Annotated in this window: 45 protein-coding genes and 1 pseudogene; 37 read left to right on the top strand and 9 right to left on the bottom strand. The window is 35.0% G+C overall.

Annotated features, from left to right (window positions below; all coding sequences use genetic code 11):
• From BM227_RS06625 to BM227_RS06605, 5 genes and pseudogenes are all read left to right on the top strand, one after another.
• Nucleotides 1-767, top strand: a pseudogene (locus tag BM227_RS06625) (IS256 family transposase); the annotation flags it as partial.
• 138 nt (nucleotides 768-905) lie between these two features.
• A complete protein-coding gene (argB, locus tag BM227_RS06620; RefSeq protein WP_092912342.1) occupies nucleotides 906-1,757 on the top strand; it encodes an acetylglutamate kinase in 852 nt (283 codons plus the stop codon).
• 22 nt (nucleotides 1,758-1,779) lie between these two features.
• On the top strand, nucleotides 1,780-2,097 hold the full coding sequence (gene cutA / locus BM227_RS06615) for a divalent-cation tolerance protein CutA (protein WP_092912341.1): 318 nt from the start codon (nucleotides 1,780-1,782) through the stop codon (nucleotides 2,095-2,097).
• Between the two features lie 44 nt (nucleotides 2,098-2,141).
• Complete coding sequence (thrC, locus tag BM227_RS06610; protein WP_092912339.1) at nucleotides 2,142-3,608, top strand: threonine synthase; 1,467 nt, start codon at nucleotides 2,142-2,144, stop codon at nucleotides 3,606-3,608.
• On the top strand, nucleotides 3,608-4,831 hold the full coding sequence (locus BM227_RS06605) for a BaiN/RdsA family NAD(P)/FAD-dependent oxidoreductase (RefSeq protein ID WP_092912337.1): 1,224 nt from the start codon (nucleotides 3,608-3,610) through the stop codon (nucleotides 4,829-4,831). The genes thrC and BM227_RS06605 overlap by 1 nt, the downstream gene beginning before the upstream one ends.
• Nucleotides 4,832-4,846: 15 nt before the next feature.
• On the opposite strand, the gene BM227_RS06600 is transcribed toward BM227_RS06605, so the two are convergent.
• The 3 genes from BM227_RS06600 to abc-f all read right to left on the bottom strand — a co-directional run bounded on the left by BM227_RS06600 (nucleotide 4,847) and on the right by abc-f (nucleotide 7,765).
• Nucleotides 4,847-5,290: a hypothetical protein gene (locus BM227_RS06600; protein ID WP_092912335.1), complete on the bottom strand. Its 444-nt coding sequence runs from the start codon at nucleotides 5,288-5,290 to the stop codon at nucleotides 4,847-4,849.
• A 192-nt stretch (nucleotides 5,291-5,482) separates the two neighbouring features.
• A complete protein-coding gene (locus tag BM227_RS06595) occupies nucleotides 5,483-5,818 on the bottom strand; it encodes a thioredoxin family protein (RefSeq protein ID WP_245757033.1) in 336 nt (111 codons plus the stop codon).
• A 3-nt stretch (nucleotides 5,819-5,821) separates the two neighbouring features.
• Nucleotides 5,822-7,765 (bottom strand): ribosomal protection-like ABC-F family protein, encoded by a 1,944-nt coding sequence (gene abc-f, locus BM227_RS06590; protein WP_092912333.1) that lies wholly within the window; start codon nucleotides 7,763-7,765, stop codon nucleotides 5,822-5,824.
• 103 nt (nucleotides 7,766-7,868) lie between these two features.
• Between abc-f and BM227_RS06585 the strand changes: the two genes are divergently transcribed.
• The 14 genes from BM227_RS06585 to BM227_RS06520 all read left to right on the top strand — a co-directional run bounded on the left by BM227_RS06585 (nucleotide 7,869) and on the right by BM227_RS06520 (nucleotide 20,303).
• Nucleotides 7,869-9,119, top strand: a complete 1,251-nt coding sequence (locus BM227_RS06585) for a M48 family metallopeptidase (protein WP_092912331.1) — start codon at nucleotides 7,869-7,871, stop codon at nucleotides 9,117-9,119.
• On the top strand, nucleotides 9,116-9,931 hold the full coding sequence (gene prmC / locus BM227_RS06580; protein WP_092912329.1) for a peptide chain release factor N(5)-glutamine methyltransferase: 816 nt from the start codon (nucleotides 9,116-9,118) through the stop codon (nucleotides 9,929-9,931). Before BM227_RS06585 ends, prmC begins: the two co-directional genes overlap by 4 nt.
• A gap of 16 nt (nucleotides 9,932-9,947) precedes the next feature.
• A complete protein-coding gene (locus BM227_RS06575) occupies nucleotides 9,948-10,577 on the top strand; it encodes an HAD family hydrolase (protein ID WP_092912327.1) in 630 nt (209 codons plus the stop codon).
• A gap of 71 nt (nucleotides 10,578-10,648) precedes the next feature.
• Nucleotides 10,649-11,551, top strand: a complete 903-nt coding sequence (gene ppk2 / locus BM227_RS06570; protein ID WP_092912325.1) for a polyphosphate kinase 2 — start codon at nucleotides 10,649-10,651, stop codon at nucleotides 11,549-11,551.
• Between the two features lie 89 nt (nucleotides 11,552-11,640).
• Nucleotides 11,641-12,198: a sulfur oxidation c-type cytochrome SoxX gene (soxX, locus tag BM227_RS06565; RefSeq protein ID WP_245757032.1), complete on the top strand. Its 558-nt coding sequence runs from the start codon at nucleotides 11,641-11,643 to the stop codon at nucleotides 12,196-12,198.
• Nucleotides 12,199-12,216: 18 nt separating this feature from the next.
• Nucleotides 12,217-12,687: a thiosulfate oxidation carrier protein SoxY gene (gene soxY, locus BM227_RS06560; RefSeq protein ID WP_092912323.1), complete on the top strand. Its 471-nt coding sequence runs from the start codon at nucleotides 12,217-12,219 to the stop codon at nucleotides 12,685-12,687.
• An 18-nt stretch (nucleotides 12,688-12,705) separates the two neighbouring features.
• On the top strand, nucleotides 12,706-13,044 hold the full coding sequence (gene soxZ / locus BM227_RS06555) for a thiosulfate oxidation carrier complex protein SoxZ (protein ID WP_092912321.1): 339 nt from the start codon (nucleotides 12,706-12,708) through the stop codon (nucleotides 13,042-13,044).
• Between the two features lie 3 nt (nucleotides 13,045-13,047).
• Nucleotides 13,048-13,818, top strand: a complete 771-nt coding sequence (soxA, locus tag BM227_RS06550) for a sulfur oxidation c-type cytochrome SoxA (RefSeq protein WP_092912320.1) — start codon at nucleotides 13,048-13,050, stop codon at nucleotides 13,816-13,818.
• A 13-nt stretch (nucleotides 13,819-13,831) separates the two neighbouring features.
• The gene (gene soxB, locus BM227_RS06545; protein ID WP_092912318.1) at nucleotides 13,832-15,595 is read left to right on the top strand and encodes a thiosulfohydrolase SoxB; all 1,764 of its coding nucleotides are present in this window, start codon (nucleotides 13,832-13,834) and stop codon (nucleotides 15,593-15,595) included.
• A 126-nt stretch (nucleotides 15,596-15,721) separates the two neighbouring features.
• Nucleotides 15,722-17,230: an OprD family outer membrane porin gene (locus BM227_RS06540; protein WP_245757031.1), complete on the top strand. Its 1,509-nt coding sequence runs from the start codon at nucleotides 15,722-15,724 to the stop codon at nucleotides 17,228-17,230.
• Nucleotides 17,231-17,244: 14 nt separating this feature from the next.
• Nucleotides 17,245-18,153 carry an MBL fold metallo-hydrolase gene (locus tag BM227_RS06535; protein WP_092912317.1) on the top strand — a complete coding sequence of 303 codons (909 nt, stop codon included), beginning with the start codon at nucleotides 17,245-17,247 and terminating at the stop codon, nucleotides 18,151-18,153.
• A complete protein-coding gene (locus BM227_RS06530) occupies nucleotides 18,150-18,926 on the top strand; it encodes a thioredoxin fold domain-containing protein (RefSeq protein ID WP_092912315.1) in 777 nt (258 codons plus the stop codon). Before BM227_RS06535 ends, BM227_RS06530 begins: the two co-directional genes overlap by 4 nt.
• Nucleotides 18,923-19,354, top strand: a complete 432-nt coding sequence (locus BM227_RS06525) for a DsrE family protein (protein ID WP_092912313.1) — start codon at nucleotides 18,923-18,925, stop codon at nucleotides 19,352-19,354. The genes BM227_RS06530 and BM227_RS06525 overlap by 4 nt, the downstream gene beginning before the upstream one ends.
• Nucleotides 19,355-19,373: 19 nt before the next feature.
• Entirely contained in the window at nucleotides 19,374-20,303 is a 930-nt protein-coding gene (locus BM227_RS06520; RefSeq protein WP_092912312.1) for a DUF302 domain-containing protein, read from the top strand.
• Here the strand turns inward: BM227_RS06520 and BM227_RS06515 are convergent.
• From BM227_RS06515 to BM227_RS06500, 4 genes are read right to left on the bottom strand one after another with little or no spacing between them, the layout of a single operon-like run.
• Nucleotides 20,300-21,457 (bottom strand): sensor histidine kinase, encoded by a 1,158-nt coding sequence (locus BM227_RS06515; protein ID WP_092912310.1) that lies wholly within the window; start codon nucleotides 21,455-21,457, stop codon nucleotides 20,300-20,302. The genes BM227_RS06520 and BM227_RS06515 overlap by 4 nt on opposite strands.
• Nucleotides 21,447-22,103 carry a response regulator transcription factor gene (locus tag BM227_RS06510; RefSeq protein WP_092912308.1) on the bottom strand — a complete coding sequence of 219 codons (657 nt, stop codon included), beginning with the start codon at nucleotides 22,101-22,103 and terminating at the stop codon, nucleotides 21,447-21,449. Before BM227_RS06510 ends, BM227_RS06515 begins: the two co-directional genes overlap by 11 nt.
• Nucleotides 22,100-23,212: a cache domain-containing protein gene (locus BM227_RS06505; RefSeq protein ID WP_177202009.1), complete on the bottom strand. Its 1,113-nt coding sequence runs from the start codon at nucleotides 23,210-23,212 to the stop codon at nucleotides 22,100-22,102. Before BM227_RS06505 ends, BM227_RS06510 begins: the two co-directional genes overlap by 4 nt.
• Nucleotides 23,213-23,241: 29 nt before the next feature.
• Nucleotides 23,242-23,835, bottom strand: a complete 594-nt coding sequence (locus BM227_RS06500; RefSeq protein WP_092912304.1) for a class I SAM-dependent methyltransferase — start codon at nucleotides 23,833-23,835, stop codon at nucleotides 23,242-23,244.
• Between the two features lie 41 nt (nucleotides 23,836-23,876).
• Between BM227_RS06500 and BM227_RS06495 the strand changes: the two genes are divergently transcribed.
• The 7 genes from BM227_RS06495 to recD2 all read left to right on the top strand — a co-directional run bounded on the left by BM227_RS06495 (nucleotide 23,877) and on the right by recD2 (nucleotide 31,177).
• Complete coding sequence (locus tag BM227_RS06495) at nucleotides 23,877-24,461, top strand: IMPACT family protein (protein ID WP_092912303.1); 585 nt, start codon at nucleotides 23,877-23,879, stop codon at nucleotides 24,459-24,461.
• A 22-nt stretch (nucleotides 24,462-24,483) separates the two neighbouring features.
• Nucleotides 24,484-25,857, top strand: coding sequence for a phosphomannomutase/phosphoglucomutase (locus tag BM227_RS06490; RefSeq protein ID WP_092912301.1), 1,374 nt, complete (start codon nucleotides 24,484-24,486; stop codon nucleotides 25,855-25,857).
• Nucleotides 25,838-26,539, top strand: a complete 702-nt coding sequence (locus tag BM227_RS06485; protein ID WP_092912299.1) for a M48 family metallopeptidase — start codon at nucleotides 25,838-25,840, stop codon at nucleotides 26,537-26,539. Before BM227_RS06490 ends, BM227_RS06485 begins: the two co-directional genes overlap by 20 nt.
• Nucleotides 26,540-26,587: 48 nt before the next feature.
• Nucleotides 26,588-26,839, top strand: coding sequence for a hypothetical protein (locus BM227_RS06480; protein WP_092912297.1), 252 nt, complete (start codon nucleotides 26,588-26,590; stop codon nucleotides 26,837-26,839).
• A 61-nt stretch (nucleotides 26,840-26,900) separates the two neighbouring features.
• Complete coding sequence (locus BM227_RS06475; RefSeq protein WP_092912295.1) at nucleotides 26,901-28,724, top strand: RNA-binding domain-containing protein; 1,824 nt, start codon at nucleotides 26,901-26,903, stop codon at nucleotides 28,722-28,724.
• Nucleotides 28,721-28,843: a hypothetical protein gene (locus tag BM227_RS13175; protein WP_281244308.1), complete on the top strand. Its 123-nt coding sequence runs from the start codon at nucleotides 28,721-28,723 to the stop codon at nucleotides 28,841-28,843. The genes BM227_RS06475 and BM227_RS13175 overlap by 4 nt, the downstream gene beginning before the upstream one ends.
• 81 nt (nucleotides 28,844-28,924) lie before the next feature.
• Nucleotides 28,925-31,177 carry an SF1B family DNA helicase RecD2 gene (gene recD2, locus BM227_RS06470; RefSeq protein WP_092912293.1) on the top strand — a complete coding sequence of 751 codons (2,253 nt, stop codon included), beginning with the start codon at nucleotides 28,925-28,927 and terminating at the stop codon, nucleotides 31,175-31,177.
• Here recD2 and BM227_RS06465 read toward each other — a convergent pair.
• Nucleotides 31,174-32,379 carry an ATP-binding protein gene (locus tag BM227_RS06465; RefSeq protein WP_092912290.1) on the bottom strand — a complete coding sequence of 402 codons (1,206 nt, stop codon included), beginning with the start codon at nucleotides 32,377-32,379 and terminating at the stop codon, nucleotides 31,174-31,176. The genes recD2 and BM227_RS06465 overlap by 4 nt on opposite strands.
• Before the next feature lie 191 nt (nucleotides 32,380-32,570).
• Between BM227_RS06465 and BM227_RS06460 the strand changes: the two genes are divergently transcribed.
• On the top strand, nucleotides 32,571-33,779 hold the full coding sequence (locus BM227_RS06460; protein WP_092912288.1) for a tetrahydrodipicolinate N-succinyltransferase N-terminal domain-containing protein: 1,209 nt from the start codon (nucleotides 32,571-32,573) through the stop codon (nucleotides 33,777-33,779).
• A gap of 2 nt (nucleotides 33,780-33,781) precedes the next feature.
• On the opposite strand, the gene BM227_RS06455 is transcribed toward BM227_RS06460, so the two are convergent.
• The gene (locus BM227_RS06455; protein WP_092912286.1) at nucleotides 33,782-34,078 is read right to left on the bottom strand and encodes a hypothetical protein; all 297 of its coding nucleotides are present in this window, start codon (nucleotides 34,076-34,078) and stop codon (nucleotides 33,782-33,784) included.
• A gap of 30 nt (nucleotides 34,079-34,108) precedes the next feature.
• Between BM227_RS06455 and arsC the strand changes: the two genes are divergently transcribed.
• The 10 genes from arsC (at nucleotide 34,109) to BM227_RS06405 (ending at nucleotide 44,014) form a co-directional block, all read left to right on the top strand.
• Nucleotides 34,109-34,468: an arsenate reductase (glutaredoxin) gene (gene arsC, locus BM227_RS06450; protein ID WP_092912285.1), complete on the top strand. Its 360-nt coding sequence runs from the start codon at nucleotides 34,109-34,111 to the stop codon at nucleotides 34,466-34,468.
• Between the two features lie 6 nt (nucleotides 34,469-34,474).
• Nucleotides 34,475-36,082 (top strand): ABC-F family ATP-binding cassette domain-containing protein, encoded by a 1,608-nt coding sequence (locus tag BM227_RS06445; protein ID WP_092912283.1) that lies wholly within the window; start codon nucleotides 34,475-34,477, stop codon nucleotides 36,080-36,082.
• On the top strand, nucleotides 36,082-36,444 hold the full coding sequence (locus tag BM227_RS06440) for a translation initiation factor (protein ID WP_092912281.1): 363 nt from the start codon (nucleotides 36,082-36,084) through the stop codon (nucleotides 36,442-36,444). Before BM227_RS06445 ends, BM227_RS06440 begins: the two co-directional genes overlap by 1 nt.
• A 407-nt stretch (nucleotides 36,445-36,851) precedes the next feature.
• On the top strand, nucleotides 36,852-37,802 hold the full coding sequence (gene cysK / locus BM227_RS06435; protein WP_092912279.1) for a cysteine synthase A: 951 nt from the start codon (nucleotides 36,852-36,854) through the stop codon (nucleotides 37,800-37,802).
• The gene (locus BM227_RS06430; RefSeq protein WP_092912277.1) at nucleotides 37,802-38,032 is read left to right on the top strand and encodes a DUF2061 domain-containing protein; all 231 of its coding nucleotides are present in this window, start codon (nucleotides 37,802-37,804) and stop codon (nucleotides 38,030-38,032) included. Before cysK ends, BM227_RS06430 begins: the two co-directional genes overlap by 1 nt.
• A gap of 16 nt (nucleotides 38,033-38,048) precedes the next feature.
• A complete protein-coding gene (locus BM227_RS06425; RefSeq protein ID WP_092912275.1) occupies nucleotides 38,049-38,768 on the top strand; it encodes a phosphoadenylyl-sulfate reductase in 720 nt (239 codons plus the stop codon).
• The gene (gene cysD, locus BM227_RS06420; RefSeq protein ID WP_092912273.1) at nucleotides 38,761-39,672 is read left to right on the top strand and encodes a sulfate adenylyltransferase subunit CysD; all 912 of its coding nucleotides are present in this window, start codon (nucleotides 38,761-38,763) and stop codon (nucleotides 39,670-39,672) included. The genes BM227_RS06425 and cysD overlap by 8 nt, the downstream gene beginning before the upstream one ends.
• A complete protein-coding gene (cysN, locus tag BM227_RS06415) occupies nucleotides 39,672-41,117 on the top strand; it encodes a sulfate adenylyltransferase subunit CysN (protein ID WP_092912272.1) in 1,446 nt (481 codons plus the stop codon). Before cysD ends, cysN begins: the two co-directional genes overlap by 1 nt.
• Nucleotides 41,110-42,702 carry a nitrite/sulfite reductase gene (locus BM227_RS06410; RefSeq protein WP_092912270.1) on the top strand — a complete coding sequence of 531 codons (1,593 nt, stop codon included), beginning with the start codon at nucleotides 41,110-41,112 and terminating at the stop codon, nucleotides 42,700-42,702. Before cysN ends, BM227_RS06410 begins: the two co-directional genes overlap by 8 nt.
• Nucleotides 42,671-44,014 (top strand): aminotransferase class V-fold PLP-dependent enzyme, encoded by a 1,344-nt coding sequence (locus BM227_RS06405; RefSeq protein WP_092912268.1) that lies wholly within the window; start codon nucleotides 42,671-42,673, stop codon nucleotides 44,012-44,014. Before BM227_RS06410 ends, BM227_RS06405 begins: the two co-directional genes overlap by 32 nt.
• The last annotated feature ends 323 nt before the right edge of the window (nucleotides 44,015-44,337 follow it).

The raw sequence follows: 44,337 nt of genomic DNA, 5'->3' as shown, positions 1-44,337 counted from the left end.
TCCCCTTCTTAAAGAGTGGCAACAGCGTCCACTTGAAGCTATCTATCCATTTGTATGGCTCGATGCAATACATTATAAGATCAAAGAGAATGGCAAATATATAACTAAAGCCGTATATACCATCCTTGGGGTTAATCTTCAGGGGAAAAAAGAGATACTTGGACTATACCTTTCAGAAAATGAAGGTGCTAACTTCTGGTTACAAGTTCTTAGTGATTTAAACAATCGTGGAGTTGAAGATATCCTTATTGCCAGTGTTGATGGTTTGAAAGGATTTCCAGAAGCAATCAATGCGATATTCCCACAAACAGAAGTGCAACTATGTATCGTTCATCAGATACGTAATTCATTGCGTTATGTGGCTTCTAAAAACCAGAAAGAGTTTATGAAAGATCTTAAACAAGTCTATCAGGCAATCTCCAAAGAAGCAGCCGAACTTGAACTTGATAAACTTGAAGAGAAATGGGGTAAAAAGTATCCTATTGTCATTAACTCTTGGAGAAATAAATGGGATAATCTTTCTAACTACTTCAAATATTCAGCAGATATAAGACGTATTATATATACAACCAATATTATTGAATCTGTACATAGACAGTTCAGAAAATTAACTAAAACTAAAGGAGCATTTCCAAATGAAAATTCACTTTTAAAACTACTCTATATGGGAATTCAGAACGCACAGAAAAAGTGGATAATGCCGATGGACACTCTCACAACTGGCTATATTTTTCGAAGGTAGGCTCGAGGAAGCTCTCGAGCTATGATATAATCTTAGTAACTATTGGTTGTTGACACAAAATTCTGAACGGTCCCTAATATAAAACTGTTCAGTACAAAAAAAGCCACTATATATTATAGTCCATAATATTTTTTTCAAGACTTTTAAAATTTAAGGATATACCGTGAAAAAGAAAATGCAAGTTGTACAGACTCTTCTTGATACACTTCCTTTTATTAGAAAATTTGCAGGTCAGACTATTGTTATTAAATACGGTGGAGCGGCTCAGACTTCTCCAGAGCTTAAAGAGAAGTTTGCACAAGATATCGTGTTGATGCATCTAGTAGGTATTAAACCTGTTGTAGTGCATGGTGGTGGTCCTAAGATTACTCAGCTTTTATCTGATCTTGGTATTAAAACTGAGTTTGTAGAGGGGCAAAGAGTAACAACAAAAGAGGCTATGCGCATAGTTGAAATGGTACTTAGTGGAGAGGTAAATAAAGAGATTGTTTCACTGCTTAATGATCATGGCTCTAAGGCAATTGGAATAAGTGGAAAGGATGCCCATTTTATTCAGGCACGAGCAAAAGATAGAAGTAAGTGGGGTTATACAGGTGTAATTGAAGAGATTCATGCAGATGTAGTACAAAACTTAATGAATGAAGATTTTATACCTGTTATTGCACCAATTGCTGCTAGTAAAGATCCTGGTGAACCAGGGTTTAATATAAATGCTGACCTTGCAGCAAGTAAAGTAGCAGTTGCATTGAAAGCAAGTAAAGTAGTATTTTTGACAGATACTCCAGGTGTTTTAGATGGTGAAGGAAATCTCATTGGAACACTTGGAACAGAAAAGATAAATCTGCTTAAAAATGAAGGGGTCATAAGCGGTGGAATGGTACCTAAAGTTGATGCTTGTTTAGAAGCAATCAATGGCGGTGTTCAAAAAGCGCATATTATAGATGGACGCATTGAGCATTCAATTTTGCTTGAAATTTTTACGAGTGAAGGAATTGGAACACAGATTGTTCATTAATTTTGCTAGAAGGAATTAAAGTATGAGTAAATATCGTTTGGTTATTGTGACTGCTTCTAAACTTGATGAACCGGAGCGAATAGCATATAAAATTGTAGAAAAGTCTCTTGCTGCTTGTGTAAATATTGTCCCTAAAATTCGTTCAATATATAAATGGAAAGGCAAAGTGCAACACTCAAGAGAGTCTTTAATGATTATTAAAACAGTTGATTCAAAAGTTAAAAAGCTAAAAAAAGAGATAAAAAAGCTGCATAGCTATGAAGTTCCAGAAATCCTAGTTTTAAAAATTGATGATGGGGATGATAACTATTTAGACTGGATCGATTCAGTCGTTAAATAGCTTGATTTAGATATAATCGCACAAAAAAATAGTCAGGAAAGTCTATGACATTTATAGAAACTCGTGGAAATGATGGAGTAAAACCAGCAGAAGTTACATTTAGTCAGGCAATTTTAAGTCCAAGTGCAAGTTTTGGTGGGCTATATGTTCCTAAAAAGCTGCCAACTCTTGATTTTGACTTTTTTAAAGCACACTCCAATAGTCACTACAAAGAGCTTTGCAAAGCACTTTTTGAGAAGTTTGATGTAGATATAGCGGAAGTTGATCTTAATGCTGCTCTTGATCGTTATGATGCATTTGATGATCCAAATGATCCGGTACCATTGAAAAAAGTAGAAGATGATGCTTTCGTAAGTGAGTTGTGGCATGGACCAACTCGTGCTTTTAAAGATATGGCACTTCAGCCATTTGGCTACATTCTCTCCAAACTTGCTGAAAAACGCAAAGAGCACTACCTAATTATGGCGGCTACAAGCGGTGATACAGGTCCTGCAACATTAGAAACTTTTAAAAATGCATCAAATGTAAAAGTGGCTTGTCTATACCCTGGTGGTGGAACAAGTGATGTTCAGCGTTTGCAGATGGTTACTGAAGAGGCAAACAATGAAAAGGTGATCGGAATAAATGGTGACTTTGATGATGCCCAAACAGCACTAAAAAGCTTACTTGCAAGTGATAGTTTCAAAGCAAAACTGCAAGAGAGCAATACACAGCTTTCAGCCGCAAACTCTGTAAACTTTGGTCGTATTATTTTCCAAATTATTTACCATGTTCATAGCTATTTAGAGCTTGTAAAACGTGGTGAAATCAGCTTAGGCGAAACAGTCTATCTTGTAGTTCCAAGTGGAAACTTCGGAAATGCTTTAGGTGGTTACTATGCAAAGAAAATGGGATTGCCTGTTGAAAAAATTCTGATTTCATCCAATATAAACAATATTCTAACTGATCTGATTACAAAAGGTGAGTATGACCTTACTTGCAAGTCACTTATTCAAACAACATCTCCTGCAATGGATATTTTGAAGTCATCTAATGTTGAACGTATCCTTTTTGATAAGTTTGGAAGTAGCAGAACTAAGCAATTAATGGATGATTTGGCTGAAAATGGCAAATATAAGCTAACTCACGAAGAGCTAGAGATTCTACGTGAAGATTTTGATGCAACATTCAGCAGTGATGAAGAGGGTAAGGAGGTTATAGCTGAGTATGCCAAAAAAGGGTATATTATGGACCCTCATACAGCTACATGTTTTAAAGCATATAAAAACTTACGAAAAAAGAGCCTTAAAACAATCATCTATTCAACTGCTGAGTGGACGAAATTTAGTCCAACTGTTTGTGAAGCTCTAGGACGAGAAGTGGAGCGTGATCTTGATGCATTGAAGTGGATCAGTGAGAAGTTTAATGTACCTGTACCTAAAATGATTGCTGAACTCTTTGAAAAACCGATTGTTCATAAAACGGTAATTGATAAAGAGAAGATTGAGGAAGAGATTCTTAAGTTTATATAATGCACGTAGCCATTATAGGCGGTGGAGCCGCAGGGCTAATGGCAGCTATCACAGCTGCCAAAGCCGGAGTCAAAGTAGATCTTTACGAACAAAACAGTGAAGTTGGTAAAAAGATCCTAGCTTCCGGTAATGGAAGATGTAACATTTCCAACACTTCACTATCTTTTAATGACTATTTTGGTCGTCATCCATCTTTTGTAAATTTTGCACTTAAACAGTTTGATTTTAAAGCTTTTGAGCGTTTTTGTGAATCGATTGGGCTATTGCTTGAAGCTAAGCCTGATGGACGATGTTATCCACTTAGCAATACAGCTAAATCTGTTCAAAACTCTTTGAAATGTTATACGCTCTACCTTGGTGTTAAGATAGTTACACAAACAACTGTTAATTCTGTTAAAAAGGTTTCAGACAAATTTGTTGTTGAAACTTCTGATAAAAAAGAGAGTTATAACAAACTTCTAATCTCTACAGGCTCACCTGCAGCACCACAGCTTGGCGGTAGTGATAGCGGTTACAAGTTTGCCAAATCTTTTGGTCATACAATAGTTCCAACTTATCCAACGTTAGTAGGTTTACATTTAGCAGATAGATGGCATGAGCGAATGAGTGGTGTAAAGTGTGATGCTGAAGTAACACTATACATAAATGGAAAAAAAGAGGTAACAATAGGAGGTGATCTGCTATTTACACGCTATGGTGTTTCAGGGTTTGCCATACTTGATATATCATCTTTTGCTGTACCGGCACTTACTCAAGGAGAGAAGGTAACAATTGGAGTTAATCTTTTACCATCATTTGATCGTCAAGCATTAGTATCATATTTACAACGTACAGCAAAGCTGGCACCTTATTTAACAATAGAATCACTTTTAGAAGGGTTGTTACCATATAAGATAGTACAAGTACTTATTGACTCTTTAAAGATAGATAGTACTATATTGGCAGTTGAAGCTGGAGCAAAACTGTTAAGACGTATAGCATCTCAAACTCTTGATTGGCGTTTTGATGTTACAGATACACATGGATACAAACATGCTGAAGTGGCAGGTGGTGGTGTAGATACAGCTGAAGTTGATCCTAAAACAATGGAATCAAAAAAGGTTGCTGGTCTCTATTTTGCAGGTGAAGTACTCGATATTGTTGGCAAAAGGGGAGGGTATAATCTCCACTTTGCCTGGGCAAGCGGTTATTTGGCAGGTAACTCTATGAAAAGGCACCCTTAGTTTAATATATTTAAATTAATTTTCTTCCCATTTCCATTGTCTTATTTTTTGATGACAGCCTATACACTCTTGCATGATATGGGTATAACCCGCTGTTATTCTGCTGTAGTCGCGTTTTGAATAGATGTCGCTTCGCATCATACGGACATAGCGTTCGATATTCTTTTCACTAAGTTTTGCAAAACTTATAGCAAAATTTGGATTTTTGGGCATATACTTTTTTAATGCTTCACCATGTCTTGTCAAAAAGCCTGTCTCTACTGTTTTAAGCATTCGTATACCTGCAAGTAGTTCCTGTTTGTTATTGTATAAAATTGCTTTTTGAATGCGCATCAGTCCTTTGGACAAGGTTTGCATCGTATTTTTTAGAGCTTTTTGCTCTGGAGTCAAAGGTTTTTCAGCTTGACCAGCGACCAACATTATAATTCCTAGTCCAAGTGCCAAGAGTATTTTTTTCATGGCAACTCCTTTCATAAGAGATAAGAGCAGTCTACCCCAATTGTATTTCGAACGACATTATAAATTTAAGTTAATTTAATAAATAACTTTATGCATTTTTAATCATGCAATTTTTTAGCTCAAATCGTAAAAATCTTCAAATTATGTAAGGTTAGTAAATGTCTGATACTAGAATAGTTGTTGGAAGAAATTTTATAATGTCAAGATTTTGTATGGACGTTCTATTTGCTTGATAAGTGCTGGAATACTCACATTTCGACTGACACGGGCAAACTCTTTTCCATCTAAAAATATGATCGCTGTTGGAATCGAGAAAACACCAAAGTGTGCGGCAATATTGGCATGTTCAGCAACATCTATGGTGATTAGTTTAATGGCTGGAAAATTTTCTTCAAATGCTTCAAAGAGTTTGGGTTGCAGAGCATGACAGACATTGCAATGCTCACCCCAAAAGTAGAGCATGACTCCTGTTTCATTACGAATCTCATCTTGAATTGTTGTTAACGATATTTGTTGACTATTTTCCATTCTTTACTCTCCTTCCAGCTCTTCTTGCAATTCTAAAAGTTCAAGGTATCGATCAGCTTTTAAATTATACTCAACTTCCAGTTTATTTAATTCATCAGTTAGATTTTGAATACCTTTTTCTTGGTAACACTTAGGGTCTGCAAGGCAAGCATTAATCTCTGCAATACGGTTTTCAAGTGACTCTATCTCTTCAGGCAGTGACTCTAACTCGCGTTTTTCATTATAACTCAATTTTTTCTTACGTTTTTTAGGCTCAACTTTTGGTTTCTCTTTTTCTATCTCAATTTCGTGTTCAAACTGCTCAATATTTTTAATCTCTTTTTCAATAGCAAGAAATTCAGAGTAGGGTTGATAACTCTCTTCAACAATACCTTCACCTTTAAATATAAATAGTTTCTTTGCAATTTTATCTACAAAGTATCTATCGTGGCTTACAAAGATGAGTGCACCTGGGAAATTTAGCAGATACTCTTCTAAAATGTTAATTGTTGGAATATCAAGGTCGTTAGTTGGTTCATCCAAAATTAGGCAGTCAACCTTTTTAGTAAAAAGCAGGGCAAGTGCAACACGATTCTTTTCACCACCGCTTAGTACTCCTATCTTTTTATCCAAATACTCCTTTGGAAAGAGGAAATTTTTAAGATATCCAAATACGTGCATATTTTTACCCTGTACATCAACCCTGTCACCGCCAAATGGACAGAAAGTCTCTATAAGGTTTTTATTGTCATCTAACATTTCACGGTGCTGATCAAAGTAACCTATAGTAAAATCTCCACGTTTTATGACTCCTCCATCTGGCTTTTCTCTTCCAAGAAGAAGTTTTAAAAGTGTTGATTTACCGCTACCATTTTTACCAACAATAGCTATGCGATCTTTTTGAAGTATTCTGTTTGAAAAGTTGTGTATAAGAAGTTTATCGCCAAGCCTTTTTTCAAGATGTTCTATCTCAAAGAGTACTTTTTTGCGGCTTACTCCATCTTCACGATTAAAGTGGTGCTTTTCTCTTTCCAATTCCAGCTTTATTTTTCGTATCATTGCAGGATTTTTCTTTGCCTGCTCTCTCATCTCTAAAACACGTTTTTTTCTTCCTTCATTACGTTTTAGACGAGCTTTTACACCACGGTTAAGCCACTCCTCTTCAGCTTTTAGAAGTTTTAAAAGATTTTCATGCTCTTTACGCATTGCATGCAAAAGAGCCTCTTTTTGTTGCAGATAGCTCTCATATCCACCTTTAAAACTACGAAGTTTATGATCATCTATCTCAACTGTTCGTGTGGCTATGCGGTCTATGAAGTATCTGTCGTGAGATATAAGCAATAGTGTAAATTTCTCTTTAAGAAGTAACTCTTCTAAAAATTCAACCATATACACATCAAGATGGTTGGTTGGCTCATCTAATAAAAGAATATCTGGCTTTTTAAGAAGTAATGAGGCAAGAGCTACACGTCTTTGTTCTCCCCCACTTAGTAGGTTTACAGGACGAACTTCATAAATTTTAAGATCAAACTCTTTTAAAATACGCTCAATTTTATCATCAAGGTTCCAAGCATTGTGGAAATCCAAAAAAGCTGATAGCTTTGAATGCTCTTCAAGCAGTGATTTATTGTCAAAATCTTCAGCCAATTTTGCAGAGATAACTTCATATCTTTTTTTTGCTTCTTGGATTTCAGTCAACTCATTTTCTATAGCTTCTCGTACACTAAGTCCCGCTTCAAACACTGGTTGCTGAGCCAGCATCTCAATTTTTAACCCTTGTCTAACAATTCTTTTTCCTGCATCTGGTTCAATTTCACCACTGACTATCTTCATTAGTGTTGATTTACCACTACCATTTCGTCCAACAATAACAATGCGTTCATACTCATCAATATGAAAATTTATGCCTTGAAAAATAATCTGCGATTCAAACTGTTTATCGACTTCCAGTAGGTCTACAAGTGCCATAGATACCTTTTCTTATAAAGTTGAGTTAAATTAATATTATTGAATGGAATTTTAACCTATATTGGCTATAATCCACCTAATCTGAATAAAAGGATAGTAAAAAATGGTTGAAGTTTTATCTATTATATTCTTTTTGTATGTATTGATAAAGATATATATAAGTGTTATGCAAATAGGGTATGTTTCAAAAGCAAAAGATATGCCTCCTGTACTTATGAAACCAAGTAGCTGGATAAAGTCTGCAAAGTATCTCATTACCAATGAGCGTCTTAAAATTTTAGAAACGCTTGTTGAGTATGCTCTCTTTATCTTTTGGCTTTCGTGGGGAATACGGTGGATAGATACAATGACTTGGAATATTGACCCAGTTATACAAGCGGCTATAGCCGTAAATATATTTTTAATAGTTAACTATATTGTAGAGTTGCCATTTACTATATATCAAACTTTTGTTATTGATGAGAGATTTAAATTTAATCACTCAACTCCGGAACTTTTTATAAAAGATCAGATAAAAGGTGGATTGTTAACTTTAATAATAGCATCTATTTTAAGTGCGTCAGTAGCTTGGATCATTATTAATGTTCCATCTTGGTGGTTTTTCAGTTTCTTACTTATCTTCTCTGTAATTGTACTGCTTAACCTTCTTTTTCCAACATACATTGCACCAATGTTCAACAAGTTTACACCTCTTAAAGATGAAGCTTTAAGTGAAAAAATAAAAAATTTACTCCAAAAAAGTGGATTTGAGAGTGAAGGGGTATTTGTTGTTGATGCAAGTAAGCGTGATGCAAGATTAAATGCATATTTTGGAGGTCTTGGCAAATCAAAACGGGTAGTTTTATTTGATACTCTGCTTGATAAACTCAGCAATAATGAACTTTTAGCTGTTTTAGGACATGAACTTGGTCACTTTAAACATAATGATATATATAAAAATATTGCAATGCTAGGAGCAATTTTATTTGTTGGATTTTATATTTTAGGACATCTTCCTTCGCAACTATTTATGGAGCTTGGAGTTAGAGAGACTCCTGCAATGATAGAGATTCTATTTATGCTTTTGATTTCTGTATATCTGTTTATATTTATGCCTGTTATGAGCCTTGTGAGCAGACGTAATGAGTATGAAGCAGATAGATATGCTGTTGAAATTCATGGAAATAGTGAAGACTTAATAAGTGCACTTAAAAAACTGGTTGATGAAAATAAGAGTTTTCCTCTATCTCATAAACTTACAATCTTTTTTTATCATTCCCATCCACCTGTAGTAGAGCGATTAAAAGCATTGGGTGATAAAAGTATAAAGTTTGAAAATAGAGATGAAGCACTTAAAGGTGATTGTAATATATGATAATAGAAGATGCGTTGCGTACTGCTGCAAAAGAGCTTTCAAATATAGCACAAAGACCGCGTTTGGAAGCTGAGATATTGATGTCATACTATCTTAATCAAGATAGAGTATGGCTTCATACGAATAGTAATAAAGAGATTGGTGAGCTTCAAGAGTTTTTTAAACTTGTAAAACGAAGAAAAGAGTATGAGCCTATAGAGTATATAACTAGACGTGTATCATTTTATGATATTGAGCTTGAAGTAGGACCAGGTGTTTTAATAGCAAGACCTGAAACAGAGCTACTTGTAGATAAAGCAGCTGAGATCATACGCAAACATAATCTAAAAGTTATGTGTGAGATAGGCATAGGCAGTGGTGCAGTAAGCATAATGCTAGCTAAAATTTTTCCAGAATTGAAAATTATTGCTACAGATATCTCTGAAGATGCTTTAAACTATGCAAAAAAAAATATAAATAGATATGGTCTTGAAAGCCGTATAGAACTGTATAATACCAATCTGCTAGACAACATTGATAAAAATATAGAGATCATTGTCTCCAACCCTCCATACATTTGTAAAGAGTTTGATTTGCCAAAACCAGTTTTGTTTGAACCAAAAAGTGCTCTTATTGGAGGAGAGTCAGGAGATGAATTACTTCGTAAAATTATCTTAACAGCAAAAGATAGAGATATTCCTCATCTAGTTTGTGAAATGGGTTATGATCAGCGTGAACCTATCTTTAATTTTTGTAAGAGTATGAATCTTAGTGAACCAATTTTTTATAAGGATTTGGCAGATTTAGATAGAGGATTCTATTTAAAATTATAGGAGATTTTTTTAAATTATGAAAACAGTTATTTTTGATCTTGACGGAACACTGGTAGATACGCATGCAGATATTACTGCTTCTATTAACCATGTAAGACGAGAGATTTATGGTCTTGAGCCAATGAGTGCTGATGAGATTACAAAGTTAATGAATATACCTGGGTTAAATCTTGCTTATGAGTTTTATGGTGTAAAAAATTATGAACCAGAAGCTGAAAATTTATTTGAAGAGCATTACAGTAAACAGTGTTTGCTAAATGCAAAAACATTTGATGGAATTATTGAAGTGTTAGATCATCTTCTTGGGGCCAAATGCGAACTTTTTGTAGCAACCAATGCACCTACTGTTACATCAAAACTTATTTTACAAAATAATGGAATAGAGAGATGTTTTAAAGATATTGTAGGTGCAGATCTTGTTAAAAATCCTAAACCACACCCAGAGATGATCCATAAAATCTGTGAAGCTGCAAACTATGATGAGATATGGATGATAGGAGATAGCCCAAAAGATATAATGGCAGCAGAGCAGGCTAATGTAAATGCCATTTTTGCATCTTGGGGGTATTCAAAAGTTTTGCCTAAAGAGATGTCTCATATAAAGAGTGTTTCTAAACCACTTGAGCTAACTGAAATTTTATTTTGAATTTAAGTTAAATTAATCACTTCAGTAATAGAATATTACTGTGTGTAAAACAACAGTAATAAGGATTAATAATGATATATGAGGAGCTTGAGGAGTTAAAGAAGGGTATTGATGACAAAAAGCTGAAAAGAAAGATTAAAAATATTCAAAAAGCATTAGATGATTTATGTACTAAAAGTGGCTTATGTCTTCTTGCCAAAGGCAAAAGTTTAGAAAAAACATTAAAAACAGTAAGATATGAAGAGGATCTCATAAATCTTCAAGTAGAGTTGATCAAACTTCAAAACTGGGTTTATGAAAATAAAAAACGTGTACTTATCATTTTTGAAGGGCGTGACGCTGCTGGTAAAGGTGGGGCAATAAAACGTTTTACTGAGCGTTTAAATCCAAGACGCTACAGAGTTGTAGCTCTACCAAAACCTACAGAAGTTGAAGCTGGACAGTTTTACTTTCAACGATACTTTGCTCACTTACCTAATCCTGGTGAAATAGTCTTTTTTGATAGAAGCTGGTATAACCGTGCTATTGTAGAGCCGGTATTTGGTTTTTGTACTGAAGAGCAGTATGAAAAGTTTATGCAAGAAGTCCCTGAAATAGAGCACGCTCTTATAGATGATGGAATTATTATGATCAAATTTTGGTTTTCCATTTCTAAAAAAGAGCAGAAAAAGAGATTTAAAGAGAGAATGAACAATCCTTTGAAGCAGTGGAAATTAAGTCCTGTAGACTTGCAGGCACAAAAGATGTGGGATAAGATAACCTACTATAAAGAGGAGATGTTTAGCAGAACACATACTACATACTCTCCTTGGATTATTGTTAAAAGCAACGACAAAAAATCTGCCAGATTAGAATCTATTCGATATGTCCTTTCTCATATACCTTACAAAGGCAAAGAGAAAGCCAAAACTACTCTTCATCCAGATCCAGAGATTGTACAAAGGTACCATCGAAAGAGTAAGCAGATAGATTAGTTTTTTAAATATGTATATATAGAGAAAATTTACTAAAAATTTACAATTAATTGTTACGATGCTGTTGAACTTAAATTTAGGAGTTTAACATGCATCGGAACAGAAGCTTGATGCTTAGTGCCGGATTACTGGCATTTTGTCTTTCTGAGACGCTATATTCTGCTGATCTCAAAAGTATTGTAGAAATGCCGGATGCAAGTAAAATCTTGAAAAAAGATAAACTTGCACCGCCAAAAAAGTATGTAATGCCAAAAGAGTGTATTATAACAGATCCTTTGGCAATAGCTAGAGGCGAATATATCTTTCATAATCTCAACGGAAAAAAAGCAAAAAGCAAACCGCCAAAAGGGTTAGCAAAGTTTGTAATTGCAGGTGGCAAGAAAAAGCCTAAACAGTATGGAAACTGTGTAGCTTGTCACAATATAGAGGGTGCTAAAGGCGGTGGAAACATAGGCCCTGATCTTCATAACTACAAAAAACACTTCATAGATACTGGTGTTAGGACATATGAGTATGTCTATCAGCAGATAGCTGATCCACGTGTACACAATCCAAATACACATATGACTGTAAATCTAACAACAGGTCTGTTTACGCCTCGTGAAATTTGCGATATTACATCTTATGTTGTGAGTGAAAAAAAATAAGAGCTAAAGGAGAAAATAATGGAAAGAAGAGGATTTTTAAAAGGATTGGCTGGTGCTTGTGCATTAACGGCTGTAGGAGCGCCAACCATTTCACTGGGGGCAGGTAAAAAACCAAAAAGTCCAAATGAGATCTCTTATAAAAAAGCACTTGAGATCATCACAAATGGAAAAGGTGCAAAAGATTCAGACAAAGTAAATTTGGTAGTTCCTGAAATTGCGGAAAATGGTGCTGTTGTACCGGTAAAAGTTACTGTTGATTATCCAATGGAGCCAAATAATTATGTCAAGTCAATTCATGTATTGGCAACTAAAAACTCTAATGCAAGATGTGCAGATGTATTTTTAACACCGCTAAATGGGAAAGCATACTTTGCTACGCGCATTAAGCTTGGCGGAACACAGGAAGTTGTAGCAGTTGCTGAACTTAGAGACGGAACATTTATTAAGGCGCACAAAAGTGTAAAAGTAACCATCGGCGGATGCGGTTGATAGGAAAAGGAGAAAATTATGGCAAAACGAAAATCACTTATTAAAATAAAACCTAAAAAGTATAAAGTAGGCGATACAGTCAAAGTTGATTTTATTGTTATTCATCCAATGGATACAGGTATGCGCAAAGATAAAAAGACAGGGAAGATTATTCCGGCGCATTACATTAATGATGTACAGTTTTTCTATAATGATCAACTTGTTACAAAAATGATCGTTTGGGAGTCAGTCTCTACTAACCCATATTTCTCTATAAATATGAAAATAACAGGTCGTGGAGTTATAAAAGTAGTTTATAAAGATAATCAGGGTGAAGTGCACGAAAAGACCAAAAAGGTCAAGCCTAAAAAAGGATAATCAATGAGAAAGATGATATCACTCATAGCTGCTTCAGCATTGACTGTTTCACTAACAATGGCTTCTGAACAGTTTAGTATGTCAGATGCAGATCGTGCTCTTTATCAGGAGATGCTTGAGAATAATCCGGCTGATATTTTTGTTGAAGAGGGAAGTGAACTGTTTGATGAATTGGTAACAGAAGAGGCTTTGGCTAAATTTCTTGGTGTAAAAGTAGATGAGTTGCCAAAGACAATAGCTTCATTTCCACGCTACATTCCTCAAGTGGATGAGGTTTTAGGACTTGATCAGGTACTGCAGGCAGTTATGTATCTTAACGGACACAAGCCATATAAACTTAAAAGTAGTGAAATGTTTGAAATGCTTGCATATGCAAAATCTTTGGCAAATGATGAGCAAATCAATATTGATGTAAATGCCAATAAAAAGATGCAAGAAAGTTTCAAACTCGGAGAGAAAATGTTTATGACCAAAAGAGGGAAACGGGGGCTTTCTTGCAACAGTTGCCACTCAAAAGAGGTTGTTGGACTAATTTTACGTACACAGCCATTACCAAATCTCGGTGATGTAAATGCTGGTGGAACTTGGCCTGCATATCGAATGACAAAATCATCTCTTAGAACACTACAACGCCGTTTTCAGGGGTGTATGAAAAATGCTCTTTTGGCAGTACTTCCTATAGGTAGTAAAGAAATGGTGGCTTTAGAAGTTTATGTAACCAATCTGGCAAAAAAGAAAGATAAAAAGATTTCCATCCCCGGATTGAAGCGATAAGAAGGATACTATTATGGATATAAACCGAAGGGATTTTTTACAAATTGCCGCAGCTTTGGGTTTTTTAGGAGCAGGCGGTAATTTAATGGCAGGAACCTCTAAACGTATTGATGAGGTGACTGCTACAGATATTATGGATTTTAAATCGGTAGGTAATGTATCGCTGTTACACATTTGCGACTTGCATGCACATATAAAACCACTCTATTGGCGTGAGCCTTCTACTCTTATTTCTGCTTCAAATTTAACTGGTACTCCGGGCTTTTTATGTGGCAAGAGTTTTGCAGAGTTTTATGGTGTAAAACCAGGAACTTTAGAAGGTTATTTTGATACTTACCTAAATTTTGAAGAGCTTGCCAAAAAGTTTGGAAAAATGGGAGGTATAGCTTATATAAAAACAGTTGTTGATGAGGTACGCCGAGATCGTGGCAAAGATAATGTACTGTTGCTTGATTCAGGTGATACATGGCAAGGAACAGCAGTTGCACTTAAAACAGGCGGTGAGGCTATTGTAAAGGCTCAAAATTATCTTGGTGTTGATGTAATGGTTGGACATTGGGAGTTTACATACGGAAAAGAGCGTGTACTTGAGCTGATTGATATGCTTGAGGCAGATTTTATCTCCCAGAATATAGTCGATAACGATCCATTTAGTGATGAGTTTGAAGAGCTTGTATTTAAGCCATATACCATTAAAGAGGTTGGTGGAGCTAAGGTAGGCATTATTGGTCAATCATTTCCATTTACATCAACAGCTAATCCAAAACGTTTTACTGAAGGGTGGAGTTTTGGTTTACGCCTTGATACTCTTCAAGAGTATGTAGATGAGCTACGTAAAGATAAGAAGGTTGATTGTGTAGTTCTACTCAGCCATGACGGTTTTAGTGTAGATCAGGAAGTTGCCAGAAAAGTGCATGGTATAGACTTTATTTTAAGTGGACATACTCATGACCCTGGACCTAAGCCGATCACAATTAACGGTACTGTTATCATTATTGCCGGAAGCCACGGCAAATATGTTGGTCGTCTTGATATAGATATTAAGAACAAAAGAGTAGTTGATTATAACTATAAACTAATTCCAATAGCATCAAACTTGATCACACCTGATAAGAAGGGAATAGAGTTGGTTGATGCTCTCTATAAACCTTATGATAAAGAGTTGAATCAAGTACTTGGCAAAACTAAAGGTTTGCTCTATAAGAGAGATACATTCTACTCTACATTTGATGCATTAATTGGTGAAGCAATTCATGATGAGATGGATAATGAGATCACATTTACTCCTGGGTATCGATGGGGAACCACTCTATTACCTGGAGATGATATTTTAATGGATAATGTTTATGAGATGACAGCAATTACATATCCTGAAGTGTATACTTTTGAGTTGCAAGGAGCAAGAATAGCTCAATTGCTTGAAGATATTGCCGATAATGTTTTCAATGCCAATCCTCTATACCAGCAAGGTGGAGATATGAGTCGTTTAACAGGTGTAACTTATGACATTAAGATTGGTGCACCAAGTGGAAAGCGTATCTCCAACTTAAAAGTTAATGGTAAACCGCTTGATCCAAACAGGAATTATGTAGTTTCAGCTTGGGGTGGTAATCTTCAAAGTGCAGGAAAAAATCTTCGTGAAAGTAAGATTCGTCCTGTTTATGATATTACAGCTGATTATATTAAGAAAAAAGGTACTGTCGATATATCTAGAACATCTAATGTAAATGTTGTAGATGTAGGATGCGGCTGTCCTAAGGCAGGGGGTATTTGTTAGTAGTCGTTTCCGTGCCTCACTTTTTGGTTTGCTCATTCCTACTCCTATAAAAACAGACCTAAGTGAGGCACTTTACGTTAGAAAAAAAGCATTAAATTGTAGCATAATGTAATGAAAGGTTGAATAATGAAAATGATTAAATTAAGCTTGGCAGCTTTGATGGCCGTAGGTGTAGGTATCTCTTTAAATGCAGCAGATAAGCCTAAAGTAACACTTAAAGCAAACAGAACATTAGTATTTAACAAAGTTCCTCCAAAGGTTGATAGTCTAAAAGACATGTTGACTGAAGGTATGTTTTATGGACGTATTCGTATAAATACTTTTAAATGGGACTGGAAAGAAGAAACATCAAAAAATCAAGATAACTGGGCAGCAGGATTTGGAGGAAGTTTACTCTATAAATCGGCTGAATATAAAGGTTTCAGTGGTATGGCAGGACTTTATACATCACAAAGTCCTTGGCATATGGATGATGCAGATGTTGGTTTCATAAAAGCAGGTAAAGATACAACAAGCAGATACAATGTAAAAGCTACTGGTGATTGGGGTATGACAGTACTTGCACAAGCATATATGCAGTACCGCTTAAACAAAACCAAAGTTAGAGTTGGACGACAAATTTTTGAAAGCTTTTTGACAAAAAGTAACGATACAAAGATGATCCCAAATACATTTGAAGGTGTTACTGTTGTCTCAAAAGATCTTCCAAAAACAACTCTAAAAGCTGCTTACCTTACAAAACAAAAACTTCGTGACCATACTAGTTTTCATGATGTAATTACATATAACACTGTAGATGATGGTTATGATAATACTAAAGAATCTTGGGCAAATAATGATGATTCTGCAGTTAATAGATCGTTGTCTTATAGTAATTTCCTTGCAGCGGGTATGGATCCGAACCACGATCTTGTTGTATTGGAAGCTGCAAATAAATCTATAAAAAATCTGAAACTAAAAGCTAACTATACAGCAGTTCCAGATGTTGTATCATCTGCTACAGTAGAAGCTTACTACACAATTCCTGCTGGTGGTTTAAAGATCATTCCAGGTGTAAGATATATGAAACAGTTTGATGGTGGAGTTGGTGATAAATTTGCAGCTATTTCTACAGGACCTGTTGCAGTTGCAAACCTTAAAGGAGATGTTACTGGATATACAAATAAATATAGCCTTGATAGCTGGTTGTTTGCTGCTAGAGTTGACATTAAGAGCAATCAAGCTTGGAAATTTAGACTTGGTTATTCAAAAATTGCTGATGAAGCAGACATTGTAGCACCGTGGCGAGGATTCCCTACAGGTGGTTTTACAAGAGCTATGGCTCAGTATAACTGGTATGCAAATACTAAAACATATATGATTCGTGGTGACTATAGCTTTGATAAAGCAGGTCTTGTCCCTGGGTTAACTGCAATGTTCAGATATGCAATTCAAGATTTTGATGATAATAAACCTGGTGTTCAGGCAGATACGCAGGTAATTCATTTAGATGCTATTCAAAAAATCAAATCTTTCCCAGGATTGGAAGCACGTGTTCGTATAGGATTAGTTAATGGAGATCCTCAAACAGGAACTGTAACAAAAAGCGATCCTTCATATAATGAGTATCGTTTTGAGCTGAACTATCTATTTTAATTTAGGAAAATAGTATGAAAAAGAGTCTACTCCTGCTGTTTGTAAGTTGTATGATGCTCTGGTCGCAGGAGTATGGCTTGAGCCCAAAGCAGGTAGCACCAAAGCTATACTGTTTTTTTGGTGATCTTCAGGTTCCAAACACTGAAAATAACGGCAATATGGTAAACACTTGCTATATTGATGCCGGCAGTGGCTGGATTGTTTTTGACAGTGGACCCACTTATCTCTATGCAAAAGAGGCTTTTAGTGTTATGCAGAGTGTAAAGACACAGCCTGTTTTGGCAGTTTTTAACTCGCATGTGCATGATGATCACTGGCTTGGTAATGGCTTTTATCATGAAAAAGGTGTAATGATTTATGGACCCAAAAACTTTTCCAGTAATCATTTGGCTACTCCAACACGCATAGAAATAGCTATAAAGCCTTTATTTTATAAAGGAACTGTTCCAGTAGCTCCTGATCGCCTTATTTCTGATTCCAGAACACTTAAAATAGGCAATATTACTTTGCAAATTCTTGCTTTTTCTCATCCAGCACATACTTTTAGTGATATTGCAGTTTTTATTCCTAATGAGAAGATTTTGTTAGCTGGTGATTTGGTTTTTAATGACAGACTTCCATCATTACGAGACGGTTCACTTTCAGGATGGTTAAAAGCAGTTAAAAAACTTAAAAATTTGCAATGGAGTGTAATGGTTGGTGGTCATGGCTATAAAACAGGCAGCGATGCAATGAATTTTATTGAAGCCTATTTAAACAAACTCTATATAGAGGTTAAAAGGGCTATTGAAGATGATATTGATATGGTAGATGTTACCAAAAAGGTTTACTTGCCTGAGTATCATAAAATGGTACTTTATAAAATGTTGCATGGTAAAAATGTTATTAAAGCTTATGAAGAGTTGGAATGGGAGAGTGAATGAAATATTTGTGGATTTTATTGTTTTTCTCTTTGTCCTTGTTTGGTATAGATGGAGAAGAAGTATATAAGAAAAAGTGTTCATCTTGTCATCAACTCTATGTTCCAGTTGAAGTTTTGATGAAGAATTTTATGGAGCAAAATAATACTCTTCTTCATCTTAAAGCACCAACTGTTAACCAGCTTTCATACCGTTTAAAACAGAGAATAGGTGACCCAAAAGGGGATAAAGATATACAGTTAATGGAGGTTACTGCATTTATTCAAAATTATCTGCTTCATCCAGATAAGCAAAAGAGTATTTGTTTGCCAGAGATACTCTCTTATTTCAATACAATGCCCTCTTTTAAAGGTAAAATCAGTGATGAAGAGATGGAAGCTGTGGCAGAATGGATCTACTTTTATCTGCCACCTGTAAAAGAGGTAAATGAGCTTCAATATGTTGACTATCAAAAAGCGTTTAGTTTAGCCAAAAGGCTAGGAAAAATTATTATGATAGAAGTGACTAGTCCAACCTGTCACTACTGTATAAAGATGGAAGAAACAACACTTAAAGATCCAGATGTAGTTGCTTTAATTTCATCAGACTTTATTCCTGTACGTGTTGATGTGAGTCGCCAAAAACTTCCAAATAATCTTAAGTGGAGTATGACACCAACTTTTATTTTTCTTAATAGCGATGGCAGTGTGCTAAAAACAGTTCCGGGGGCTTGGATGAAAGATGATTTTTTAACAATTCTAAAAGAGGTAAAGCATTCTGAAGGAGATGAGAGATGAAGCAGATTCTATTGCTAATGATGGTTTTTGTATTATCTTTTGCAGATACAGAATTTGCAGAACCAAAGCCTTCAATTGATAATCCAAGAAAGATTGTTTTTCCTATAACAAAAGGAGATGATGAGTCTATAAATCATGTATTAAGTTCAGCAAACAATGTCATGAAATTTTATGGACCTGAGAATGTAGAGATAGCAATTATCTGTTACTCAAAAGGGATTCGTACATTGCTGAAAAAAGAGAAAAAGATTGCTGTTAGAGTGCGTTCATTGCAAACTTATGATGTAGAGTTTATTGCTTGTGGCAATACTATGCGTACTTTAAAGATCAAACCTGAAGATTTAATAGAAGATGTTGAGATTGTAACTGCCGGTATAGTAGAGCTGGTTGAAAGAGATTTAAAAGGTTGGGTATATATTCGACCATAAAAACAAGGAGGATGAACTAATGAAAAAAATTCTTAAATTTATTATTGTTTTGTTAATATTTACAGGTGCATATGCTGACAATAAAGATATTATTCTATTTAATGTTAAAAAAAGTGACAAGATAACTACTAAATCTATTGAAGATACTTTTATTAAAGCAGGATATATAGTAGAAGCCAATCGTGATATGAATGGACCTTTTATTAAGCAATTTAAAGATACTGATTTTTCAATTTATAATTTGATGACACTCTATTATCCTGAAATCACTAAAGATTTGTTAGTCAAATATGAAGAGTCTGGAGTATTTGCTCCTTTTTCTATTGTTATCTACCAAAAAAAGGGTGATGATGCAATTTATGCAGGTGTTTTAAGCTCTTCTGCCCAGGCAAAGATATTGGGATTATCATATAATAATGAGTTACTACAAAAGTTAGAAGCTAAAAATATAGAGACTCTACTTAAAGCATTGCCTGGAGCAAAAAGGGTGAAGTTTAACTATACTCCAAAAGCTATTACAAATAAACTTTTGACCCGTTTTGAGGTAGAGATTGATGATGAAGATATAGATATTGAGGAGTTTAAAGAAGAGATAGAGATGGTTATTGAGGATGGTTTAAAACCTATTGGTTTTGTAATGGCAAACTTTTTTGACAGTAACTATTTTCTTAATGAAAATAATATTAAAATTTATGATTTTTATGACACATATTCGCTTTGTAAACTGAAGGTCATATATACAGTATCAAAAATCCATCCTGAAGCTGGAGTTTTTGCTCCTTGCACAATGGCTCTATATAAGAAAAAAGGGTCTAATAATGTAAAAATTGTATATCCAAATGTTTACAACTGGATCTCAACTCTTGCAATTGATGACCCAGAATCAGTTAAAGTTCTTGAAAAAGCACAAGTTGATATGGTTGAATTATTGCAAAAAGTCAATGATTAAAGAGTCTCAAAAATATAGGTAAAGGTGCTTCCTTTACCTAATTTAGAGTCAACTTCGATTATTATGCCTTCTTGATCTGCAATGTTTTTAACAATATTTAAACCTATACCAAATCCCCCTTTGAAACTATCTTCTCTATAATAACGTTCAAAGACTTTTTCAGGCTCTTTCATACCTACACCTTCATCTTTAATACTAAATATTGTGTTAGTACCATTTTTTTTCAATTCTACAAAAACTTTACCTCTTTCATGGCTATATTTAATAGCATTAGAGAGTGTATTATCTACTATTCTTTGTAGTTTTGTAGGGTTGAAGTTTATAAATACTTCATTATCAATTTTTGTATAAATCTCTATCTCTCTAAGAGTAGCAACCTCTTTAAAATAGTCAACTTGTGTCTGTAAAAATTTTGAAAAGTCAATTCTCTCTTTTTCATATGTTAATTTCTCTTTTTTAATTAAATAATCCATATCGTTATAGATCGTTGCCAATGTTTTTGCAGCTGCTTTAATGCGTGTAAGGTATTTGCTAGAGCCAAATTTTCTAGCAAAAAGATCTGCATTGAGTTGTATAATGCTTAGTGGAGTATTTATTTCGTGCATAGAGTCTTTAATAAAGTTATCTAGTTGTTGATTTATAATTTCAAAAGGTCTTGCAAAGTTTCTAAATACCATCCAAGTCAGTAAAAAGAGCATTATAACAATTCCAACTATTATCATTAATACTGTCAAATATATTTCCATACTATTCTCTTTTTTGGAAATAACAAGGTATTTTGCACCAAAATATCGATCTTCTGGGAGTCTCATTACATAGTAGCGATATTCATTAAATTTATGATAACCTGGTGTAAAACTGGGTGGAACAAATTTTAAAAGAGTAAATATATTTTGCATATTGCTGTCATAAAGTCCTGCCTGATAGCTTGAATATCGTGGAAAATGGAAAGTTTTATCTCTTGATGGATTAAACTTTTCCATTTGCATTATTATATTTCTTGCTTCCCTTAGCAGATCATTTTCTGTTTTAGCTTCATTTATTGCAAGCATTAGCTGTGTATAGACAAATAGTGGAACAAGCATAACTAAAGAGATAAGAAGAGCATAAAGCAGAGCATATTTTAGTGCAAACTTTTTTCTATCAAAGATCAATGCGATATCCTAAACCACGAACATTTGATATAAGTTCGGCAGATAGTTTTTTTCTTAATTTATTAATTTGTACTCTAATATTTGCTGGATCAACTGCTTCTCCCCAAACGAATTCCTGAAACTGTTCAGGAGTTACTACATTGCCACGGTTTTGAATAAGAAGTTCAAGTATCCGTTTTTCTGTTTTAGTTAAAGTTATTTCCTCTTCATTATGTAGTAAAACAAAATTTTTTGTATCATAAACATAGTTATTTGGAAGGTCTATAAAGTTGTCTTGTGTTTTTAAACAAGAAGATTTAAGTGCTTGTTCTACACGTAACTGCAGTTCAATTAAATCAAATGGTTTTTTTATATAGTCACAACAACCGCTTTTATACCCTTTAGCTAATGCATCTACATCGGTAAGAGAAGTAATGAAAATAGCAGGCAGATTTTTTCCATATTCACGTGCAGTACGAAGTAGTTCAAATCCATTAATTCCAGGAACTTTTACATCAAGTAAAATAAGATCATATGTTTTTTTAAACAGTGCATCAAGAGCATCATCGCCAGATTCAAAGTCATCAACTGTAAAACCAAGATCTTCTAAAAATTCAACCATACTGATCCTAAGTGTAAACTCATCTTCTAACAATAAAATTCTCATTCTATATCTCCTGTTATTTTACGCCTTCTGTTTTGATAAAGAATAATGTCAATAAGCTCTTTTTTACTATACTCTTGCAATACTTCATAAATCTCTTGCTCAACTAACATTCTGTCTTCACCTTCAAATGTATTTAAAAGTTTAAAAAGGTTTTTATCATAAATACTTCTATAACCTCCTGTAGGTGCTTCCCATCTGTTTACAATTTGATATAGATCTTTTTGTGTAAAATTTAGAAAAAATGAGAGAGGTTTGTTACCATATATGAGTTCATTAAGATCGGCTTTACTTAAAATCATTAAAAAAATACCTATCTGATTTTCTTTTCCATCAAGCATATCTTCAATAATAAAAAAGTAGTCATTTGAATATAGGTATCTTTGTTGCAGTAATTTTTTTATATTTATTCTATTAACTATTTTTAGAAGATTTGAATTATAGTTTTTATTGCTAATGACAAAGTTGTGTACAGTTGGATTCTCACGCATTAAAGTTGCAATATTAAGTAGCTTTTCATTCATTAAAACAAGTAGTTCTATATGTTTTTGACGAAGATCATCTGTGATTTTGTCAAAGAATTGTAAAATTTCAAGATATCCTATAGCTTTTGACTTCTGCATAATAGGCGTTGTCGCTTTAATAGAAAGAAGTCTTCCAGGTTCAATTGCTACTTTAGGTTTTTTTAGAGTTGTAATCTCTTTAAGATCTTCTCTGAAGATATCAAGGGGCATACCTGCATAAGTGTTATCCCAACTTCTTGCAAAAATAGTTAAATCTGTTGTGATTACTTGCGCTCTTACATCACTCATTAATGTATATTCACGAAGGCGCATCAATGTTTTTGAAAGAATTTCATACCCTAAATCCTCATCATCATCCCATAGAGCCTCTTTTAATGCTTTATTTTCAGCCAATGCAATCGCAAGAGATAGTGCTTGTGATTTTTGAGAATCAAGCTTGTTTCTAAAGTAGTTTCTTAATGTATCGCTAAATTGTATATAACGGTTCTCTTCAACTTTTTTAGAAAGATACCAAACACCTATTCCCATTGTTATAAAAAGAAATAGCGATGTAATAATGACTGATTTTTTAGAGAACCATTCTTTCACAAAACATAACTCCTTTTTCTCCATTTCTACTATTTATATTTTATTGAAGAGAATAGAAAAATTTCGTAAATTTTGTTTGGTTTTTCTACTTTATGTACTATTTTGTATGAAAAGTTTTTAAAACCTGCAATATTTGCATAGTTTTTTAAACTCTCTTCATCAAACCCAAAGTGAAATACACCTTCATTTCCATTAGAATGAAAAGTACCATCTTCAGGAGCTAAGTCAGCAAGAGCTATAAAACCACCAGGCTTTAAAAGTTTATAGAGGTGTTTAAATAGACCTTCGGTATCTTCTATATGGTGAAGTGTCATTGAACTTATGATGCCGTCAAACTTTTCAGATGGTTCATATTTTATAATATCAGTTTGACAAATCTCTACATTTCCTTCTACTTTTTTTTCAAGCTCTTCCAACATTCCTGCTGATGTATCTAGAGCAGTAATTTTATCTACATACGGAAGTACTCTTCGTGTCAAAAGTCCTGTACCAGCTCCAATATCTAGAAGATGCATTGAACTGTTTAATGTTACACTGCTTTTAATTGCATTTGCAACTGCCTCTGCCAATGCTTGTCTTCTGTCAGAAGAGTCCCAAGTTTTTGCACGTTCATCAAAGCTCATTTATCCTACCTAAATATTAATTTTGATAAAATTTTATCATAATGAAGACGATTGATAATACATACCATAGTGAAACCGAGGTAAAACGCTCCAAATTTCTCTCTTTTTTGGTTGGTATAGATCAATTTGAGAGTATGCGCAAAGAGCTTCATCTTGAACATCCAAAAGCAAATCATATAGTTTGGGCATTTAGAAAAGTAAATGAATATAACCAAATTGTTGAAGACAGCAGTGATGATGGAGAACCAAAAGGGTGTGCTGGAAAGCCGGTACTTCACGTTATGCAAGGAAATGATTTGGTAGACTGTGCCATTTTGGTTGTCAGATATTTTGGCGGCATAAAACTTGGTACAGGCGGTATGGCACGAGCTTACAGTGAAGCTGCAAAAGCAGTAGTAGATTCAGCTGAACTCATTCCATATGAAAAAGAGATGCAACTCTCTTTTTTTACCGACTATGCAAATATGAGAAAATGGGAGTATTTAGTATCTGGTTTTAATTCACTTAAAATTGATCGCAAGTTTGATGAAAATGGTGCACAATGGTCTGTTTATGGACCTGAAAGTGTTGTTAAGCAATTACAAGAAAAGTTAAAAGATGCTTCAATTGCGTTTTTGGTAAAATAACTTTAAAAAAAGGTGATCATAGATGCAGCATATATTTAGAGAGTATGATATTCGAGGAGTTTTTGAAAAAGATTTAAATGAAAAAACAGTTAAACTAATCGGATATTTCCTTGGAAAAAAGATAAAAGAGCATGGTGATTATGCAGTTGTAACTTATGATGCCAGAACACACTCACCAATTTTGAGCGACTGGTTAGTAAGTGGTTTGAATGCTGCAAATGTTGTTGTACTGCACGGTGGTCTTGTTCCTACTCCAGTAAACTATTTTTGTAACTTTAATACTTTTCAAGTTGGTGGAAAACAGGTAATGCCAGCAGGCGGAATTCAGATCACTGGCTCTCATAACCCTCCTGAATATAATGGTTTTAAAATTACAATAAACCAAGAACCATTTTTTGGTGAAGATATTTATGCTTTAGGGCGTGAAGTTGAAAAGGCTGATATTGCCATTCCTACAGAGACTGACTCTATTGCAATTAGCGCATTAGATGCTTATATTGACTATTTGGCTAAAGAGTTTTCAAGTCTGCAAGATTTTGATCCAAATATGGTTATAGATTGCGGTAATGGTGCGGCAGGTATAGCAATTGAACCACTTTTAGAGAGATTGGGAATTTCGGCAAGTAAACTTTACTTTGATCCAGACGGTACTTTTCCAAACCATCATCCAGACCCAAGTGAAGAGAAAAATCTTGAAGATCTTAAAAAAGAGCTGGAAAGAGGAGCCAAATATGGCTTTGCATTTGATGGAGATGGTGACCGTATAGCATTTTTGAGTCAAAAATATAATTTTAAAGGAGATATTTTAGCTCTATTTTTTGCTAAAACAATGGATAACCCTACTGTCATTGGAGAGGTTAAATGCTCTCAGATTATGTATGATGAGATTAACAAAATCGGTAAATCGATTATGTACAAAACTGGTCACTCCAATTTAAAAGTTAAATTGAAAGAGACAGGAGCAGATTTAGCCGCTGAAGTTAGCGGTCATATCTTCTTTAACGATCGTTATTTTGGATATGATGATGCAATTTATGCAATGATGCGTATTTTAGAGATGCTGAAAAATGGTTTTGATTTTGATGCTGAGTATGAAAAACTTCCTGTACTTTACAGCACTGATGAAATTAAGATAGAAGCAACAGATGAGAGTAAATTTACAATAATTGAAGCACTTAAAAACATTTTAAATAAACGCTACAGTGAGCTTAAAATTAAAGAAATTGTAACGATTGATGGAGTTAGGGTTATCTTTGAAGATGGCTGGGGACTGGTAAGAGCTAGCAATACAACTCCTATACTTGTTACCCGCTTTGAAGCAAAAAGTCCTGAATCTTTAGAGCGTATTCAGACATTAATGAATGATTTGATTGAAGATGCTAAAGCAAAGCTTTAGTGAGAGATATTTTGAGTATCAATGCTTAGACGGCACTTTCTTAAAGTGTTGTCATAAGCGAAGAGCCAAGCAAAAAAATCTATATCTTCGCATTAAGAGTGATGGTACTATTGAGATCTCTACTCCATACCACTTCTCTAAAAAAGAGGCGTTAAAGTTTTTAGCCCAAAGAGAGAGTTGGGTTTGTAGCAGACTCTCTCACAACTTAACCTATGCAAAAAACAATCCTACTGAGTACTATGATGGTTGTAAGATCTGGTTTTTAGGCAGAGAGTTTCCTGTAAAGTTGGAGAGATCTCTTAAAAATAGTATTGAGTTTAAAGATGATCACTTTCTATTTAAAGCAAAAGAGTTTGATAAACTTTCTGTAAGTTTGGATCGCTTCTACCTTAGAAAAGCAAAAGAGATCCTTCCAGCTAGAGTGGAGCTCTTTTCAAATCGTATGAAACTCTACCCAAAAGATCTCAAATTCCGCCGTTATAAAAGGCGTTTGGGCTGTTGTAGTTTTGATAATGTCATTACACTAAATAGCCATCTACTACGCTACGATATGCCTCTTATTGACTATGTCATTATTCACGAATTAGCCCATATACGACACAAACATCACCAAAAATCTTTTTGGAAATTGGTTGAACAGTATGAACCTGAATGGAAGATGTTACGGAAGCAGTTGGTATGAAGTTAAGTTATAATACAGATATTAATGTAGTAGGGAGTATTCCTGACTATGAACTTAAAATGTTTTATTAAAGCTTATTTTTCTGGTACAGTTTCTTTGCCAAAAGAGTTAAATGAATACTTAAATAACTACTTTTTCAAAGATTTTAGTGTTTTTATATATATGCCAAAAACTCCTTTTATATGGCAAATAAGCAGTGGAGTAAATAGAGGTTTTGAAAGCTATATCATCATATATAAATGGAGCAAAGACAATCTGCTAAGATTAAGAAGTATCTATTTCAAAAAAGAAAAATGTTAAGCTACGATATCCTAAATACAGGACAACTAAAAAAATATCTTAATGCGGATTGGTAAATATAATGAAAGATAATGCAATCTGTCAAGAACTACTTGATTTAAGAGAAAACTATCAGTTTGAAGTAAAGTCTGCTCAAGGCAGAGATGGTAATGGTGAAGTTCCAAAAGATGTTTGGGAGAGTTACTCTGCTATGGCAAATAGTGAGGGTGGACTTATTTTATTGGGGGCTAAAGAATTAAAAGATGGCAGTTTAGAGTTTTTAGGTATAAAGGAGATTGGTAAAATTCAAAAAGAGTTTTGGACTACAATAAACAATACTCAAAAAGTAAATCTTAATATTTTATCTTCTACTGATGTAGAAGTGCTTGTTTGTGAAAATAAAAACTTACTACTAATCAAAATTCCTCAAGCCTCGCGAAAACAAAAACCTATATTTTTAGGAACAAATCCTTTAACTGGAACATATTTAAGATACCATGACTCTGATATTAAAGCAAAAGATGAGATAGTTCGTCATATGTTAGCAGATGCAGTAAATGATTCAAATGATACTGCAATTTTGAGTGGGTTTTGCTTAGATGATATAGATATGGATAGTTTTAGGGCTTATAGAAATCTTTACAAAAGTGCTAAAGGAAATCATCCTTGGGTAGCACTTGAAGATAAAGAGTTTTTGATCCAGATTGGTGGATATGCAAAAGATAGAAAAACAAAAGAGGAAGGACTAACACTTGCTGGTCTTTTAATGTTTGGTAAATTACGATCTATTTTAGATGCTGTTCCAAACTATATTGTCGATTATCAAGAGCAGACAGATAATCCTGAAGATAGGTGGATAGATAGAATTACTACTGATGGGAATTGGTCTGGAAATCTATTTGATTTTGCACAAAAAGTTTATCGAAAACTGATTGCAGATCTTAAAATTCCATTTAAATTAAAGGATGCTTTTCAAAGAGTAGATGAGACTCATATTCATGAGGCTATTCGTGAAGCTCTTGTAAATACTTTAATTCATGCAAACTACAATGGAAGACTTGGAATACTAATCATCAAACATCCAAAAGGATTTAGTTTTAGAAATCCAGGATTGCTTAGGATCTCAAAAGATGATCTTTTTAAAGGTGGTAAGAGTGATTGTAGAAATAGAGTATTGCAAAAAATGTTTCAATATATTGGTATGGGAGAACAAGCAGGATCTGGTTATCCAAAGATTCTTAGAGCTTGGATGGAACAACATTGGCAATATCCAGATGTCCAAGAAGATATGCTTTATGAAACAACAACTCTTTTTATGCCAACTATTAGTCTTTTTCCTGAAGATATTCAAATGCAACTTAGTCAAAAATATCAAGATAGTTACAATACTCTTGACAAAGATGCAAGACTCGCTTTAATACTTGCCTATGTTGAAAAAAATGTAACAAATGCAAGACTTTCATCTGTGGTTGCTTTGCACCCAGCTGATGCTACAAAAATTTTAAGAAAATTAGTAGAGAATGGATTGCTTATTTCTGATGGTATTGGTAGAGGTACAACATATAGTTTAAATGATGAGTTTAACTTACAACAAAAAAATGAAATGTTGCAACAAATAGAAAATAGCTTACAACATTTGGATGAGAGCTTACAACATTTAGAAATTGTTAAAAAAGTAAGAAATAGTAAAAAAGCACCAAAAGATAGTGTTGTAAAGGCAATATTAGAAGTTTGCACAAATAGATATTTAACAGCTACAGAGGTTGCAACATTATTAAATCGAGATGTTTCATCACTTAGAAATCATTACTTATCGCAAATGGTAAAAGATGGTCTATTGGAGTTAAAATTTAAAGAGAGAAATCATAAAAATCAAGCTTATATAACAAAAGAGAGAAAGTCATGATTGGAGGGGCAATAGAAAGAGCTACAAATTTTACTGATAAAGTTACTATGTTGTCAGAAAATGGGGCAAAATCAGTAATTGTTCCTATGGATAATCTTAAAAGTATTTTGATTGATTAGCTATGCTCATCATAAATAAAACAGATACTGAAGAATAAAATTTTGAGATGTATAAGTCTAGAAAAGTAGAGTGTACAAATTGTGAAACTAAGCGGAAAGATTGATCAGATACTTTTTCAAAAAGAGGGCTTTTTAATTGCAAAGTTAGAGGGTGGTGCCAAAATTTCAGGCAGTTGCCTCATTTCAGATATTGATGCTTTGGAAGGTCAAGAGGTTGAACTAGAGGGTGAATGGGGAGAACACCCAAGGTTTGGTCCTCAATTTGTTTTTGATGAATTGCAAATAAAAGGGAGTGAACTCTACTTCTATCTTACAAAAGTGGTCAAAGGGGTAGGACAAAAACTGGTTAAGCGTCTTATATCTCATTATGGCGAAGAGGAACTATTACGTATTTTAGATGAAGAGCCGCAAAAACTGTTGGAGTTCAAAGGGATAAAAGAGAAAAAGCTTTCTCAAATTACCCAGAGCTGGCAGCGGTATAAAGAGATGCGTGAGCTGGCAATGTTTTTGGCTCCTTATAAAATAGGTCAATCCATAATAGTTGAAATATATCAAACATTTATAGGTAAAGATAATTTAATTGAAGCAATAAAAGAGAATCCTTACATCATTACGCAAGTTAAAGGTGTAGGGTTTAAACGTGCCGATGAGATGGCACAATCGATGGGAATAGATCCAAAATCTCCATTTCGTATAGAAGCAGCGATTAACTACCTTTTACGTGAAATCAGCGAACAGCAAGGCTCTAGCGCAACAGATAAAAAAGAGTTTATAGAAAAGTTAGAAGACGAGCTTGGTTTAGATGGTGAAACTCTTTTAATTGAAGATGTTATTAACAAACTAATTGAACGTGAAGTGTTATATGTAATAGATGGATATTTGGCACATACCTTTTACTATAAAGCAGAGAGAGGAATCTTTGAGTTTTTCAAGGAAAAGCTTAAAAAAAGAGATGGAAAATTAAAGCAAGATATAGACAAATTTATACAAGAGCAAGAAGAAAACATAGGTTTTACTCTAGGAGAAGAGCAGCGTGAAGCGGTAAAACTTCTAAACAGTGGTGTAAAAGTTATGGCACTTGTAGGTTACGCAGGAACAGGAAAGAGTACAAGTGCAAAGATGATGCTAAAGCTTCTTGAAGAGAGTTTTGGTTATGACGCTATTATTGCCACTGCTCTTAGCGGAATAGCTTCACAACGCATACACGATACAACTGGCTACAAATCTATGACAATCCAGAGTCTTCTTGTGGCACACAAAGAGCAAGATGAGTTTCCATATGATGTTGTACTGCTAGATGAAGCATCTATGGTAAATTCGCAAATATTTTACCAGCTTATTTCCAAACTCAAAGATGATGCAATATTTCTTATTATCGGTGATGATGGTCAGTTACCGCCTATTGGAGCAGGCAATGTTCTTTCTGATATTATTAAATATGAACTTATTCCAGTTATTAAACTGACTAAAATCTACCGTCAAAGTGAAGAGCAGGCTATAACACTAATTGCTGATTCGATAAGACGAGCTGAACTTCCAGAATACCAAAAAGAGTATTTAGACTTTAAATTTATAGATAAGAGTATTGCTAACTATTATGCCATACGTAATGGAATGTCAGAAGATGAAAGAAGAGAGCTTCGAGAGAGTATAAATCAGCAAATTTTAGAAGCTATCAAGAGTGAGTCGGTTTCTTATATTCTTGAAGCACGAGAGAAGTTGAAGTCTAAAGATATTAAAGGGTATTTAACCCATTTGCAAGTGATTACTCCGATGCGTGGAGGTCTGCTAGGTGTTGAAAATATGAATCAGCAACTGCAAAAACTCTTCAATCCAAATGCAAAATATGCCATTAAACGGGGACTTTACAGTTATGGACTTTATGACAAAGTAGTGCATATAAAAAATGAGAATATGCCATCTTACACACCAGAAGGCTTTAAAAATGGAGATGACGCAACAGAGAGCCGAATCTTTAACGGAATGATTGGATTGATTTTTAAAATAGACAAAGAGGAAGAGGAGTGCTTTGTATATTACCCAAACGAACAAATAGTTGTTAGGTATGGATTTGATCTAATATCAGACTATTTACAGCTTGCTTACGCCCTGACAATCCACAAAACCCAGGGAATGGAGTATGATACAGTCATCATACCTATAAGTTTCAGCCACTACATTATGCATAACACAAAACTTCTATATACTGCTGTAACACGAGCCAAAAAGATGTGCATTATCATTGGAGAAGAAGCAGCCTTCAAAGGGGCTTGCCGACGCATCGATACAACAGATCGGACAACAGTGCTGGGATTGTTGGCGAACTCAATTTAATACAAAAAGCCAAATAGCCAAAGAGGTATTTTATTGTCAGAACCTATTTTAATATCATCTGCTACTACAAAACTGTTTTTTATATCTTTTATCTGTTTGAAACTTTTATTTTTACCGCCAATTTCTACAATATATTTACCATCGATTATGAAATCACCTTGTTTTTGAATATTTAGTTTATGATTTTGAGATACTTGATTTGCAAAAAATGTCTCTCTTATGGTTCCAATCTCAGCATTTTCACAATAAGCAAAAAGCAAATTAGTATTGTTGAGGTAGATTTTTGCAGGTTTATTGATCTTTTTAACCCCTTTTGAAAACTCATCTATTAAAAGTAGCATCTGTCCATCATTTAAGTATGATATATAGTCATAGAGTTTAACTCGACTAATTTCTGCCATAGTTGCTATTTTTGAATAATTTACTTCAAATGGTTTACTCTCGCAAATAACTTCAAGAAGCTTTTTGAGCTTAAAGGTATATTTTTGCTCGATCAGTCCCAATGAAGTTAAGTCTATATCAATAGTAAGATTAATTGTGTTCAAAAGATTTTGATAGTATGAGCTTTGCTTATCGAAATAAAAAGGGTAATAACCAATCTCAAGATACTCTTTAAACTCTTTTATGACATCAGGAGCTATTGTTAAAATCTCTTTTGACAACTCTAAATGATTTGTTAATATTTCATTCAATTTAGCAGTTTCTAACTTTAAATTAAGCTTTAACTCTAAGAACTCTCTAAAAGAGAAACCAGCTAAATTGTATAGCGTAACTCTTCTGCTTAAATCACTTTTTGCATTTAGAAGTGAGGTTGCACTGCTACTTGTATAGAGAACTTTTATGTTAAATAGATCATAAATAGTCTTTAGATAAGAGCTAAAATTGTTATATCTATGTACTTCATCTAAAAGCAGATACTCTCCGCCATATTCAACAAATTCTTCGACAAGATCAATCAAATCAACACCACTTAAAAACGGATAATCAAGCGAAATATATAGGGCTTTTTTATTTTTCTTTTGAAGTTCAAGCAGGTATTGAAACAAAGTTGTAGTTTTACCAACCCCTCTTGCTCCAAAAATCGCAACCATTTTATCGTTATTATCGCTAAATTGGTCAATCTCTTTAAAAATATATCTCTTGTAAGTAATATTAAAATTTTTTAGCAATCTATCTTGATATTTATATAGAGTATCTATCATATTTACGCCTTTGTAAATGTTTATGTACATTTACAATTGTATATAATACTAACTTTGTAAATGTTTATGTGCATTTACTTCTACATCATACTAAAAGAGAAATATGTATACAATAAAGAGAATTATAGGAAAGATTTAATACATAATCAGGGAACTTTAAGTATAATTTCACAAATTTTACAGGAGTTAAAATGGCAATTGAAAAAATTGAAACAAAAGAAGCATTTAAGAGTTTTATAGAAAAAGTAGAGGCGCAAGATGGTTATCGAAAGCCGGTTGCATTTGGTATTTGTCGTGTAGATCGTGGTCAAAAAAATCGAGATAAGATTTTACAGGCAGTTTTTCCTCTTATTAACTGGAATGAAAACTTTGGTTCTGCTGCAGTTTTAATAGCAGCTTTACAAGATAGCGGCGAAAAAGTTGACTTTACAGCAAGCGAGCAAGTGTTTGATGTAAGCGATGCAATGATTGTTAATGCTGTTGCTGCATTTAACCCATACCTTGCTGAAGCTGAAGGCGATGCTCATAAGAATGTTCAGGTAATTAAAGAGTTAGCTCGTATTGCTGATTGTGAAGAGCTTGATGATAACTTCCGTGTTGTCTTTTTGTTTGAAGATGCTGCACCTCAGAGTGTTGAAGCAGTTTACATTAAGCTTTATGCACTTTCACTTGGTAAAGCGGCACTTAGAAGTGTTAACCTAAATGGTGCATTTGGTATTTTACAAAATGTTGCTTGGTTTGGAAATGAGCCATTTGAGCTTGATTGGTTGAGAGAAAATGAGATTGAACTTAAGCTTAATGGTGCTTACCCTGAAATTGAGAGTGTTGACAAGTTCCCACGCTACCTACAACACATCATTCCAGCAGACAATACACGTATCTTAGATAGTGCAAAAGTACGTATGGGAGCGCAACTACACCCTGGTACAACAGTAATGCCTGGTGCAAGCTACATCAACTTCAATGCAGGAACAACTGGTGCTGTTATGGTTGAAGGACGAATTTCAAGTTCTGCAATTGTTGGACCTGGTTCAGATGTTGGTGGTGGTGCTTCTATTCTTGGAGTACTTAGCGGTACAAACGGAAACCCTGTAACAATTGGAGAAAACGTACTTCTTGGTGCAAACAGTGTAACAGGTATTCCTCTTGGTGATGGTTGTATTGTAGATGCTGGTATTGCAATCTTAGAAGGAACTAAAGTAGTTATAAGCAAAGCTGAACTTGAAAAAATTAAAGAGGTTAACCCATCTTGGGATGTTGCTGTAGAAGATGAAAACATCTTTAAAGGTGTTGAGCTTGCAGGCAAGAATGGAATACATTTTAGACAAAACAGTATGACTGGACAAATTATCGCTATGCGAAGTAGAAGAGAGGTTAAACTAAACGCTGAACTTCACTAAGTTCAGCAAAATCTTTTTGCCACATACCATTTAAGTATGGCTGTGGCAGAGTGAGATAACTCGTGCTGATTAAGAGGTATATAGGCAATTTTTAGTTTGCTTAAGATGATAATTCCGGCAAAAACACCGACTATCCAAAAAAATAGTCCATAGAGCCAGCCAAATTTTAGCCAAGCCCATATGCCTATGATAATCGGTATGAGTGTAAATGATATACGAAAAATTCGTACTATCATTTCACAACGTTTATTTAGTGGTGGAAGAAGTTCAATAATAGGTTTCTCTTCATTTCTGTTCATACTTAAAACTTTATCATAAAAGGATCGTTTATGGCAACCGATAATGTCATTATCTGGCATAATCCCAGATGCTCTAAGTCACGGGAAGCACTGAAACTTCTTCAAGAAGAGGGTATTGAGCCAAAAGTTTACAAATATCTTGATGAATCTCCAAGCAAAGAGGAAATTAAAGAGATTCTTAACATGCTTGGTTTAAAACCGCGAGAGATTATGCGAACCAAAGAGGCAGTTTATAAAGAGCTGGGTCTTAAAGATGTAGAGGATGATGAGAAACTGATTGAAGCGATGGTTGAACATCCACGTTTAATTGAACGTCCTATTGTCATTAAAGATGGTAAGGCAACAATCGGACGACCACCACAAAAAGTTATAGAACTGATAAAAGGGTAGTTTCAGATGTTACAAACAGTCGATTTGACCAAACGCTTTGGCGGGCGTGTTTTATTTGAAAATGTCAATCTTAAACTTGATGCAGGCAAGCGTTATGGCCTTATAGGAGCAAATGGTGCGGGAAAGAGTACCTTTTTGAAGATTGTTGCCGGTGAAGAGGAGCCAACAAGCGGTGAGATCATCATTGGAAGTGGTTTAAAAGTTGGGGTACTTGGACAGAACCAGTTTGCTTTTGAGGATTTTACCATTGCTGATGCAGTACTTTACGGTAACAAACGCCTTTATGATGCTATTAAAGAGAAAGAGCGTCTCTATATGGAAGGCAATTTTGATGATGATAAAGTCAATGAACGCCTTGGTGAATTAGAGATGATCTGTGTCGAAGAGGATCCAATGTATGAATATGATGTACGCATCAAAAAGATCCTCGAAGAGCTTGGATTCCCTGAAGAGCAGCACACTGAACTGATGAGCTCTTTGCCAAGTGCTGACAAATTTAAAGTGCTTTTAGCACAGGTACTCTTTCCAAAACCTGATATTCTCTTCCTTGACGAGCCTACAAACAACCTAGACATTCACGCAATTGCTTGGCTTGAAGAGCAGCTAAAACGACACGAAGGTACAATGATAGTTATTTCGCACGACCGTCACTTTCTAAACAGTGTTGTTACTCATATTCTTGACCTTGATTTTAAGACGATTCGAGAGTTTACGGGCAATTATGATGATTGGTATATTGCTTCAAACCTTCTGCAAAAGCAAAGAGAGATGGAGCGTGCAAAAAAGCTAAAAGAGAAAGAGCAGCTTGAAAACTTCATACGCCGCTTTAGTGCCAATGCTTCAAAGGCAAAGCAGGCAACAAGCCGACAAAAACAGCTTGAAAAGCTTGATTTAAGTGCTTTGCAAACATCAAGCAGGCGAGATCCAAGCATAGTTTTCCGTCAAAGACGTGAGATCGGAAAAGAGGCGTTGGAGCTTGAAAATGTAAGCAAGAAGTTTGATGACCACGTTGTGTTTGAAAATCTTACACTTAAATTTAATCCGGGCGATAAAGTTGCACTAATCGGTCCAAATGGTGTTGGTAAGACAACACTTTGTAAAATGATCATGGATGACGGCTTAAAACCTGACAGCGGTGAGATTAGATGGGGTGCAACAGTTGAGCCAAGCTACTTCCCGCAAGATACAACTGATCGCATTAAGGGTACTGAAACACTTTATGAGTGGCTAAGAAGTCACGATAGAGAAGCTGATATTTCAGAAATTCGCAACTGTCTTGGACGTATGCTATTTAGCGGTGAAGAGCAAGAAAAGAGCATTGAAAAAATAAGCGGTGGTGAGAAGCACCGTATGATGCTTAGTAAAATGATGTTGGAGCAAGGCAACTTCCTTGTACTTGATGAACCAACTAACCACCTTGACCTTGAAGCGATCATTGCACTTGGTGAAGCTCTTTATAACTTTAAAGGCAATGTCATTTGTGTTACCCACGACCGTGAGTTGATCGATGCTTTTGCAAATCGCATTATAGAAATTAAGCCAAATGGTGAGATAGTTGACTTCAAAGGCAACTATGAAGAGTATGCTGAGTTTATAGGTGAAGCGAAAAATTAATGGCACGCGGAACAAAACTAGATCTCTCTTTTGGATCATTTGGCAATGGGTGGGAGGTTGATGACCTCTGCCCTAAATGTGGTGAGAACCGAAGTGAATGCATCTGTAACAATGAGAAGAAAATTCTAACTCCAGCTGAACATCGACTTGTCTTTAAGCGTGAGAAACGGCGTGGAAAGCCAGTTACACTCGTTGGGGAGTTTTTCATAGATAAAGATGAAATCAAATCTTTATTAAAAAGTATTAAAAAAAGCCTAGGAAGCGGTGGAACCTTTAAAGATGGGTGGATGGAACTGCAAGGAGAAAAGGCTGATGTAGTTCGTCCACTTTTACAAAATGCTGGTTACCGTTTTAAAAAATAAAACCAAAATGTTATATAGCTAAATAGTTGAGTTATCTCATCTATTTAGCTTTGAACCTTTTTTCAAATAAACTTTTTACTGCTATTTCTTGCTGTTTATTATCTTCATACTATAAGAAGCTATCTTTTATTCCTCTTCTTGATTTATTCTTTAATTAGTTCATTGCTGTATAAACCTTTATATTTCAAAAAAAGCCATAAAGTCTACAAAAATAGTAGATATTAACCAACTTTCTTTCAAAATTTTAATTTTTTAGCTATTTTAAAACTATACAAAACGCCGTATTTATGGGGATGATATAGCAATATCTATAATTCCTATAGAAATACTTGACATTAATCTAATATTTAATTATAATTTCTTCAAATATTCAGTTATTTGATTTAACTGAGTCTAAAGGAGACAGAATGAATGTAGCAGAAAATGTAACAGAGTTGGTAGGTAATACTCCTTTAGTAAGAATTAGAAATCTTACTTCTTCTAGTGAACTTTTTGGTAAGTGTGAATTTATGAATCCAACTAGTTCTGTAAAAGATCGAATTGCTGTAAGTATGATTAAAGAGGCAATAAAAAGCGGAAAGATAGATAAAGAGAGTGTAATTATTGAAGCAACAAGCGGAAATACAGGAATAGCACTAGCATCTGCTGTAGCAGGACTTGGATTGAAATTAATTTTAACAATGCCAGAGTCAATGAGTGTAGAGAGAAGAAAGCTAATGAGCGCATTAGGTGCAGATATTGTTTTAACTAGTGCATCAAAAGGTATGAGCGGTGCAGTAAAAAAGGCTGAAGAGTTAGCGCAAAAGCTACAAAATGCTGTATTGCTAAGACAATTTGAGAATCCGGCGAATCCAAAAATTCATTCTGAAACAACAGCAGAAGAGATTTGGAAAGATACAGACGGAAAAGTTGATATTTTAGTTGCAGCAGTAGGTACCGGCGGAACAATTACAGGTATTGGAGAGAAGCTTAAATCTTACAACCCTTCTATTCAAATTATTGCAGTAGAACCGGTTGATTCACCTGTGCTTTCTGGTGGAAAGCCTGGTGCGCATAAAATTCAGGGAATTGGTGCAGGTTTTGTACCTGATGTATTAAATACAAAAATTTATGATGAAGTAATTCAAGTCAGTAATGATGATGCAATGGCTACAGCTAGACGCATAGCAAAAGAGCAAGGGTTGTTAGTAGGTATTTCATCTGGAGCAAACCTTTATGCCTCTTCGATTGTAGGTAACAGAGAAGAGAATAAAGGCAAAGTAATAGTCACAATTTTATGTGATACCGGAGAGAGATACTTAAGTACAGAACTCTTTTCTAAGCCAGAACAGACAGACTTGGAGTTATGGGGGCTTTAATGTATGAAAAACCATACCGGAGTGTGCTTAAAACCATTTCTTGGCGCACTCTTGGAACAATAGACACAATTTTGATTTCATACTTCATTACAGGAGATGTCTCAATGGCGGCATCAATTGGTGGAATAGAATTGTTTACAAAAATGGTTCTTTACTACCTGCATGAAAGAGGGTGGAGCAGGTTGAATATTGGACGGGTTAAAGTAAAAGAGCCTGAATATAACATATAAAAGAAGGAAATTTGTTATGGATTTAAAACAGATTAACAGCACATTGCAACATAAGTCTCCTGAAGAGATTCTTGCTTATGTATTGGAACAATTTAATGGAAATGTTGCTTTGGCTTCCAGCTTTGGAGCAGAGGACCAAGTGCTAACAGATATGCTTTGCCGTATTGATCCTAATATAAAGATTTTTACACTTGATACAGGAAGACTACCTGCAGAAACGTATGCCTTAATGGACAAGACAAGAGAAAAATATGGTGTTGATATTCAAATCTTTTTTCCTGATACTGAAGATATTGAAAAACTATATGCCAAGCAGGGTGTGAATGGGTTTTATAGCTCAGTTGAAAATAGAAAAGAGTGTTGCTATGTCCGTAAAGTCAAACCACTTAAAAGGGCATTAAAAGGGTTAAGTGCGTGGATTACCGGGTTAAGAAAAGAGCAGTCAGTTACAAGGGATGATGTACAGATTGTCGAATATGATGCAACACATGGTCTTTATAAAATCAATCCATTGGCTGAGTGGAGTGAAACCGATGTATGGAGCTATATTCGTTTTCATAATGTGCCATACAACAAGTTGCATGATGAAGGATACCCAAGTATCGGTTGTGCACCCTGTACAAGAGCTGTACAGCCAGGAGAAGATAGCCGTGCCGGACGGTGGTGGTGGGAATCACCTGAGAAAAAGGAGTGTGGACTTCATTTACATGACAAAGGGGTAAAAGAGCATGCTTGATAAAAATAAGATAAGTCATTTAAAGCGTTTAGAAGCAGAATCTATTGAGATATTAAGAGAAGTGGCATCGGAGTTTTCAAACCCCGTTATGATGTACAGTATTGGTAAAGATTCGTCTGTCATGTTGCATTTGGCTTTGAAAGCATTTTATCCTGGGAAAATTCCTTTTCCTCTTTTGCATGTCGATACACTTTGGAAATTCAAAGAGATGATTGAGTTTAGAGACAGTCGTGTCAAAGAGCTTGGGCTTGATTTAATTGTTCATGTCAACCCTAAGGGCAAAGAGATGGATATTAATCCATTTATACATGGTAGCAGTGTGCATACTGATATTATGAAAACAGAGGCACTCAAACAGGCACTTAATGCACTTGGGTTTGATGCAATTATTGGTGGTGCAAGGCGTGATGAAGAGAAGAGTCGGGCAAAAGAGCGTATCTTTTCATTTAGAGGGAAAAATCATCGCTGGGATCCAAAAAATCAGCGTCCAGAATTGTGGAGTATTTATAACACACAAATACATAAGGGTGAAAGCGTAAGAGTCTTTCCTCTTTCAAACTGGACGGAGCTTGATATTTGGCAGTATATTTATCTTGAAGATATACCTATAGTACCGCTTTATTATGCGAAGAAGCGACCAGTTGTAGAGATTGATGGAGTAAAAATTATGGTAGATGACGAGCGTATGCCTGCTCATTTGCGTGCTCAGGCAAAAGAGGAGATAGTACGTTTTAGAACACTTGGTTGTTACCCATTAACAGGTGCTATTGAATCACAGGCCGACACTCTGCCAAAGATTATTGAAGAGATGCTTGTAAGCCGTACTAGTGAGCGTCAGGGTCGTCTGATCGACAAAGATCAAGAAGGTGCAATGGAAAAGAAGAAAATAGAGGGGTACTTCTAATGCAGATAGAGAGATATTTAAAAGAGTATGCAGAAAAAGATTTTTTGCGTTTTATTACATGTGGCAGTGTTGATGATGGAAAGAGTACCTTGATAGGTCGACTTCTTTATGATACTAAAACTGTATTTGAAGATCAAATTTTAGCAGTTGAGCATGAGAGTCGAAAATATGGCACAACAGGAGAAGCATTCGACCTTGCTCTTTTGGTAGATGGACTGCAAAGTGAACGTGAACAAGGCATAACTATTGATGTAGCGTATCGCTTTTTTTCAACAGAGCATAAGAAATATATTATTGCCGATACACCAGGGCATGAACAGTATACAAGAAACATGGTAACCGGTGCTTCAACAGCTGATCTTGCCATCATTTTAATTGATGCGCGCAAAGGTGTTTTAACTCAAACAAGAAGACATAGTTATATTGTCAACCTTTTGGGAATTAAACATATTGTTGTAGCTGTTAATAAGATGGATCTTGTTGATTACTCTTCTGAGCGTTTTGAAGAGATTGTACAAAGCTATAGTAATGAAGTGGCTAATAAGCTTGATCTTGAAGAGGTACATTTTGTACCAATCAGCGCCTTGGTTGGTGACAATATTGTTCATCGTAGTGAGCATATGCCTTGGTATAGCGGAAAATCTTTAATTGAACTTCTTGATAGTATTGAAATAGGCAAGAGTGAAGCTGATACGGAACTTAGATTTCTTGTGCAGTATGTCAACAGACCAAACCTTAATTTCAGGGGCTTTAGTGGAACAATTGCCTCTGGAACAATTCACGAGGGTGATGAGATTATGGTTCTTCCATCTAAAAAGAGAACCAAAGTCAAATCAATAGTTGCCCCATTTACAGATAATGGTAAGAAAGAGCAGACGCTTCATACCGTTACAGAGGCATCTGTACCTATGGCTGTAACGATTACAACAGAAGATGAAATAGATATCAGCCGTTCAGATGTAATAGTACATTCTAAAAATTGTGCCAGTGTCACTGACAAGGCTGATGCTATTATCGTATGGATGGATGATAATGAGTTGGTTTTAAAAGAAACATACGGTTTTAAAGGTGGTGCGTATCAGAGTGTATTGGCTGAAGTTGAAAAGATCCATTATGCAATTGATGTCAATACATTTGAACATAAACCATTGCAATCACTTGGATTGAATGATATCGCACATTGCCGTATCTCTCTTTCTCAACCTATTGTGTGTGATGCTTATAAAGATATCAAACGAACAGGAAGTTTTATTTTAATAGATAAAATCACCAACCGAACAGTTGGTGCCGGAATGATTGTCTCTACTGAAGTAGCAGAAGATGAGAAAGTAATACAAGGTGATATTAGTGATTTTGAAAAAGAGTTAAATGCATTGGTACGCAAATATTTTCCTCATTGGGGTGTACCAGATATTACACAGTTAAGGAGTGTGCAAAATGGCTAAAGAGACAGCGGCACAAAGAGTTGAACGCATTAAGAGAACCAAGGATGGCTTGGATGTTTTAGACGATATCTTACACTATGCACAAACAGGTCAAGAGATTGATCCTGATGATATTGACCGGTTTAAATGGTATGGTCTTTATACACAAAACAAAAGTTTGCAAGCAGATGATGATCCGACTCTATATTTTATGCTAAGAGTCAAACTGCTTGGTGGATTGGTCACCGATGATCAGCTGAAGACTTTGGCAGAAATTTCTAGAGATTTTGCAAGAGATACTGCTGATTTTACAACTAGGCAAGATGTACAGTTTCACTGGATTGAGGTTAAGAATCTTCCTGAAATATTTGATCGTTTGCAAAAAGCTGGGCTTACAACACAAATGGCAGCAGGAGATTGTCCTAGAAATATTGTCAGTTGTCCTGTAAATGGGTTGGATCCTAAAGAGAGTGCTGATGTACGATCAATTGTTCGACAAATAAATCAACTATTTGATCAAAAAAAGAGGCTCTTTTCCAATCTGCCAAGAAAGTTTAAGATCAGTGTATGCGGATGCCATAAACATTGTACAAATCCTGAGATTCACGATCTTAGTTTTGTGGCAACACCAAATGATCGACATTCAGATATTTTTAGCGTAATGGTTGGTGGAGGGCTTGCCAAGAATAAGCGCTTTGCTACACATATTGGTTATGCTTATGCTCATCAACTTCCTGAGATTGCAGAAGCTGTTGCAGTCATTTTTCGAGATTACGGCAACAGAGAAAACCGTACCAAGGCTAGATTGAGACATTTAATAGATGCATGGGGAGTTGAACATTTTAAAAATATTCTTGAAAATAAGATATTGGGGTATAAACTTATTAAAGGATCATCACATCATTTGACACCATACCCAGTGAGATCACATTTTGGCGTGCATCCAAGCAAAGAGATAGGGTACAACTATATCGGCTGTTCTGTTAGTACCAGTGGTGTTGGTTCAGGTGGACTATTTTCTCTTTATGAAGTTTTAAAACGGATTGGTGCTACAGCTATTCGCATAACACCAACACAAGATTTTATTGTTACAGATGTACCTGAACATAAAACTGTAGAAGCTGTATCTTTATTGCAAGAGGCTGGTTTTACACCATTTCCATCGGCTTTCAGATCTAAAACAATGGCTTGTACAGGGTTAAAGTATTGTAAATTTGCAATTAGTGAAACCAAAGATCGTGCTGAAGAGATTGTTAAATATCTTGAAAAGCGTTTTCCTGATTTTAAAGAACCTATAAGTATAAGCGTAAATGGTTGTCCAAACAGTTGTGCCCATCCACATATTGTGGATATTGGATTAATGGGAACAATTGTCAAGCAAAATGATGTGCGTCATCAAGGTTTTGAGCTTCTGTTTGGTGGGTATCTTGAAGGTGAGGATCGAAGCGAGTTTGCTATTAAAAGTGGAATAAAGGTTGCTCCAGAGGATGCTGCAAAAGTTATAGGAGACATAATAGAAGAGTACCTTGGAAGCAACTATATTAGTTTTAGACACTATATTAAAGAGAGATTTTATGAACCAGAGACTATTTCAGCCGCTTCTTAAAAGTAAAGATACCAGACAGGAGCTTTTTGACAACACAATTGGCAAACGCAAGTCAACCTATTTCGATTTTACAGCAACAGGGCTTGGTTATCATTCTATAGAAGAGCGTATGGCTGAAGTTTTGGAGTATTATGCCAATACACATTCAGAAGAAGCTTATTTAGCTAAAACTATGCAACAATGCTATGAAAATGCTCGAAGTTCATTAAAGAGTTCTCTTGATTTAGAAGATGATTTTTTAATTATTCCATCCGGATATGGATCAACGGGAGCCATTAAGCGTTTTCAAGAGTTGATGGGGCTTTATATTCCACCAGCTGTATGTAAGCGTCTTGGCAGCAAGCCAGATGTACCAAAAAAACCGTTGGTAGTAGTAGGTCCTTATGAACATCACTCCAATGAACTTGGTTTTCGGGAGTCTTTATGTGATATTCACCGTGTTCCTCTTACAGCTGATGGCAAAGTAGATTTGCAGAATTTAGAGAATGTTTTAAAAAAGAATAGAGGCAGAGAGATTATAGGTTCATTTTGTGTGGCATCCAATGCCACAGGGATTATAACTCCATATGAGGAGATTTCAAAACTTTTACGCCATTATGGTGCAGTAGTATGTTTTGATGCAGCGGCAACATCTCCTTATATGAATATTTCATCCTATCTATTTGATGCAATGTTTCTTTCTGCCCATAAACTTATTGGAGGTCCTGGAGCTTGCGGGCTTTTAGTGATTCGTAAAGATTTGGTAGATACATCGATTGCTCCGACTTACCCTGGAGGTGGTACGGTTACTTATGTAAGTCGTACAAGCCATATGTTTCATAAAAATCCTGAAATAAGAGAAGATGCAGGTACGCCTGCCGTATTGCAGATGATTCGAGCAGCATTAGCATATCAGCTAAGAAATGAGATGGGATTAGTTTGGATTAAAGAGCAAAAAGAGAAGTTATATAGATACTTGGTTCAACATATTCAAAAAAACGATCAATTTAAGATCCTTGGAAACCCTGAAGCTGAAAATATAGGGATTGTTTCACTGATTCCAAAACAGATGAGTCCTTATGCTTTATGTCAGGTTCTTTCACAAAAATTTCAGATAGAAACACGAGCAGGATGTGCCTGTGCTGGACCTTACGGGCATGATCTTTTAGGATTGGAAGATGATAGAGATTTATCATTTAAACCAGGTTGGCTTAGGATTTCACTTCATCCTATTCATACGTTTGAACAAATAGATCATTTAGTTGATGCATTACATAAAATAACTAATACAAAGCCGTTTTATAAGAAACAACTTAAACGGCTGAAATTTTAAAAAAAAACATACCTTTTTGTTTCATTTTTAAAACACTTCAAAACTGCGAAGTGTTTTGATGATGAAACATAAGTTTCATCAATAACACTAACAAGGTATCGGCTTGTAGTTTAATAGAGCCGATATAGTTTGATTTTTGTTGTTGTGTTAGCTCTTTAACAATTCATTGTCAATGGCACAAATACAATCAAGAGGAAGTGCTATCTATTTTGTTGGTTGTGCAACAAATACTCTCTTAGGATCATAAGGTGTATTATGCACATAGATTGCATAGATAATCTGCAATAGTTTTCTTGCCGTAATAATGAGTGCTTCTTTTTTAG

It is taken from the genome of Hydrogenimonas thermophila, assembly GCF_900115615.1.
GTDB classification, from domain to species: domain Bacteria; phylum Campylobacterota; class Campylobacteria; order Campylobacterales; family Hydrogenimonadaceae; genus Hydrogenimonas; species Hydrogenimonas thermophila.
This window is presented reverse-complemented; position numbering and strand designations above follow the sequence as displayed.

Bases quoted from the DNA above. Each gene is read 5' to 3' on its own strand.
- cutA (WP_092912341.1), top strand. From the start codon at position 1,780: ATGAGTAAATATCGTTTGGTTATTGTGACTGCTTCTAAACTTGATGAA.
- thrC (WP_092912339.1), top strand. From the start codon at position 2,142: ATGACATTTATAGAAACTCGTGGAAATGATGGAGTAAAACCAGCAGAA.
- BM227_RS06605 (WP_092912337.1), top strand. From the start codon at position 3,608: ATGCACGTAGCCATTATAGGCGGTGGAGCCGCAGGGCTAATGGCAGCT.
- BM227_RS06600 (WP_092912335.1), bottom strand. From the start codon at position 5,290: ATGAAAAAAATACTCTTGGCACTTGGACTAGGAATTATAATGTTGGTC.
- BM227_RS06595 (WP_245757033.1), bottom strand. From the start codon at position 5,818: ATGGAAAATAGTCAACAAATATCGTTAACAACAATTCAAGATGAGATT.
- abc-f (WP_092912333.1), bottom strand. From the start codon at position 7,765: ATGGCACTTGTAGACCTACTGGAAGTCGATAAACAGTTTGAATCGCAG.
- BM227_RS06585 (WP_092912331.1), top strand. From the start codon at position 7,869: ATGGTTGAAGTTTTATCTATTATATTCTTTTTGTATGTATTGATAAAG.
- prmC (WP_092912329.1), top strand. From the start codon at position 9,116: ATGATAATAGAAGATGCGTTGCGTACTGCTGCAAAAGAGCTTTCAAAT.
- BM227_RS06575 (WP_092912327.1), top strand. From the start codon at position 9,948: ATGAAAACAGTTATTTTTGATCTTGACGGAACACTGGTAGATACGCAT.
- ppk2 (WP_092912325.1), top strand. From the start codon at position 10,649: ATGATATATGAGGAGCTTGAGGAGTTAAAGAAGGGTATTGATGACAAA.
- soxX (WP_245757032.1), top strand. From the start codon at position 11,641: ATGCATCGGAACAGAAGCTTGATGCTTAGTGCCGGATTACTGGCATTT.
- soxY (WP_092912323.1), top strand. From the start codon at position 12,217: ATGGAAAGAAGAGGATTTTTAAAAGGATTGGCTGGTGCTTGTGCATTA.
- soxZ (WP_092912321.1), top strand. From the start codon at position 12,706: ATGGCAAAACGAAAATCACTTATTAAAATAAAACCTAAAAAGTATAAA.
- soxA (WP_092912320.1), top strand. From the start codon at position 13,048: ATGAGAAAGATGATATCACTCATAGCTGCTTCAGCATTGACTGTTTCA.
- soxB (WP_092912318.1), top strand. From the start codon at position 13,832: ATGGATATAAACCGAAGGGATTTTTTACAAATTGCCGCAGCTTTGGGT.
- BM227_RS06540 (WP_245757031.1), top strand. From the start codon at position 15,722: ATGAAAATGATTAAATTAAGCTTGGCAGCTTTGATGGCCGTAGGTGTA.
- BM227_RS06535 (WP_092912317.1), top strand. From the start codon at position 17,245: ATGAAAAAGAGTCTACTCCTGCTGTTTGTAAGTTGTATGATGCTCTGG.
- BM227_RS06530 (WP_092912315.1), top strand. From the start codon at position 18,150: ATGAAATATTTGTGGATTTTATTGTTTTTCTCTTTGTCCTTGTTTGGT.
- BM227_RS06525 (WP_092912313.1), top strand. From the start codon at position 18,923: ATGAAGCAGATTCTATTGCTAATGATGGTTTTTGTATTATCTTTTGCA.
- BM227_RS06520 (WP_092912312.1), top strand. From the start codon at position 19,374: ATGAAAAAAATTCTTAAATTTATTATTGTTTTGTTAATATTTACAGGT.
- BM227_RS06510 (WP_092912308.1), bottom strand. From the start codon at position 22,103: ATGAGAATTTTATTGTTAGAAGATGAGTTTACACTTAGGATCAGTATG.
- BM227_RS06500 (WP_092912304.1), bottom strand. From the start codon at position 23,835: ATGAGCTTTGATGAACGTGCAAAAACTTGGGACTCTTCTGACAGAAGA.
- BM227_RS06495 (WP_092912303.1), top strand. From the start codon at position 23,877: ATGAAGACGATTGATAATACATACCATAGTGAAACCGAGGTAAAACGC.
- BM227_RS06490 (WP_092912301.1), top strand. From the start codon at position 24,484: ATGCAGCATATATTTAGAGAGTATGATATTCGAGGAGTTTTTGAAAAA.
- BM227_RS06485 (WP_092912299.1), top strand. From the start codon at position 25,838: ATGCTAAAGCAAAGCTTTAGTGAGAGATATTTTGAGTATCAATGCTTA.
- BM227_RS06480 (WP_092912297.1), top strand. From the start codon at position 26,588: ATGAACTTAAAATGTTTTATTAAAGCTTATTTTTCTGGTACAGTTTCT.
- BM227_RS06475 (WP_092912295.1), top strand. From the start codon at position 26,901: ATGAAAGATAATGCAATCTGTCAAGAACTACTTGATTTAAGAGAAAAC.
- BM227_RS13175 (WP_281244308.1), top strand. From the start codon at position 28,721: ATGATTGGAGGGGCAATAGAAAGAGCTACAAATTTTACTGATAAAGTT.
- BM227_RS06465 (WP_092912290.1), bottom strand. From the start codon at position 32,379: ATGATAGATACTCTATATAAATATCAAGATAGATTGCTAAAAAATTTT.
- BM227_RS06460 (WP_092912288.1), top strand. From the start codon at position 32,571: ATGGCAATTGAAAAAATTGAAACAAAAGAAGCATTTAAGAGTTTTATA.
- BM227_RS06455 (WP_092912286.1), bottom strand. From the start codon at position 34,078: ATGAACAGAAATGAAGAGAAACCTATTATTGAACTTCTTCCACCACTA.
- arsC (WP_092912285.1), top strand. From the start codon at position 34,109: ATGGCAACCGATAATGTCATTATCTGGCATAATCCCAGATGCTCTAAG.
- BM227_RS06445 (WP_092912283.1), top strand. From the start codon at position 34,475: ATGTTACAAACAGTCGATTTGACCAAACGCTTTGGCGGGCGTGTTTTA.
- BM227_RS06440 (WP_092912281.1), top strand. From the start codon at position 36,082: ATGGCACGCGGAACAAAACTAGATCTCTCTTTTGGATCATTTGGCAAT.
- cysK (WP_092912279.1), top strand. From the start codon at position 36,852: ATGAATGTAGCAGAAAATGTAACAGAGTTGGTAGGTAATACTCCTTTA.
- BM227_RS06430 (WP_092912277.1), top strand. From the start codon at position 37,802: ATGTATGAAAAACCATACCGGAGTGTGCTTAAAACCATTTCTTGGCGC.
- BM227_RS06425 (WP_092912275.1), top strand. From the start codon at position 38,049: ATGGATTTAAAACAGATTAACAGCACATTGCAACATAAGTCTCCTGAA.
- cysD (WP_092912273.1), top strand. From the start codon at position 38,761: ATGCTTGATAAAAATAAGATAAGTCATTTAAAGCGTTTAGAAGCAGAA.
- cysN (WP_092912272.1), top strand. From the start codon at position 39,672: ATGCAGATAGAGAGATATTTAAAAGAGTATGCAGAAAAAGATTTTTTG.
- BM227_RS06410 (WP_092912270.1), top strand. From the start codon at position 41,110: ATGGCTAAAGAGACAGCGGCACAAAGAGTTGAACGCATTAAGAGAACC.
- BM227_RS06405 (WP_092912268.1), top strand. From the start codon at position 42,671: ATGAACCAGAGACTATTTCAGCCGCTTCTTAAAAGTAAAGATACCAGA.